Annotated in this window: 52 protein-coding genes, 1 tRNA gene and 1 riboswitch (2 of these 54 only partly in view); of the genes, 25 read left to right on the top strand and 28 right to left on the bottom strand. The window is 63.4% G+C overall.

Going from position 1 to position 56,405, the window contains the following annotated elements:
* On the top strand, positions 1 to 1,585 hold the 3' portion of the coding sequence (gene dnaG / locus M3465_RS02595; RefSeq protein ID WP_249500141.1) for a DNA primase. It extends 362 nt beyond the left edge of the window; the window shows 1,585 of its 1,947 coding nt (coding positions 363-1,947); the start codon falls outside the window, past its left edge; it ends in the stop codon at positions 1,583 to 1,585.
* A 113-nt stretch (positions 1,586 to 1,698) separates the two neighbouring features.
* Positions 1,699 to 3,675: an RNA polymerase sigma factor RpoD gene (gene rpoD, locus M3465_RS02590; RefSeq protein ID WP_249500140.1), complete on the top strand. Its 1,977-nt coding sequence runs from the start codon at positions 1,699 to 1,701 to the stop codon at positions 3,673 to 3,675.
* A 57-nt stretch (positions 3,676 to 3,732) separates the two neighbouring features.
* Here rpoD and M3465_RS17180 read toward each other — a convergent pair whose 3' ends face one another.
* Positions 3,733 to 4,131: a DUF378 domain-containing protein gene (locus M3465_RS17180; RefSeq protein ID WP_249500139.1), complete on the bottom strand. Its 399-nt coding sequence runs from the start codon at positions 4,129 to 4,131 to the stop codon at positions 3,733 to 3,735.
* Between M3465_RS17180 and M3465_RS02580 the strand changes: the two genes are divergently transcribed.
* Positions 4,130 to 4,408, top strand: coding sequence for an HlyU family transcriptional regulator (locus M3465_RS02580; protein ID WP_249500138.1), 279 nt, complete (start codon positions 4,130 to 4,132; stop codon positions 4,406 to 4,408). The two genes, M3465_RS17180 and M3465_RS02580, sit on opposite strands and share 2 nt — an antisense overlap.
* A 39-nt stretch (positions 4,409 to 4,447) precedes the next feature.
* Here M3465_RS02580 and M3465_RS02575 read toward each other — a convergent pair whose 3' ends face one another.
* The 3 genes from M3465_RS02575 to M3465_RS02565 all read right to left on the bottom strand — a co-directional run bounded on the left by M3465_RS02575 (position 4,448) and on the right by M3465_RS02565 (position 5,601).
* Positions 4,448 to 4,639 carry a hypothetical protein gene (locus tag M3465_RS02575; protein WP_249500137.1) on the bottom strand — a complete coding sequence of 64 codons (192 nt, stop codon included), beginning with the start codon at positions 4,637 to 4,639 and terminating at the stop codon, positions 4,448 to 4,450.
* Between the two features lie 14 nt (positions 4,640 to 4,653).
* Entirely contained in the window at positions 4,654 to 4,857 is a 204-nt protein-coding gene (locus M3465_RS02570; RefSeq protein WP_249500136.1) for a dodecin family protein, read from the bottom strand.
* 69 nt (positions 4,858 to 4,926) lie between these two features.
* Entirely contained in the window at positions 4,927 to 5,601 is a 675-nt protein-coding gene (locus M3465_RS02565; protein WP_249500135.1) for an SDR family oxidoreductase, read from the bottom strand.
* A 214-nt stretch (positions 5,602 to 5,815) separates the two neighbouring features.
* Here M3465_RS02565 and nrdR point away from each other — a divergent pair, with 214 nt between their 5' ends.
* Entirely contained in the window at positions 5,816 to 6,289 is a 474-nt protein-coding gene (gene nrdR / locus M3465_RS02560) for a transcriptional regulator NrdR (protein ID WP_249500134.1), read from the top strand.
* Position 6,290: 1 nt separating this feature from the next.
* The gene (gene ribD / locus M3465_RS02555) at positions 6,291 to 7,400 is read left to right on the top strand and encodes a bifunctional diaminohydroxyphosphoribosylaminopyrimidine deaminase/5-amino-6-(5-phosphoribosylamino)uracil reductase RibD (protein ID WP_249500133.1); all 1,110 of its coding nucleotides are present in this window, start codon (positions 6,291 to 6,293) and stop codon (positions 7,398 to 7,400) included.
* Here ribD and M3465_RS02550 read toward each other — a convergent pair.
* From M3465_RS02550 to M3465_RS02540, 3 genes are all read right to left on the bottom strand, one after another.
* The gene (locus tag M3465_RS02550) at positions 7,379 to 9,391 is read right to left on the bottom strand and encodes a capsule polysaccharide biogenesis protein (RefSeq protein WP_249500132.1); all 2,013 of its coding nucleotides are present in this window, start codon (positions 9,389 to 9,391) and stop codon (positions 7,379 to 7,381) included. The genes ribD and M3465_RS02550 overlap by 22 nt on opposite strands.
* Positions 9,392 to 9,399: 8 nt before the next feature.
* A complete protein-coding gene (locus tag M3465_RS02545; protein ID WP_249500131.1) occupies positions 9,400 to 10,548 on the bottom strand; it encodes a polysaccharide biosynthesis/export family protein in 1,149 nt (382 codons plus the stop codon).
* A gap of 100 nt (positions 10,549 to 10,648) precedes the next feature.
* Positions 10,649 to 11,932 (bottom strand): capsule polysaccharide biogenesis protein, encoded by a 1,284-nt coding sequence (locus tag M3465_RS02540; protein ID WP_249500130.1) that lies wholly within the window; start codon positions 11,930 to 11,932, stop codon positions 10,649 to 10,651.
* A 68-nt stretch (positions 11,933 to 12,000) separates the two neighbouring features.
* Between M3465_RS02540 and M3465_RS02535 the strand changes: the two genes are divergently transcribed.
* The gene (locus M3465_RS02535) at positions 12,001 to 12,591 is read left to right on the top strand and encodes a riboflavin synthase (RefSeq protein ID WP_249500129.1); all 591 of its coding nucleotides are present in this window, start codon (positions 12,001 to 12,003) and stop codon (positions 12,589 to 12,591) included.
* Positions 12,592 to 12,603: 12 nt separating this feature from the next.
* Here M3465_RS02535 and M3465_RS02530 read toward each other — a convergent pair whose 3' ends face one another.
* Positions 12,604 to 13,788: an MFS transporter gene (locus M3465_RS02530; RefSeq protein WP_249500128.1), complete on the bottom strand. Its 1,185-nt coding sequence runs from the start codon at positions 13,786 to 13,788 to the stop codon at positions 12,604 to 12,606.
* 100 nt (positions 13,789 to 13,888) lie between these two features.
* On the opposite strand from M3465_RS02530, the gene M3465_RS02525 reads away from it, so the two are divergent.
* The gene (locus tag M3465_RS02525; protein ID WP_249500127.1) at positions 13,889 to 16,336 is read left to right on the top strand and encodes a ligase-associated DNA damage response DEXH box helicase; all 2,448 of its coding nucleotides are present in this window, start codon (positions 13,889 to 13,891) and stop codon (positions 16,334 to 16,336) included.
* Positions 16,337 to 16,367: 31 nt separating this feature from the next.
* Here M3465_RS02525 and M3465_RS02520 read toward each other — a convergent pair whose 3' ends face one another.
* Positions 16,368 to 17,927, bottom strand: coding sequence for a 2-isopropylmalate synthase (locus M3465_RS02520; protein ID WP_249500126.1), 1,560 nt, complete (start codon positions 17,925 to 17,927; stop codon positions 16,368 to 16,370).
* Between the two features lie 343 nt (positions 17,928 to 18,270).
* Positions 18,271 to 19,566, bottom strand: coding sequence for a serine hydroxymethyltransferase (glyA, locus tag M3465_RS02515; protein ID WP_249500125.1), 1,296 nt, complete (start codon positions 19,564 to 19,566; stop codon positions 18,271 to 18,273).
* A gap of 168 nt (positions 19,567 to 19,734) precedes the next feature.
* Here glyA and M3465_RS02510 point away from each other — a divergent pair, with 168 nt between their 5' ends.
* Entirely contained in the window at positions 19,735 to 20,496 is a 762-nt protein-coding gene (locus M3465_RS02510) for an NAD kinase (RefSeq protein ID WP_249500124.1), read from the top strand.
* A 70-nt stretch (positions 20,497 to 20,566) separates the two neighbouring features.
* Positions 20,567 to 21,373, top strand: a complete 807-nt coding sequence (locus M3465_RS02505; RefSeq protein ID WP_249500123.1) for a trypsin-like serine peptidase — start codon at positions 20,567 to 20,569, stop codon at positions 21,371 to 21,373.
* Positions 21,374 to 21,391: 18 nt separating this feature from the next.
* Here the strand turns inward: M3465_RS02505 and M3465_RS02500 are convergent, their stop codons facing one another.
* A complete protein-coding gene (locus M3465_RS02500; RefSeq protein WP_249500122.1) occupies positions 21,392 to 22,216 on the bottom strand; it encodes a manganese catalase in 825 nt (274 codons plus the stop codon).
* A 121-nt stretch (positions 22,217 to 22,337) separates the two neighbouring features.
* Positions 22,338 to 23,735: an MORN repeat-containing protein gene (locus M3465_RS02495; protein ID WP_249500121.1), complete on the bottom strand. Its 1,398-nt coding sequence runs from the start codon at positions 23,733 to 23,735 to the stop codon at positions 22,338 to 22,340.
* A 154-nt stretch (positions 23,736 to 23,889) separates the two neighbouring features.
* On the opposite strand from M3465_RS02495, the gene M3465_RS02490 reads away from it, so the two are divergent.
* Both M3465_RS02490 and M3465_RS02485 read left to right on the top strand, forming a co-directional pair.
* A complete protein-coding gene (locus M3465_RS02490; protein WP_249500120.1) occupies positions 23,890 to 25,551 on the top strand; it encodes an NAD+ synthase in 1,662 nt (553 codons plus the stop codon).
* A 3-nt stretch (positions 25,552 to 25,554) separates the two neighbouring features.
* Positions 25,555 to 26,583, top strand: a complete 1,029-nt coding sequence (locus M3465_RS02485; RefSeq protein ID WP_249500119.1) for a glycosyltransferase family 4 protein — start codon at positions 25,555 to 25,557, stop codon at positions 26,581 to 26,583.
* On the opposite strand, the gene M3465_RS02480 is transcribed toward M3465_RS02485, so the two are convergent.
* Together M3465_RS02480 and M3465_RS02475 are read right to left on the bottom strand one after the other, a co-directional pair.
* Positions 26,580 to 26,969: a DUF805 domain-containing protein gene (locus tag M3465_RS02480; RefSeq protein WP_249500118.1), complete on the bottom strand. Its 390-nt coding sequence runs from the start codon at positions 26,967 to 26,969 to the stop codon at positions 26,580 to 26,582. The two genes, M3465_RS02485 and M3465_RS02480, sit on opposite strands and share 4 nt — an antisense overlap.
* A gap of 72 nt (positions 26,970 to 27,041) precedes the next feature.
* Positions 27,042 to 27,431 carry a metallopeptidase family protein gene (locus tag M3465_RS02475; protein WP_249500845.1) on the bottom strand — a complete coding sequence of 130 codons (390 nt, stop codon included), beginning with the start codon at positions 27,429 to 27,431 and terminating at the stop codon, positions 27,042 to 27,044.
* Between the two features lie 113 nt (positions 27,432 to 27,544).
* Here M3465_RS02475 and gltX point away from each other — a divergent pair, with 113 nt between their 5' ends.
* Positions 27,545 to 28,888, top strand: a complete 1,344-nt coding sequence (gltX, locus tag M3465_RS02470; RefSeq protein ID WP_249500117.1) for a glutamate--tRNA ligase — start codon at positions 27,545 to 27,547, stop codon at positions 28,886 to 28,888.
* Position 28,889: 1 nt separating this feature from the next.
* Here gltX and M3465_RS02465 read toward each other — a convergent pair whose 3' ends face one another.
* Positions 28,890 to 30,137, bottom strand: coding sequence for a DUF2254 domain-containing protein (locus tag M3465_RS02465; RefSeq protein ID WP_249500116.1), 1,248 nt, complete (start codon positions 30,135 to 30,137; stop codon positions 28,890 to 28,892).
* 152 nt (positions 30,138 to 30,289) lie between these two features.
* On the opposite strand from M3465_RS02465, the gene M3465_RS02460 reads away from it, so the two are divergent.
* From M3465_RS02460 to gcvP, 4 genes are all read left to right on the top strand, one after another.
* Complete coding sequence (locus tag M3465_RS02460) at positions 30,290 to 30,760, top strand: RrF2 family transcriptional regulator (protein ID WP_249500115.1); 471 nt, start codon at positions 30,290 to 30,292, stop codon at positions 30,758 to 30,760.
* A gap of 38 nt (positions 30,761 to 30,798) precedes the next feature.
* A riboswitch (glycine riboswitch) is annotated at positions 30,799 to 30,886 on the top strand.
* Between the two features lie 158 nt (positions 30,887 to 31,044).
* The gene (gene gcvT / locus M3465_RS02455; protein WP_249500114.1) at positions 31,045 to 32,169 is read left to right on the top strand and encodes a glycine cleavage system aminomethyltransferase GcvT; all 1,125 of its coding nucleotides are present in this window, start codon (positions 31,045 to 31,047) and stop codon (positions 32,167 to 32,169) included.
* An 18-nt stretch (positions 32,170 to 32,187) separates the two neighbouring features.
* Entirely contained in the window at positions 32,188 to 32,547 is a 360-nt protein-coding gene (gene gcvH, locus M3465_RS02450) for a glycine cleavage system protein GcvH (protein ID WP_249500113.1), read from the top strand.
* 112 nt (positions 32,548 to 32,659) lie between these two features.
* Positions 32,660 to 35,503 carry an aminomethyl-transferring glycine dehydrogenase gene (gcvP, locus tag M3465_RS02445; RefSeq protein WP_249500112.1) on the top strand — a complete coding sequence of 948 codons (2,844 nt, stop codon included), beginning with the start codon at positions 32,660 to 32,662 and terminating at the stop codon, positions 35,501 to 35,503.
* Positions 35,504 to 35,701: 198 nt separating this feature from the next.
* Here the strand turns inward: gcvP and M3465_RS02440 are convergent, their stop codons facing one another.
* The 3 genes from M3465_RS02440 to M3465_RS02430 form a co-directional block, all read right to left on the bottom strand.
* Positions 35,702 to 36,637: an inositol monophosphatase family protein gene (locus tag M3465_RS02440; RefSeq protein ID WP_249500111.1), complete on the bottom strand. Its 936-nt coding sequence runs from the start codon at positions 36,635 to 36,637 to the stop codon at positions 35,702 to 35,704.
* A 63-nt stretch (positions 36,638 to 36,700) separates the two neighbouring features.
* Positions 36,701 to 39,229 carry an ABC transporter permease gene (locus tag M3465_RS02435; RefSeq protein WP_249500110.1) on the bottom strand — a complete coding sequence of 843 codons (2,529 nt, stop codon included), beginning with the start codon at positions 39,227 to 39,229 and terminating at the stop codon, positions 36,701 to 36,703.
* Positions 39,229 to 39,921: an ABC transporter ATP-binding protein gene (locus M3465_RS02430; RefSeq protein WP_249500109.1), complete on the bottom strand. Its 693-nt coding sequence runs from the start codon at positions 39,919 to 39,921 to the stop codon at positions 39,229 to 39,231. Before M3465_RS02430 ends, M3465_RS02435 begins: the two co-directional genes overlap by 1 nt.
* Before the next feature lie 18 nt (positions 39,922 to 39,939).
* Here M3465_RS02430 and M3465_RS02425 point away from each other — a divergent pair, with 18 nt between their 5' ends.
* A complete protein-coding gene (locus tag M3465_RS02425; RefSeq protein WP_249500108.1) occupies positions 39,940 to 40,617 on the top strand; it encodes an arylesterase in 678 nt (225 codons plus the stop codon).
* 64 nt (positions 40,618 to 40,681) lie between these two features.
* Here M3465_RS02425 and M3465_RS02420 read toward each other — a convergent pair whose 3' ends face one another.
* The 4 genes from M3465_RS02420 to M3465_RS02405 form a co-directional block, all read right to left on the bottom strand.
* Positions 40,682 to 40,888, bottom strand: a complete 207-nt coding sequence (locus M3465_RS02420; RefSeq protein WP_249500107.1) for a cold-shock protein — start codon at positions 40,886 to 40,888, stop codon at positions 40,682 to 40,684.
* 226 nt (positions 40,889 to 41,114) lie between these two features.
* Positions 41,115 to 41,282: a hypothetical protein gene (locus M3465_RS02415; protein WP_249500106.1), complete on the bottom strand. Its 168-nt coding sequence runs from the start codon at positions 41,280 to 41,282 to the stop codon at positions 41,115 to 41,117.
* Positions 41,283 to 41,421: 139 nt separating this feature from the next.
* Positions 41,422 to 41,982, bottom strand: coding sequence for a L,D-transpeptidase (locus tag M3465_RS02410; RefSeq protein ID WP_249500105.1), 561 nt, complete (start codon positions 41,980 to 41,982; stop codon positions 41,422 to 41,424).
* Between the two features lie 241 nt (positions 41,983 to 42,223).
* A complete protein-coding gene (locus M3465_RS02405) occupies positions 42,224 to 42,430 on the bottom strand; it encodes a cold-shock protein (RefSeq protein WP_249500104.1) in 207 nt (68 codons plus the stop codon).
* Positions 42,431 to 42,659: 229 nt separating this feature from the next.
* Between M3465_RS02405 and M3465_RS02400 the strand changes: the two genes are divergently transcribed.
* Positions 42,660 to 43,001: a DUF3140 domain-containing protein gene (locus M3465_RS02400; protein ID WP_249500103.1), complete on the top strand. Its 342-nt coding sequence runs from the start codon at positions 42,660 to 42,662 to the stop codon at positions 42,999 to 43,001.
* The gene (locus M3465_RS17125; protein ID WP_349305018.1) at positions 43,002 to 43,643 is read left to right on the top strand and encodes a Rho termination factor N-terminal domain-containing protein; all 642 of its coding nucleotides are present in this window, start codon (positions 43,002 to 43,004) and stop codon (positions 43,641 to 43,643) included. It begins immediately after the preceding gene.
* A gap of 48 nt (positions 43,644 to 43,691) precedes the next feature.
* Here M3465_RS17125 and ettA read toward each other — a convergent pair whose 3' ends face one another.
* The 3 genes from ettA to putA form a co-directional block, all read right to left on the bottom strand.
* Positions 43,692 to 45,347, bottom strand: a complete 1,656-nt coding sequence (gene ettA / locus M3465_RS02385; RefSeq protein ID WP_249500102.1) for an energy-dependent translational throttle protein EttA — start codon at positions 45,345 to 45,347, stop codon at positions 43,692 to 43,694.
* A gap of 202 nt (positions 45,348 to 45,549) precedes the next feature.
* On the bottom strand, positions 45,550 to 46,296 hold the full coding sequence (locus M3465_RS02380) for a rhomboid family intramembrane serine protease (protein WP_249500101.1): 747 nt from the start codon (positions 46,294 to 46,296) through the stop codon (positions 45,550 to 45,552).
* A 31-nt stretch (positions 46,297 to 46,327) separates the two neighbouring features.
* Positions 46,328 to 49,750 (bottom strand): bifunctional proline dehydrogenase/L-glutamate gamma-semialdehyde dehydrogenase PutA, encoded by a 3,423-nt coding sequence (putA, locus tag M3465_RS02375; RefSeq protein WP_249500100.1) that lies wholly within the window; start codon positions 49,748 to 49,750, stop codon positions 46,328 to 46,330.
* Positions 49,751 to 49,861: 111 nt separating this feature from the next.
* Between putA and M3465_RS02370 the strand changes: the two genes are divergently transcribed.
* From M3465_RS02370 to M3465_RS02360, 3 genes are all read left to right on the top strand, one after another.
* Positions 49,862 to 50,332 (top strand): Lrp/AsnC family transcriptional regulator, encoded by a 471-nt coding sequence (locus M3465_RS02370; protein WP_249500099.1) that lies wholly within the window; start codon positions 49,862 to 49,864, stop codon positions 50,330 to 50,332.
* 32 nt (positions 50,333 to 50,364) lie between these two features.
* On the top strand, positions 50,365 to 50,910 hold the full coding sequence (locus tag M3465_RS02365) for a tetratricopeptide repeat protein (RefSeq protein ID WP_249500098.1): 546 nt from the start codon (positions 50,365 to 50,367) through the stop codon (positions 50,908 to 50,910).
* A gap of 63 nt (positions 50,911 to 50,973) precedes the next feature.
* Positions 50,974 to 51,058 (top strand) — tRNA-Leu (locus tag M3465_RS02360).
* 53 nt (positions 51,059 to 51,111) lie between these two features.
* Here the strand turns inward: M3465_RS02360 and M3465_RS02355 are convergent.
* Genes M3465_RS02355 through M3465_RS02345 form a run of 3 tightly spaced genes read right to left on the bottom strand, consistent with a single transcriptional unit; the run spans position 51,112 to position 54,338 of the window.
* Entirely contained in the window at positions 51,112 to 52,173 is a 1,062-nt protein-coding gene (locus M3465_RS02355; protein WP_249500097.1) for a TRAP transporter substrate-binding protein, read from the bottom strand.
* An 18-nt stretch (positions 52,174 to 52,191) separates the two neighbouring features.
* Positions 52,192 to 53,715, bottom strand: coding sequence for a TRAP transporter large permease (locus tag M3465_RS02350; protein WP_249500096.1), 1,524 nt, complete (start codon positions 53,713 to 53,715; stop codon positions 52,192 to 52,194).
* Positions 53,712 to 54,338 carry a TRAP transporter small permease subunit gene (locus M3465_RS02345; RefSeq protein WP_249500095.1) on the bottom strand — a complete coding sequence of 209 codons (627 nt, stop codon included), beginning with the start codon at positions 54,336 to 54,338 and terminating at the stop codon, positions 53,712 to 53,714. Before M3465_RS02345 ends, M3465_RS02350 begins: the two co-directional genes overlap by 4 nt.
* Before the next feature lie 179 nt (positions 54,339 to 54,517).
* On the opposite strand from M3465_RS02345, the gene M3465_RS02340 reads away from it, so the two are divergent.
* The 3 genes in view from M3465_RS02340 to M3465_RS02330 are tightly spaced (at most 46 nt apart) and all read left to right on the top strand, a layout consistent with a single transcriptional unit that may run on beyond the window.
* Entirely contained in the window at positions 54,518 to 55,267 is a 750-nt protein-coding gene (locus M3465_RS02340) for an ABC transporter ATP-binding protein (protein WP_249500094.1), read from the top strand.
* Positions 55,260 to 55,973, top strand: a complete 714-nt coding sequence (locus tag M3465_RS02335) for an ABC transporter ATP-binding protein (protein WP_249500093.1) — start codon at positions 55,260 to 55,262, stop codon at positions 55,971 to 55,973. The genes M3465_RS02340 and M3465_RS02335 overlap by 8 nt, the downstream gene beginning before the upstream one ends.
* Before the next feature lie 46 nt (positions 55,974 to 56,019).
* On the top strand, positions 56,020 to 56,405 hold the beginning of the coding sequence (locus M3465_RS02330; RefSeq protein ID WP_249500092.1) for an ABC transporter substrate-binding protein. It continues 814 nt past the right edge of the window; only the first 386 of its 1,200 coding nucleotides appear in the window; the start codon lies at positions 56,020 to 56,022; the stop codon falls past the right edge of the window.

Raw genomic sequence — 56,405 nt, 5'->3', positions numbered from 1 at the left:
GGACAAGGCCGTTCGCTTTTTCCGGATGCAGTTGCGCGGTGGCGCGGGCGCCGAAGCGCGTGCCTATCTGGCCCGGCGCGGGCTGGACGATGCCGCGCAGGACCGTTTCGCCATCGGCTTCGCGCCTGCCGGCTGGCAGGGACTCTTGGATCATCTGACCGGGCAGGGCGTGAAGGCCGAGCAGATCATCGAGGCCGGGCTGGCCAAGCCGTCGCAGAAGGGCGGCAAACCCTACGACACGTTTCGCAACCGCATCATGTTTCCGATCCTCGATGCGCGCGGGCGGCCCATCGCCTTCGGCGGACGAGCGATGGATCCGAATGACAACGCGAAATACCTCAACAGCCCCGAAACCCCGCTTTTCGACAAGAGCCGAACGCTCTACAACCTCGCCTCCGCGCGCGAGGCGGCGGGGCGGGGCAAGCCGCTGATCGTCGCCGAAGGCTACATGGACGTGATCGCGCTGGCGACGGGCGGGTTCGATGCCGCCGTCGCGCCGCTTGGCACGGCGGTGACGCAGGCGCAGCTGCAGATGCTTTGGCGGATCGCGGACGAGCCGATCATGGCGCTGGATGGCGATGCGGCCGGGCTCAAGGCGGCCTATCGCGTGATCGACACCGCGCTGCCACTGCTCGAGGCGGGCAAGTCGTTGCGCTTCGTGCTGCTGCCCGAGGGCCAGGATCCCGACGATCTGATCCGCGCCAAGGGGCAATCCGCGATGCAGGCCTTGCTCGACGCGGCGCAACCGATGGTGCATCTGCTCTGGCGCCGCGAGACGGAAGGGCGCATCTTCGACAGTCCGGAGCGCAAGGCCGCACTCGACAAGACGCTGCGCGAGCGTTTGCGCACCATTCAGGATCCCTCTTTGCGCAGCCATTACGGCGAAGAGATCAAGCGCCTCCGCTGGGAATTGTTCAAGACGCCGCGCCCCCCGGGACGCGGCCCGTTCCGTCGCGGCGCAGCCTCGCCTCCCGCCAAGCCGACGGAGGATACGCGCGGCTCGCTGCTTGCGTCGGGCGGCGGCGATGTCGAGGACCGCTTGCGCGAAGCGGTGATCCTCGCGGCGCTTCTCACCGAGCCGGTCCTGATCACGGAATTCGAGAGCCAGATCGAAACCATGCGCTGCGCCGATCCCGATCACGCCGCGCTGCGCGACTGCCTGTTGCGCCATGCGGGCGCGCCGGGGGACGATCTTCGCGAGGCCGCAGATAGCGCGCTGGGCGGCGATGCCCTTGAAATGCTGTGCCGCGCACGCCATGTGGCGATCACACCTTGTCTGCGCAACCGGGGCGACCGCGATCTGACGCGGCTCACGATTGCCGAGGAGCTTGCGAAACTCGAAGCGCGCGCCGGGCTCGATGCCGAGATCGCGGAAGCGTCAGAGGATCTGCACGGCCCCGCCGACGAGAGTTTGACATGGCGTCTGGCGCAGGCCGCGCTGGCCCGGCAATCGGCGCAAAGGGCGCAGGCCGAGGACAAGACAGAATACGATCGCGGTCCCAACGGGGCCCCGATCAACCGGGAAGAACGCAGCGCCTTCGCCGCCCTGATGGAGACGATACGATTCGACAAACCCGGAGGTTGACGGTGTTTTGCTAAGGAACACGTTATAGAAAACAGGTAAACGGGTGTGCGAATCGCCAATCTCGCGCTAATGATTCGGTCCTATCGAATCGCCCCGCCTCGACAGGAGCATCCATGGCCGCCAAAGATAACGACGACGCCAAGACAGAACCCCGTGAGGAAGATGTCAGCCTTGATCTGAGCCAGGCTGCGGTCAAGAAGATGATCGCCGACGCGCGCGAGCGCGGTTACATCACCTATGACCAGTTGAACGAAGTGCTGCCGCCCGATCAGGTCAGTTCCGACCAGATCGAGGATGTGATGTCGATGCTGTCCGAAATGGGCATCCAGATCACCGAAGAGGACGAGGAAGCCGAGGAAGAGGATAAGGGCGCCACCGATCTTGTCCAGACGGCCAAGCCGGGCGAGGTCGCGCTGTCCTCGGGCGGGTCGGAAAAGCTTGACCGGACGGATGATCCGGTGCGCATGTATCTGCGCGAGATGGGCTCTGTCGAACTGCTCAGCCGCGAGGGCGAGATCGCCATCGCCAAGCGGATCGAGGCCGGCCGGAACACGATGATCCTGGGCCTGTGCGAAAGCCCGCTGACCTTCCAGGCGATCACCATCTGGCGCGAGGAATTGCTGTCCGAGGACATTCTGCTGCGCGACGTGATCGATCTTGAGACCACGTTCGGCAACCAGATGGGCGAGGAAGAGGTCGTCGCCCCGGTGGTCGATGGCGCGGCCAAGCCCGAAGCCAAGGCGGATGAGGGCAAGGAACTCGATGCCGACGGCAACCCGATCACGACCGAAGACGATGACGACGAGGACGAGCAAGCGAATATGTCGCTCGCCGCGATGGAAGCCGCCCTCAAGCCGCGCGTTCTCGAAACGCTCGACCGGATCGCGCAGGATTACGCGGAACTGTCGAGCATGCAGGACAGTCGCATTTCCGCAACGCTGAACGAGGATGGCTCCTTCAGCACGGCGGACGAGGAACGCTATCAGAAGCTCCGCTCCGAGATCGTCGAGCTGGTGAACGAATTGCACCTGCACAACAACCGGATCGAAGCGCTGATCGACCAGCTTTACGGCATCAACAAGCGCATCATGTCCATCGACAGCGCGATGGTGAAACTTGCCGACCAAGCGCGCATCAACCGGCGCGAATTCATCGACGCTTATCGCGGACGCGAGCTCGATCCCAACTGGCTTGACGAGATGGCCGAAAAGTCGGGCCGCGGCTGGCAGATGTTCATCGAACGCTCGCTCGACAAGGCCGAAGAACTGCGCGCGGACATGGCGCAGGTCGGTCAGTATGTCGGCCTCGACATCAGCGAATTCCGCCGCATCGTGGCACAGGTCCAGAAGGGTGAGAAAGAAGCGCGGCAAGCCAAGAAGGAAATGGTCGAAGCCAACCTGCGCCTCGTGATTTCGATTGCCAAGAAATATACCAACCGTGGTTTGCAGTTCCTTGACCTTATCCAGGAAGGCAATATCGGCCTGATGAAGGCGGTCGACAAGTTCGAATACCGCCGCGGGTACAAGTTCTCCACTTACGCGACATGGTGGATCCGTCAGGCGATCACCCGCTCCATCGCGGATCAGGCCCGCACGATCCGCATCCCGGTGCACATGATCGAAACGATCAACAAGCTGGTCCGCACCGGCCGTCAGATGCTGCACGAGATCGGCCGTGAGCCGACGCCCGAGGAGCTGGCCGAGAAACTGCAGATGCCGCTTGAAAAGGTTCGCAAGGTGATGAAGATCGCCAAGGAGCCGATTTCGCTGGAGACGCCCATCGGTGACGAGGAAGACAGCCAGCTTGGCGATTTCATTGAGGACAAGAACGCGGTTCTGCCCCTGGATGCCGCCATTCAGGACAATCTCAAGGAAACGACGACGCGCGTTCTGTCCTCGCTCACCCCGCGCGAGGAGCGCGTGCTGCGGATGCGCTTTGGCATCGGCATGAACACCGATCACACGCTCGAAGAGGTAGGCCAGCAATTCTCGGTCACCCGCGAACGCATCCGCCAGATCGAGGCCAAGGCGCTGCGCAAGCTCAAGCATCCGAGCCGCAGCCGCAAGCTGCGGTCTTTCCTAGATCAGTGAAAACAAAAGAGGGGGCCGCGCGGCCCCCTTTTCGTCGCTGCGGGTGTTTCCTGCGTCTTACCGGGAATGGCTGTGCGTCTCGGATGCCGAATTCATGACCGGCTTCAGCAGTACGAATCCATAAATCGCCGCGATACCCACAAGAATGTAGATAAGGTTCGTCAGCCAGCTATCGATGCCGAAGATCGCCGAAACGAGGTTGAAATCGAAAAGGCCCACAAGCCCCCAGTTCAAACCGCCGACGATGATGAGAATGAGAGCTGTCGCGTTCAGCGCCTTCATGATGAGATCTCCTTGAAGTTTATCATTCAGGTGGAGAAACAACGCGCCGCGCCGATTGTTCCAGCGCATGACCCGCGTCTCGGACGATATGTCGAGTGCCGGCCAGAGTGTGACTTCCGGGTCGCCGGTATCGCTGATAGCCTTGCGCAGAAGAGAAGGGGGGGGCTCGCCCATGTCACTTTTGAAACGCCTGTTCGGATCGCGTGACGGCGCAACGCCCACGACCGCGCCGGCCGAAGAGCACAAGGGATTCACCATTCATCCCGACCCGATCAACGAGGGCGGGCGGTGGAGGATCGGCGCGCGGATCGAAAAGGAGACCGGCGGCGAGATCAAGACGCATCGTATGATCCGTGCCGACACGCTTGAAAGCCGCGCCGCGGCGGTCGATGCGTCCCTCGGAAAAGCGAGAATGCTGATCGATCAGCAGGGCGAAGAGATTTTCCGCTGAACGGAAACAGGCCGGGCATATCCGCCCGGCCCGTGTGGTTCAGGTGCGATCCGCTTGGTTCGGATCGCTCGTGGTGCCCGGCCCTGTTTTCGGATCCGGGTTGGTCTGTTCCGGCCCGTCGGACGTTTCGGGAACATCCGCAGAACGATCCCGGCGCGGATCGGGTGCCCGATCGGCTTGGTTAGGATCGTTCGTGGTGCCGGGGCCGGTTTTGGGATCGGAATTGGTCATGCCGATACCCGCCCTCAATCGTCGAGAAGGAACGTGATCGCGAGATTCACCTTGAACTCGGTGATCTTGCCATTCTCGACCATAACGTTCTGATCCTTGACCCACGCGCTCTTGATGTTGCGAATGGTCTTGGCGGCCCGTTCGATGCCTTCGCGTGTCGCATCGTCGAAGCTGTTCGGTGAGGTTGCGGAGATTTCGGTCACTTTTGCAATGCTCATGGTATCCTCCTTTGCGGTTACCTTAGGGAAGAACAAACCGCGCTACCGATGGTTCCGAACAGGGCATCCTCAGCCCGTCGGCATCACGAACACTTCCTGCACATTGGCGCGCGGGTCGGCGCCCAGCGCGAAAACGACGGAGCGCGCGATATCCTCGGGCTTGAGCTTGTCGGGTTTGGCGTCTTCGAAGAACGGCGTGTCCACCATCCCCGGCGCGATCACCGTGCAGCGCCCGCCCCATTCGCGCATCTCTTCGGCGACATTGCCGCCATAGCCATGCACGAACCATTTGGACGCGCCATAGACCGACCCCGCGATATGGCGTCGCCCTGCGGCCGATCCGGTCATCAGCAGATGTCCCGTGCTCTTGCGCAGATGGGGCATTGCGGCCTTCGTCGTCCAAAGAACGCCGAGGATGTTGATATGCACCATCTTGTGCCACTCCTCGGGATCGCCTGCTTCGGTGCCAGACGTGCTAAGCCCGGTTCCCGCGTTGGCATAGGCCGCATCGACGCTGCCGAAATGATCGGCGAGCCTGTCCAGCGCCTGTTTCTGTTCATCGAAATCCGTCGCATCGCCCGGAAGCGCCAGCGCCTGATCGCCGAGATCGGAGGCGAGCTGCTCCAGCTTGTCCTTCGATCGCGCGAAGAGACCGACGTTCCAGCCCTCTTTGGCCGCCGCGCGGGCCGTTGCTTCGCCGATGCCGGTGGATGCGCCGGTGATGAAAATCGTCTTGCGTGCCATATCGCCCTCTCAGCTTTGCGTTACCCCGTTCAACGTATGGCAAGGGCGACAGGTTTCACCCGAATGGTTCTCAAAAGCGCTGACGAAATTTCGCCACCATCCCTTGCGGGGCGAAATCGCCTCTACCCAAAACCTCGCGGCGTTCCTATAGTGGCTGTGGATAAGTGGGGCGAACCTACATTCGAGGCAGTGACGAAGGAAGAAGGGACGGCTCATGCGTTGCCCGTTTTGCGGAAATATCGACACACAGGTCAAGGACAGCCGTCCGGCCGAGGATCATGTCGCCATCCGGCGTCGGCGGTTCTGCCCGGCGTGTGGCGGGCGGTTCACGACCTATGAGCGCGTGCAGCTGCGCGATCTCGTCGTCATCAAGAGCAATGGCCGCCGCGAGGATTTCGACCGCGACAAGCTGGAACGCTCGATCCGCATGGCCATGCAGAAACGCCCCATCGAACCCGAACGCATCGACCAGATGATTTCCGGCATCGTGCGCCGCCTCGAAAGCCTCGGGGAGACGGATATCCCGTCAAAGCAGATCGGCGAGATCGTGATGGAGACGCTGGCCCGGATCGACACGGTCGCCTATGTGCGCTTTGCCAGCGTCTACAAGAATTTCCAGGAAGCGGACGATTTCGACAAGTTCGTCAGCGAATTGCGCCCGTCGGACAAGCAAAAGCCCGAAAGCTGAGATGCCCGCCGCCGATGATGCGTTCATGGAGCGGGCGCTGGCGCTTGGCCGTCGCGGGATGGGCAACACATGGCCCAACCCGGCGGTCGGGTGCGTTCTGGTCAAGCGCGGGCAGATCATCGGCGAGGGCTGGACGCAGCCCGGAGGGCGGCCCCATGCGGAGACCGAGGCGCTTGCAAAGGCGGGCGCTCGGGCGCAGGGGGCGACGGCCTATGTCACGCTCGAGCCTTGCGCGCATCACGGTCGCACGCCGCCCTGTGCCGATGCGCTGATCGCGGCTGGCGTTGCGCGGGTGGTAGCCCCCTTCGACGACCGCGATCCGCGTGTCTCGGGGCAGGGCTTCGCCCGACTGCGCGGTGCCGGGGTGGAGGTGGTGACCGGCATCGGCCATGACGCCGCCGAAGAACACCATGCGGGGTTCTTCACCCGCGTCACGCTTGGCCGTCCTTTGGTCACGCTGAAGCTCGCGACCAGCCTTGACGGCAGGATCGCCACCGCCAGCGGCGACAGCCAGTGGATCACCGGGCCGGACGCTCGCGCGCATGTGCATGAGCTGCGCGCGACGCACGATGCCGTCATGGTCGGTGGCGGCACCGCGCGCGCGGACGATCCGACGCTGACCGTGCGTGGCCGCGAGGTCGTGCGGCAACCGGTGCGGATCGTCGTATCGCGCAAGCTCGATCTGCCTGCCCAGACCAATCTTTCCCGAACGATGGATATCGCGCCACTTTGGCTGTGTCATGGCGAGGATGTTCCGGCCGACCGCAAGGACGCGTGGGCGACATCGGGTGTGGAATTGGTCCCGGTTGCCCAGACCGGCCAGCGCCTCGATCCCGGCGCGATGCTGCAGGCGCTCGGCGCGCGCGGCTTGACGCGGGTGTTCTGCGAGGGTGGGGGCGAGTTGGCATCGAGTCTGCTATCGGCGGATCTTGTCGACCGGCTCGAGCTGCATGTCGGCGGCGTCGTCGTCGGTGCGGAAGGGCGCCCCGCGCTCGGTGCGTTAGGGCTGGAACGTCTGTCCGACGCGCCGCGCTTCACGCTTCGGGATCTGCGCCGGATCGGCAACGATGTCGTGCAAAGCTGGACGCGTCAGCGCCACGCCCAGGAGTAGCTCGCCAGCGCGCCTTGCAGCTTGGCAAGAAGCCGGAGCGGTCTGGAGTTCGCTGCCGCGCCGGAGGCGAGCCTGTCCACGGCCACTTCGACCGGGCAAGGCGTATTCGTCACCGGGTCGTGATAGCGCGGATAGTCAATCAGCGCGGCGTGAACCAGCGCGTCGAGGCTCACCAGTCGCCCCCGGCGATCCGGCGTCGGGCAAAGATCGGTCGTCAGCCCCCAGCCGGCATAGAAGGGCAGCCCCAGCACCGTGACCGGCACGCCGCGCAAGAGCGCCTCGAACCCGGCAAGCGAGGTCATCGTCCAAAGCCCATCCACCCGGTCGAGCAACGCGGACATCGGCGCATCGGTGGTCTGATCGGCCCATTCGAGTGCGTTTTCCACGGCACCGGAGCGCAGCCCGGCGCTGACATCGGGATGCGGTTTGTAGAGGATGAACGCATCTGCATTGGCGTCCCTCGTGCGCTTGAGCAACGCGGCGTTGCTTCGAACCTCCGGGCTGCCGAAACGCAGCGATGCATCATCCTCCACCTGTCCCGGAACGAGGATGACGGGCTTTCCGGCTGCGTCGATCTTCAGGTGCGTGTCGGGTGCAGCGGCGTATTTCGTCACGCCCCCGGCGATGATCTTTTCGACCAACCGCCGCGCGCGATCCGCGGCGTGTTCCGGCAGGTCCGCGTTCCGGGCGATCAAGGTCTCCAGCCGTGAGGGGCGGGACGGATCGTAGTAGATGCCCAGATCGTCCAGCACGAGCGACAGGGGCGGCACCAGGTCCGCGCCGAGCCCGCGTGAGCGCAGAAACCCGTCCTCCACGCTGCACGCCCCCAGATGCGTCGTCGCCCCCCATACCATTTCGCGGCGCGCGCCTGACTTTCCGCCGAAGCGCATCGGGGTGAATTGCCCGAACATCGCCTGCATATGCGGACGTTTCCAAAGGCGGATATTGCGCCCGGTCCAGCCGTGACGATCCTCCTGCCAAGCGCGGCGGGTGGCTTCCAGCGTGTCCATGACCCGGCCGAGATCGCAGAGGCGATCTTCGTAGGGATCATACCAGATCGGATAGCGTATCATCGCGCCGGCAAAAAGCTGCGCCCGCGTCAAGTTGCGCTGCCTGCGCGGCAGGGTGTGTTCATCGTCCGTCAGCCCCCATCCGGCATAAAAGGGCGTGCCGAAGACGCGCGGTCTGTGGCCGGCGAGGATCGCCTCGAACCCCATCTGCGAGGACAGGGTATAGACCGCAATCGCGCCCTCCAGCAGGTCCGCCGGAGCCGGATTGCCTTCGACGAAGGACACCCGTCCGTTGACCTGTTCCTGCGAGAAATGCCCGCCGCGCTTGCCCGCTTGCGTTTCGGGATGCGTGCGGATCAGGATGCGCGCGCCGGGATGTTCGGTCTGTGCGTAATAGAGCATCTCGGCGAAGCGGGCCCGCGCCATGTCCGCGCCGGGAACGGAGGCGGTGACCGACGCATCGCCTTCGGCCTGATCGATGACGAGCACATAGCCCGGCTCCGGCAATGCCGCGTCCGTGTCATAGGCGTTGTATTTGGACAGCCGCAGCGTCTGCATTCGGGCCATCAGGACACGCGCTTGCGCGAGTTGAGCGGCGTCATCCAGCGGATCCTGCATCAGCAGCGTTTCAAGATCGGATGGCCCGCGCGCGTCGAAATGCAGGCCAGTCCGGTCGATCAGGAGGCCGAGCGGCGCTTCGCGCGCAACGCGGCCGGGATGAAGCGAGCGCAGAAGGGCATCCTCCACGCGCAGCACCGGGGCATCACGCCGGTTGGCGACCGCTTGCCCGCGTGTCGCGCTCGGGGCCGCACCCCAGATGCCGACCCAGTCCTGCGGTCCGGGGCGACCGAGCGTGACCTGCCATCCGGCAAGCGCGAGAATACGTTTGACGCGGCGCTGGGTCAGGAAGCCGCTGTTATAGACGCAAAGACGCCGGGGGCTTTCCTCCCCGGCGCCTTCTGCAAAGGGTCGGCTGGCCACCCGGCGGCCTATTGCAGGCCGAGCCCGGTCTGTGCGCTGTCTGCCAAACCGCTTGCCCCGCCAAGCGTACCGGTGATCGCCGCGATCGTACGGTTCCACTGTACGATCGGCGCTTCGGTGACATAGATCGTATCGCCGTCGCGGATCAGGAAATCGCGGGCGACGAAAAGCCCGTTCGGTTCGGTCAGATCGAGAACGTAAATCATCCGCTGCGCTCCCACGAGGTCGGCACGTCCGAGCACCGCATTGGCAATCTCCGGTGCCTCATTGCGGAAGATGAAGATGCCCGTCGGATCGGCGGTGGACGCGCTCAGCCCACCGAGTTGCGCCAGCGCCTCGACCGCCGAGAGCGTGTGCGATTCGAAGGTCATCCGGGTTTGCGCGCCGGTCGCGCCGAGCGCGGTGAAGGAACGTTCATCCGCCTCGATGAGGATACGGTCGCCATCGCGCAGGGCGATGTCGAGTTCGGGGTGATCGTAGAGATCCTCGAACCAGATCGTCTCGCTTCGGCCGCCGCGCGTGAGGGTGACTTGCGCGATCTCGGTCGAAAGCCCGACCCCGCCGGCATTTGCGAGCATGGAAGCCAATGTGCGGGTGGGGCGGGTGATCGGGAACACGCCCTGCGTGCCGGCGGAGCCTAGGATCGAGACCGTCGCGCCATCGCCTGCGGTGCGGCGGACCTCGACCTGCGGATCGGGGGTCTGGTCTTCGAGCTTGCGGGTAATGATGCGGCGGATCGCTTCGGGCGTGTTGCCCGCCGCCTTGATGCGCCCGGCATAGGGCACGAAGATGAAGCCCGCGCCATCGACCTGCACGCTTTCCAACGCGGTCGCGTTGGTCGCCTCCGCGGCCAGCAGCCCGTCGTCGACATTTTCCCAGATCGTCAGCCCCAGCGTGTCGCCCGGGCGGATGACGTCGGCGCCTTGCAGGCTGGTATTGAGAAACGCATCGGAAAACCCGAGGGCCGGAACGACCGCTGTCGCGCGGGTGATACGGTCGTCGACGGCAACGACGAAGGCATCGCCTTGCCGTTGCACCGATCCCGCGAAGATCTGTTTCTTGCTCGGCCCGACACCCGGAAGGGTGCATCCCGCCAGCAGCGAGACGGACAGCACAAGCGCGATGGACCCGGTCCACCGGAATTTCGTTTTGAACACGGCTCGGCCTCCTGGGCCCGTTATGGACTGCGTCGGTTTATCTTTTTGGGGTAAACTATCGAAATCGCGACGATATGACCAGTCCCGCGTCCCGCATCGCTCAAGGAACGATACGCAACTGTTGCGCGCTCGCCCCGCGCGGCTGCAGGCGGTGCGCATAGGGATCGTGCGAAACCAGTATCCGATCCACCACATGGCGTAGCAATTCCGCCCGCCCGCGCGCCGAATAGAAGCCACCGGGGATCTGGCTGGTCTCGAGCAGGAACTGGCGGAATATCGCGTAGAGCTCGGGATCGGGCGGCTGCGGCGCGGCGAAGAAATCGGCGAGCGGCTGGTGCGAGACCAGCCCCGGCTTGTCATAGACGCAGGTTCCGAATGCCCGCACCGGCAGGCCGCGCCAGAGCGCCTGATGCGCCGCGGTGGAATTGACCGTCACGGCCGAGCGCGCCGCGCCGAGCAGATGCGCCAGTTTCCCGCCGCGCACGAAATGCACCCGCCCTGCGACGTCATGCGTCTGAGCCGACATGCGGATCGCCCGTTCGATGGGCGCGCGCCCATCTTCGAGAGGGTGGGCCTTGAACACAAGGCGGTGATGCGGCGGCGCGCCTTCGGCGAAACCCGCTGTAACGGTTTCGATGAACTGGGTTTGCGATGCGAAATCCGAGAAGGCGCGAAAGCTGGCGTCATGTTCGAGTTGCAGCAGAACGACGTGATAGGGCCAGCCCCCCTTGCGGATATGCCGCGTCGCGAAGGCACGCTCCACCATGTGACGCGGCCGCCGCAGCAGGCGCAGCAGATGCAGGCGGAACTCCTCGGCCACGCCTTGCGCGCGGTGCGGACGGTAATGGGGAAAGGCGCGGTTTCTGAAGAGAACATGCCAATGATAGAGCGCACCATGCGCCATGTGCTGGCGCAGATCGCCCCACCGGTCCGGGGGCATCGGCGGATGCGGCGGGCTTTGCTCCAGCGCCTGCGCCATACGCGGAAGCGTGATCGTCATCAGCCGGGAATTGCCGTTCGACCCGCCGCGTTCGTAGGTGGCCCAAAAGGGACGCAGATAGCCTTCCTCGAACACATGCACCGTCAAGCCCAGATCGCGCGCGGCAGAGATGGCCTCTGCGTGGTGGCGGCGCGTGTCGCCATAGAGCACCAAATCGGTCGCCCTGATCTGCCGCGCAATCCGGGCGAAACGCTCCGGCCATGCGGCAGCTGGCTCGGTGAAACGCAGCAGCGTCGCCTTGTCCCACCAGGCCGCTGCGTCGCCCGCGTTGAACGCCACGCGCCACGCTCTCGCGCCAGTCTCTGCCAGCTGCGCGGCCAATTGCGCGTAAAACGGGCCATGTGGGCCTTGCAGGAACAGGAATACCCGCGTTGTGTTTGTCATGTCGGCGCAGTATCCCTCGGCCCCGGATCATCGGTCAGCATAGGCAGCCGGAGCAGGGGAGCAAGATCATGTTCACGGGCATCGTCACGGATATCGGCGAAGTGCGCGCGGTGGAGCGCAATGGCGATCTGCGCGCGCGGATCGCGACGCGCTACGATACCGGCGGCATCGATATCGGCGCTTCCATCGCCTGCAGCGGTGTATGCCTGACGGTCGTGCAGCTCGGCCCCGACTGGTTCGAGGTCGAGATCAGCGCAGAGACGCTGGACAAGACGACGCTGGGCGGTTGGGCCGAAGGCACGCGGGTCAATCTCGAACGCGCGCTGAAGGTCGGCGACGAGCTTGGCGGGCATATCGTGTCGGGTCATGTCGACGGGCTTGCGCGGATCGTGGACATGCGCCCCGAGGGTGACAGTATCCGCTATACGTTCGAAGCGCCGCGCCCCCTTGCGCGGTTCATCGCGCCGAAAGGGTCCGTGGCTCTGAACGGCACGTCGCTTACCGTGAACGAGGTCGAGGACTGCCGTTTCGGCGTCAACCTGATCCCGCATACGCAGGAGGTGACGACTTGGGGAGATGCGCAGGTGGGCGATGCCGTGAACCTCGAGATCGACACGATGGCGCGCTACGTCGCGCGTCTGGCTGAAATGCAGGGCTAGGCGGAGGACGCGTCAACGCGTCCTGGTTTCTCCATCGATGGAGAAACGCGCTGGGCTGGCGCGGCGACCGATGAGGTAGGTTAGCGCGATGCCGGCGCCGTAGCTGAGCGCCAGGAACGCGAACGGACCCCAAACCGGCGCTCCGGTATAGAGCGCGATCAGCAGCGGCGTGCCGGTGAGGTTGCCGAGATTTCCCATCTGCGCCATCGCGCCATTGGCCAGCGCCCGCGCGTTCGGATCGGGGTTGAGCTGCGGCACCAGCGCAAAGCCCGAGCCCTGCACGAAGGCCATCGCGGCAAAGAGCGCAAGCACTGTGGTTGCTGTGAAGCCGAGGGCGAGGGTGCCGAGCGCCGCGGCGAGGCAGGCCGTGAAACCGCCGATCACAACGCCCCATGCGCGAAACCGCGACAGAAGCGCGACGCCCGCCGTCAGCGACACCGCAATGGAAACGAGCGGCGCGGCGGAGCCGAGCCAGAGCGGCGCGGCACCGCCCATCAGGAGCGGCAGGACCGTCAGCACCGACACGAAGGTCAGCGTATAGCACAGCCATGCCAGCGCAGGCGCCGCGATGCCGGGCGTGACATAGGCGGTGACATGCCGCGCGAGGATCGAGCCATGGCTCTGCGGCGGCGCGGTGTAGGCGGCGGACGCGGGCAGGGCCAGCGCGCAGAGCGCGGCGGCTCCGGCCATCCAGAGCCCGTGCGACAGGATCAGCGCTGGCAGCCCGCCCAAGGCGATGAGTGCCGGGGCGGTGATGGCAAGCAGGGCGAAGGCGACGCCGAAAAACGTGCTCCAGAGCGTCAGCGCGGCGGGGCGCAGGCGGTCGGGTGTTGTCTCTGCGATCAATGTGGGGGCGGCGACGACGATCAACAGGTGCGAGGTGCCCTCGATCACCCGGCTGGCGATCATCCAGGGCATCGCCGGCAGGCTGGCCTGCCAGAAGGATACGAGCGCGCCGAGCAGGAGCGATCCGATCAGCGCGCGGCGCGTGCCGATGCGGTTGACGACCATCCCCGCGAAAAGGCCGAGCACCACGCCCACGAGGCTGATCGAGGAGATCGCCCAGCCGAGCGTCGTCTCGCGCCCGCCATAGGTCTCGCTCAGCGCAAGGAAGCTGACGGCGAGCTTGGAGAACTGGCCCGCCGCGCCCAGCCCGGCCAGATAGATCACCGCTGTCAGAAGTGCCGGATGCCGCATCACTGCCTATTGCCTCGCTGCGGGAGCATTGGCGCAAGCGGTGGGCGCCCGCAATGGCGCGAGAGGTTTTCTTTCGCCGCCGCGCGCTTATCTAACCCGCATGAGCGCATTGCCCCCCTCCCTGCAAGGCTGGTTCGACCGGCGCGGCTGGTCCATTCATCCCCATCAGCGCGAGATGCTGGAGCGTGCGGGCGACCCCTGCCTGCTGCTCATCGCGCCCACGGGGGGCGGCAAGACGCTTGCGGGGTTCCTGCCGACATTGGTCGATCTGGCGGAGGGTGCGCATGAGGGGATGCACACGCTCTATATCAGCCCGCTCAAGGCGCTGGCCGCCGATATCAAGCGCAATCTCGGCACGCCCATCGCGGAGGCCGGTCTGCCGATCCGGGTCGAGGATCGCACCGGCGACACCTCGGCCCATGTCAAGAAACGCCAGCGCGGCGATCCTCCGCATATCCTGCTGACGACGCCGGAATCGCTCGCGTTGCTGACGAGCTATGAGGATGCGCCGCGCATGTTCGCCGGGCTCAAACGCGTGGTGGTGGACGAGATTCACGCGCTGGCCGAAAGCAAGCGGGGCGATCAGTTGATGCTGGCGCTGGCACGGCTTCAGGCCATGCGCCCCGATCTGCGCCGTGTCGGATTGTCGGCGACCGTGGAGGATCCGGCGGCGATTGCCCGGTTCCTCGCCCGCCATCCAGACCCGTGCGAAATCGTCATGGCCGATCCGGGGCCTGAGCCGGATATCGCCATGCTGGTGACGGAAGAAGCGCCTCCCTGGTCCGGCGGCGGCGCGAAATACGCGATTCCGGCAGTGCTGGAGCAGGTCAAGCGCCACAAGACGACGCTGATCTTCCACAACACCCGCGCGCAGGCCGAGATCTTCTTTCACAACCTTTGGCTTGCCAACGAAGACGCGCTGCCCATCGGCATCCATCACGGCAGCCTTGATCGCGGCCAGCGCGAAAAGGTCGAGGCGGCGATGGTGCGGGGCGACCTGCGGGCGATTGTCTGCACCGGGTCTTTGGATCTGGGCATCGACTGGGGCGATGTGGATCTGGTGATCCAGATCGGCGCGCCGAAGAACGTCAAGCGGCTGGTGCAGCGGATCGGTCGGGCGAACCACCGCTACAATGCGCCGTCCAAGGCGCTTCTGGTGCCGGCCAACCGGTTCGAGGTGGTCGAATGTGTCGCGGCACTCGAAGCCGTCAAGGCGCATGAGCTTGACGGAGAGCCGCGCGGGCGCGGGCCGCGCGATGTATTGTGCCAGCACATCCTGATCGCCGCCTGTTCCGGGCCGTTCGATGCCGATGCGCTTTACGACGAGATGCGCGCCGCCGGCCCCTATGCGGCCCTCTCGCAAGAGGAATTCGACGCCTGTCTCAATTTCTGCGCAACCGGCGGTTATGCCCTGCGCGCTTACGATCAATGGCAACGGCTCAAGCAATTGCCCGATGGGCGCTGGCAGCTGCGCGATCCGCGCTCGTCCGCGCGCATCCGGCAGAATATCGGCACGATCCAGGACACCGACACGCTCAAGGTCAAATGGCGCGGCCGGGGCGGAGCGCCCCTCGGCGAGATCGAGGAGGGTTTTGCCGCCACACTGACGAAAGGCGACACGTTCCTGATCGGCGGGCAGATCGTGCGCTATGAGGGCTTGCGCGAACTGACGGTCGAGGTGACGCGCGATCCGGGCAAGAAACCCAAGATCGCCACCTTCATGGGCACCAAGTTCGCCACCTCGACCCAGCTTTCGGCGCGGGTGGTCGAGATGTTCCAGCAAAGCGACTGGCCCGAGCTTCCGCGTCACACGCGCGACTGGCTCCACATGCAGCGCCGCGTCAGCCGCCTGCCCGAACCGGGGCGGCTGCTGATCGAGAGCTTTCCCCATGACGGGCGCGAGCAACTGGTGGCCTACGGCTTTGCCGGGCGCAACGCGATGCAGACGCTGGGGCTGCTCTTGACCAAGCGGATGGAGGAGGAGGGGCTGGCTCCGATGGGGTTCGTGGCCACCGATTACGCGGTGCTGATCTGGGGGCTGGACGCGGTTGTCGATCCCGCGCCGCTTTTCGACATCGCGGCGCTGGAGGAAGGGCTGGACGGCTGGCTTGCCGGCAATGCGGTAATGAAGCGTACCTTCCGGGCCAGTGCAACGATTGCCGGGCTGATCGAGCGGCAGATCGGCGGCCAGCGCAAGACCGGGCGGCAGGCGACCATGTCTTCGGATATCCTCTACGATACGTTGCTGAAATACGACCCCGACCATCTGCTCATGCAGATCACCCGCGAGGAAGCGATGCGCGGGTTGGTGGATTTTTCCCGCATCCGCGAGATGGCCGAACGGGTGGGCAACCGTATAGATCTGCTGCGGCTCGACCGCGTGACGCCACTCGCCGCGCCGCTCTTTCTGGAACCGGGGAGGGTGCCGGTGCGCGGGCAAGCCGATGAGCGGCTGCTGGAGGAAGAGATCACGCGGCTGATGGAAACGAGCGGGCTGGCACAGGTCGAGGCCGCGCCATCCCGGCCGAAATGGCGCGTGCCGTTCTGAAGGGCGCGCATCGCGGCGCGCCCCCGCCGGATCAGGTCACGTCGCGATAGGAGATCTCCGGCACGTCCCTGCCACCCTTGCCCCGTCGAACGATCAACCGGTTGAGCGCATGGATATAGGCCTTGGCCGACGCCACAACCGTATCGGTATCGGCCGATTGCCCGGTGGCGATCATCCCGTCCTCCTCGAGTTTCACGCTGACGGTGGCCTGCGCATCGGTGCCTTCGGTCACGGCATGCACCTGGTAAAGCTGCAACCGCGCCTTGTTCGGATGCAGCATACGGATCGCCTTGAATGTGGCGTCGACCGGACCGTCGCCCTCGCTCGTTGCGCTTTGCTCCTCGCCATCGATTTCCATCTCGATGGTGGCTTCGGCCGGACCGGTGCCGCAGGTGACGTGGAGATTGACCAGTTGCAGCGCATCGTCACCCTCGGTCGTGGCCGAGACGAGCGCGAGGATGTCGTCGTCGAACACCTCCTTCTTGCGGTCGGCCAGATCCTTGAACCGCACGAAGATGTCCTTGAGCTGGTTGTCGCCCACCTCGACACCCAGTTCCTTGAGCTTGGCGCGCAAGGCCGCGCGGCCCGAATGTTTGCCCAAGGGCAGCGAGGTGCCGGACAGCCCGACATCCTCGGGCCGCATGATCTCGAAGGTCTCGGCGTTCTTGAGCATGCCGTCCTGATGGATACCGCTCTCATGCGCAAACGCATTCTTGCCGACGATGGCCTTGTTGAACTGCACGGCAAAGCCCGACACCGTCGCCACGCGGCGCGAGATATGCATGATCTTCCTCGTGTCGATCCCGGTATGCCAGGGCATGATGTCATTGCGCACCTTGAGCGCCATCACCACCTCTTCGAGCGCGGTATTGCCGGCCCGTTCGCCCAGACCGTTGATCGTGCATTCGATCTGCCGCGCGCCGCCCGCGACGGCGGCCAGCGAATTTGCCGTCGCCATGCCGAGATCGTTGTGACAATGCGTGGCGAAGACGACATTGTCCGCGCCCGGCACCGTTTCGATCAGCCGGCGGATCAGATCGGCGCTCTCCACCGGCGCGGTATAGCCAACCGTATCGGGAATGTTGATCGTCGTCGCGCCGGCCTTGATGGCGATCTCGACAACGCGGCACAGGTAATCCCATTCGGTGCGCGTCGCGTCCATCGGCGACCATTGCACGTTGTCGCAGAGGTTGCGTGCATGGGTCACGGTCTGCTCAATCCGCTCGGCCATCTCGTCCTGGGTCAGGTTCGGAATGGCGCGGTGCAGGGGCGACGTGCCGATGAAGGTGTGAATACGCGGCCGGCGCGCGTGCTTCACCGCCTCCCAGCAGCGGTCGATATCCGGCAGTTGCGCACGCGCCAGCCCGCAGATCACCGCGTTCCTGCTGCGCTCCGCGATCTCGCTCACGGCGCGGAAATCGCCCTCGGAGGCGATGGGAAAGCCGGCCTCGATGATATCGACGCCCATATCGTCCAGAAGCTCGGCGATCTCCAGCTTCTCGGCGTGCGTCATGGTCGCTCCGGGGGATTGTTCGCCGTCACGCAAAGTGGTGTCGAAGATCACCACGCGGTTGTCATCTTGTTTCGTCATGTTCGGGTCTTTCTGTCTTGTCCAAATCGCCCGGCGCGAAAAGCCTCCTCTGAGCGGTCGCGCCGTTCGGCCGCGCTCAGAGGCGGATTAGGAGAAGACGGGTGGCCAGCGCAAGTGCAGCGCGGGTGCGCGTCGGAACTGCGATATGGGCCATCGGTGTCATGCGAAGAACTATACGCGGGAAATTCCGAATGGAAAGTGATCGGCGGAAAAAAAGCGCGTCATGGAAAAACGTGCCTCTTTCTTCTTGCCGAAAATATTCCGGGGGGTCCGGGGGGCTGGCCCCCCGAACCGTTTCCGTTGACGGAAACGGGACGATGCGTCGACGCATCGTCCGCGCCGCTCAAAGCTCGGGATAGATCGGAAAACGCGCGCAAAGATCCGCGACTTCGCTGCGCACCTTGCCCTCGACAGCCGCATTGCCGCCCTCGCCATTCGCGGCAAGCCCGTCCACAACCTCGATGATCCAGTCGGCGATCTGGCGGAACTCCGCCTCGCCGAAGCCGCGTGTCGTGCCGGCGGGGGAGCCGAGGCGGATGCCCGATGTCACCATCGGCTTTTCCGGATCGAAGGGCACGCCGTTCTTGTTGCAGGTGATGTTCGCGCGGCCCAGAGCCTTTTCGGTCGCGTTGCCCTTGACGCACTTGGGGCGCAGATCGACCAGAACGACGTGCGTGTCGGTGCCATGCGTCACCGTATCCAAACCGCCCTTGATGAGCTGGTCCGACAGCGCCTGCGCATTGCGGATGACGTTCTGCTGGTAGGTCTTGAACTCGGGGCGAAGCGCTTCACCGAAGGCCACCGCCTTGGCGGCGATCACGTGCATGAGCGGGCCGCCCTGGATGCCGGGGAAGATGGCGGAGTTGAATTTCTTGGCCAGCGCCTCGTCATTGGTCAGGATCATGCCGCCGCGCGGGCCGCGCAGGGTCTTGTGGGTCGTTGTGGTGGCGACATGGGCATGGGGGAAGGGGCTGGGATGTTCGCCCGCTGCCACCAGTCCCGCAAAATGCGCCATGTCCACCAGAAGCCACGCGCCGACGCTGTCGGCGATCTCGCGCATCTTCGCGAAATCGATCTGGCGCGGGATGGCCGAGCCGCCCGCGATGATGAGTTTCGGCTGATGCTCCGCCGCCAGATCCCGGACCTGATCGTAATCGAGCAGGTTGTCCTCGCGGCGCACGCCGTAATGAATTGCGTTGAACCATTTGCCGGACTGGTTCGGAGCTGCGCCATGGGTCAGGTGCCCGCCCGCATCGAGGCTCATTCCGAGGATCGTATCTCCGGGTTTCAGAAGTGCGGTGAAGACGCCCTGATTCGCCTGGCTGCCGGAATTGGGCTGCACATTGGCGAAGCCGCAGCCGAAAAGTTCCTTGGCCCGGTCGATGGCGAGGTTTTCGGCCACATCGACATGCTGGCAACCGCCGTAATAGCGCCGGCCCGGATAGCCTTCGGCATATTTGTTGGTCATGATCGAACCTTGCGCCTGCAGAACGGCGCGAGACACGATGTTCTCGGAGGCGATCAATTCGATCTCGTCACGCTGGCGGGCGAGCTCGTCCGTTATGGAGCCGAAAAGTTCCGGATCGCTGTCGGCAAGCGATTTGGTGAAAAATCCGGTGTCGCGATGCGGAGCGTTCATGGGCTAGTGCCTCCTTGCGGGTGTCGGTTGGCGTCTAGGTATAGGACGCGGCGGAAAAGGCAAAGCCGGGAAAGCGACGGGTTTGGACAAAGCTGCGCCATCTCTGGTGCGGGCGGGGCGTTTGTGATTGTCTCGAAAATCGAAGATCATCGACAGGATGCGACCTTTATGACATTGCGTATCGCCTTCGCCGCCAGCAACGCGCCGATCGCGCAATCGGCCAAGGCCGCCCTGACGCGGCGCTATGGCGATCATGCCGAAGAGGGGGCAGATGTGATCGTGGCGCTGGGCGGTGACGGGTTCATGCTCGACACGCTGCACCGCACGCAGGATCTCGGCGCGCCGGTCTATGGCATGAACCGGGGCACAGTCGGGTTCCTGATGAATGAATATTCCGACCACCAGCTTGAAGAACGGCTCGCGCAGGCCGAAGAGGCGGTGATCAATCCGCTCTCCATGACGGCCGAGACGCAGGACGGCGAAATCCACCGGGCGCTTGCGATCAACGAAGTTTCACTTTTGCGGTCCGGCCCGCAGGCGGCGCAGGTAAGGATCAGCGTTGATGGCAAGGTGCGCATGTCAGAGCTTGTCTGCGACGGTGTGCTGGTTTCCACGCCGGCCGGTTCGACCGCCTATAACTATTCCGCGCATGGGCCGATCCTGCCGATCGGATCGGACGTTCTCGCGGTCACGGCCGTTGCCGCCTTCCGGCCGCGGCGCTGGCGAGGCGCGCTTCTGCCCAAGACGGCCGATGTCTGTTTCGAGGTGCTCGCCCCCGGAAAGCGCCCCGTCATGGCGGAGGCGGATTCGCGCTCGGTGCGCAACGTCGTGCGGGTCGATGTGAGATCGGAGCCGAGCATCGGGCATCGTGTCCTGTTCGATCCCGGCCACGGGCTCGAGGAACGGCTCATTCGCGAACAGTTCGTCTGACGGCACCTTCTCGCCCAATTCTTGCCATTTGCACCCGGCATCACGCACATCCGTTCGCACAGAGGATGTCATGCGCGTTGTCCCGGTTCTTGCCCTTGTTATGATCCTTGCCGGCGGTGCCATGGCGCAGGAAAAGGCGCGCATGCTGGGACGCGGCGATCTTCTGGGGTGGGAAGCGGTCGGCCGGCTCGATTTCGGTGATGGCACCTGCACCGGCACGCTCGTTGCGCGCGATCTGGTGCTTACGGCGGCACATTGCGTGGTGGATAGCGGCACGGCGCGAATCAAACCGCTGGACAGAATGGTGTTCCGCGCAGGCTATGTTCACGGCAGCGCGCAGGCGACACGCCGGGTGCGCAAAATTGTCGTTGCAGATGGATATACGCGCAGCGCGAACAGCAGCCTTACCGAAAGGGTGGCCCGCGATCTGGCGCTTCTGCGACTGGATCAGCCGGTCTACAGCAACGAAGCTGACCCGTTCGCCATCCATGGCAGTGCCCCGAGTGACACGCGTGTGACGCTTGTGTCCTACGGACAAGGTCGCAACGAAACGCTTCAGCGCGAATCCGGCTGTCGGCTCAAACAGACCTATCGCGGCGGCATCATGACCTTCGATTGCGATGTGACCTTCGGCTCCTCGGGCGCGCCTGTCTTTACCCGCGAGGAGGGGCGTTTGCGGCTGCTGTCGGTCGTTTCGATGAAGGCCGACTTGCCCGGCCGGGCGAAAGAGGCCATCGGGATGAGCCTACCGAAGCTCGTGGCGCGGATGAAGAGGCGGATGGGCGTTCCGGCCACGCCGGTCCCGGTCATCGCCGGCGCGCGGCGGATCACGGCCGGAGAGCGCAGCATCGGCGGTGCGCGCTTCGTCCGTCCGTGATCCCGGTGCAGGCAGGTTCTAAATCTGCTCTTTCTGCGCGCCGGAATGGGGCCGCGCCTTTCCGAGGCTCGGCTTCTGGCCCAGCGGTTCGGGCTTTTCTCGCTTGCTGAACTCGCTGCGTCCGTCGAGCGATGGGCCGGATGTCCAGCGGCCTTCCGGCGTTTCCTCGTCGAGCGAGGTGTTGAGGAAGTAATAGGAGTGTTCGGTCGCCTCATGCTCCTGCGGCGTGCTGTTCGGAATGGGCAAGGCGTTCTCCATCCCGCCAAGCTCTTCGATCACGGCCAGCCATTGCTGCTGGTGCATCGTGTCGCGGGCGATCAGGAAGGACAGCATGTCCTTCATGCCGGAATCGTCTGTCATGTTGTAAAGCCGCGAGGCCAGCACGCGCCCGCCGCTCTCGGCGGTGACGTTCGCCAGCATGTCGGCTGCCAGATTGCCGGTGGCGTAGACATGGCTCATATCGAAGGGCACGCCATTGGAGTTGACCGGCATCGCGGAAAGGCCGGATGACAGGATGTGACGGGGATTGGCACCGCCCATGATCGCATTCACGACAGGGTCTTTCGCGGCCTCTTCCTGGATCGTGACGGGCGCGCCTTCGAGGTTCAGCGCAACGGCATGACCGAGAAATTCGATATGGGACAGCTCCTCGGTGGCCGTCATCATCAGCATATCGCGGTATTTGTCGTCACCGCGCGCGCCCATTGCCTGAAAGAAATACTGCATGGCGACGCGGATCTCGCCTTCGATTCCGCCTATCGCCTGTTGCAGGTATTTTGCGAACTGCGGATCGGGACGGTCCACACGCACTTCGTATTGCAGCTTGCTGGAATGGTGAAACATATCTGTCCTCCTTGGTGAGAACAGTGAAACCCCGGCGCGGCGATTATGTTTCAGACGAATTGGTTATCAAGAAAGTAAGCGGTATCGGCCGCAGAGGCGCCGTTCCGAAACGGCGTCCCGCCTACCCGTCGGTCAAAGCGCCGTTCACCCATTCGCCGGTCGCCTCTTCGCCGGTGGCATAGCGCATGGTGCCGGTGCCCTGACGCTTGCCGTCGATGAAGGCACCTTCATAGACATCGCCATTTGCATAGGTGGCGACACCCTCGCCGCTGATCTCGCCGTTTTTCCATTCGCCTTCGTAGACGAAGCCATCCGCCATTTCGATCTTGCCGGTGCCGTGGCGCTGGCCGTCCTTGAACTGGCCGACATAGACCGTGCCGTCGGGATAGGTCGCTGTGCCCTGACCGTCGCGCTGGCCGTCCTTCCATTCGCCGTCGTAGGTGTAGCCGTCGGGATAGGTCATCACGCCCTGGCCATGATTGCGGGCGTTCTTGAACTCGCCCTCATAGGTCAGACCGTTGGCGTAGATGGCGGTGCCGGTCCCGTCGATCACGCCGTCGACCCAATCGCCTTCATAGGTGGAGCCGTCGGGATAGGTGATCTTGCCCTTCCCGTCGGCCAGATCGCCGCGGAAGGTGCCTTCATAGACCGAGCCGTCAGGGTAGGTGACCTTGCCCTGACCCTCGATCTGCCCGGCGACCCATTCGCCCTCGTAGCGGTAGCCGTCGGTGCCGATGAAAGTGCCGGTGCCGTGGCGCAGATCGTTTTCGAACTCGCCATCGTAGATATCGCCGTTGGTGTAGGTGACCTTGCCGCTGCCCTCGCGCCGGCCGGCGACCAGCTCGCCCTCGTAGATGTCGCCATTGGCCTGCGTCAGCTTGCCGGCGCCGTCGATCTGGCCGTCCTTCCACATGCCTTCGTAGATTAGGCCATCGGGCATGGTCAGCTTGCCTTGCCCCTCACGTTCGCCCCCGGCGACACGGCCTTCGTAGACCGATCCGTCGGGATAGGTGATCGTGCCATTGCCTTCCTTGACGCCGTTTACCCAATCACCCTCGTAGACATAGCCGCCGGGGCTTTGCATCGTGCCGCGCCCGTGATGCAGTGCGTTGCGGAAGGCGCCTTCGTAGCGCACGCCATTTGCGTAACTCGCAACGCCCTGTCCGGTGATCTTGCCATCGAGCCAGGAGCCCTCATAGGTCGAGCCGTCGGCGAAGACGATCTTGCCGATCCCCTCGGGCTTTCCCTTGACGAACTGCCCTTCATAGACCGACCCGTTGGGAAACCGAGCAACGCCCTTGCCGCGGATTTCGCCGTCGACCCAGTCGCCGGTATATTCGTACCCGTTGGGCAGCCGGTAGGTGCCGTTGCCGTGCTGGAGCCCGCCGCGGAACGTGCCTTCATAGACGCCGCCATCGTCGTATTGCTTGGTCTGCACCTCGCCGTCCTGCGCTGCCGCGCCGGTTGCCAGTGCCAATGCCGCCGCCGCGCCCAGAATGACCGATTTGCCCGCTCTCATATGCCCGATGTCCCGTTCATGTCCGTTGCCATGATCTTGCCCCGCAAATCCTATAGGGCGGGGCCGGGTCAGACAATCGCTTATCGGACAAGCGGCTTTCCCTCACGCGGCGTTCTGCTATGTCCGTTGCGGGAACGAGGAAGGACGACGCCCCATGACGGACCGCTTTCGCATCACGCTGGCGCAGCTGAACCCGACCGTCGGCGATCTGGCGGGCAATGCCGCCAAAGCGCGCGCGGCATGGAAGGCGGGGCGCGATGCCGGGGCCGATCTGGTGGCGCTGCCGGAGATGTTCATCGCCGGATATCAGGCGCAGGATCTGAGCGTGAAGCCGGCGTTTCTGGCCGATGTGCGCGCGCAGATCGAGGCATTGGCGCAGGACTGCGCAGATGGTCCGGCGCTTTGCATCGGCGGGCCTTCGGTGGGTGAGGATCTGCGCATCCACAACAGCTATTTCACATTGCAGGGCGGCAAGATCGCATCGGTCGTGCACAAGTATTTCCTGCCGAATTTCAACGTCTTCGACGAGGTGCGCCTGTTCTCGCGCGACATGATGCAGGGGCCGGTCGCGGTGGGCGGCGTGCGCATCGGCATGCCGATCTGCGAAGACACATGGTATCCCGATGTGGTCGAGGCGCTGGAGGAAAGCGGCGCGGAGTTCCTTCTGGTGCCGAACGGCTCGCCCTATTTCCGCGGCAAGTTCGACACCCGGCTCAATCATGCGGTCGGACGCGTGGTCGAAAGCGGATTGCCGCTCATCTATCTCAACATGGTCGGCGGGCAGGACGATCAGGTCTTCGATGGCGGGGCTTTCGTGGTCAATCCCGGCGGAAAGATGGTGGTGCAACTGCCGGTCTTCGACGAGGTGATCGCGCATGTCGATCTGGAGCGCAGCGACGATGGCTGGCGGGCGCTGGAGGGTGATTTCACCGTCCATCCCGGCGAGATAGAGCAGGATTGGCGCGTCATGGTCACGGGCCTGCGCGACTATTGCGCCAAGAGCGGGTTCGGCAAGGTGCTTCTGGGCCTGTCGGGCGGCATCGACTCGGCCATCGTGGCGGCCATCGCCGTCGATGCGCTTGGCGCGGAGAATGTGCGCTGCGTGATGCTGCCGTCGGAATACACCTCGGAAGCCTCGCTCGAAGATGCCAGATCGGTCGCCGAGGCGCTCGGCTGTCGTTATGATTTCGTCCCGATCTCGGAGGTGCGGGATGCGGTGACGCGCACACTGGCGCCGCTTTTCGAGGGCACGGAGCCGGATCTGACCGAGGAGAACATCCAGTCGCGCATTCGCGGTCTGCTGCTCATGGCGCTGTCGAACAAGTTCGGGGAACTGCTGCTGACCACCGGCAACAAATCCGAGGTCGCGGTGGGCTATGCTACGATCTACGGCGACATGGCGGGCGGTTATAATCCGATCAAGGATATGTATAAAACCCGCGTCTTCGAGGCATGCCGATGGCGCAACGCCAATCACCGCGACTGGATGATGGGGCCGGGGGGCGAGGTGATCGCGCAGCGGATCATCGACAAGCCGCCTTCGGCCGAATTGCGCGCCGATCAGAAGGACAGCGATTCTTTGCCCGATTATCCGGTTCTGGACGGCATTCTGAAGATCCTGGTCGATGAGGATGGCTCTATCGCAGATTGCGTGGCGGCGGGATATGATCGCGCCGATGCCCAACGCGTCGAGGCGCTGCTTTACACGAGTGAATACAAACGCTTCCAGTCCGCCCCCGGCCCGCGCCTGTCGAACAGGGCGTTCTGGCTGGACCGGCGCTATCCCATCGTCAACCGTTGGCGCGATCCGTCCTGAGCGATGGCGCGGATCCTCTTCGTCGTTCCCCGGTTTCACACCAACCTTTTCTTTGCGACGCGGGCGCTGGTCGAGGCCGGGCATGAGGTGAGCATTTTCGCGGCGGCGCAGGGAGAGATCGAGGATCACAGCCATGTGCAGCCTGCTGTCCTCGGCAAGACGCCGAGCCGGGCGGAGATTTCCGAAAGGCTCGCTTCCATCGCGCCCGATCTGATCTTGCTGCGCTACGCAGGCGATCTGTCAAGGCAGATCTATCGCGAAGCGCGGCGGCGGAAGCTGCGGGTGTTGGGATACGATCTGCGCCCGCTGACGCAGCGGCGGGGCTGGCGCAAGCGGCTGTCCTTCTGGTCGCAGAAACGGGTCTGGGAACGGGTCACTCCGGTTCCAGGGCTGGACCCTGAGGCGCCGAAAGACAAGGCCGCGCATTTCCTCCCTTGGCCGGTCGCGGCGGCTGACCTTCCCGCAAGCGCCTATCGCGATCAGACATCCGAGCCCGTGCGTGTCTTGTGCGTCGGCAAGCTGGCTCAGGCGCGCAAGCGGCAGGATGCGCTGATCGCAGCGCTGGAGCCGCTCGCCGATCATGTGCAACTGACGCTCGTCGGGGCGACGGATCGCAATATCTCGGGCGCGGATGAAACGCATTTCGCGGCCCTGAAGGCGGCGGAGGCACGTTGCGACTGGATCACCATCCGCGCCGACGTGCCTTTTGCGCGAATGCCGGAAATCTACGCCGCGCATCATATCTGCGTTCTGCCATCCGAAGGCGAGCCGCTTGGTGTTGCGCCGCTGGAGGCGATGGCCTATGGCACGATCCCCGTGATCGCGCAGGATGCCGGAAGCGCGGGGTATCTGACGCAGGGACAAGACGGGGTGCGGGTGGATATGTCCGATCCGTATGCGTTGCCGCGTGTCATGGCGGCGTTGACCCATAATGCGGAGCTGCGCCAAAAGCTCTGCGCGGGCGCGCGGCGGCTGGCGGAAACCGAGCTGTCGCCCGAGCGTTTCGTCGCGCGCGTCGAGGCGCTTCTCTAGGCGGGCGTGCTTTGCGGTAACGGCTCCGGCGGGCCAAAGCGGTTCGGACCGGGCTCGCTTCGCTGGACGTAGAAATAGATCAACACAAGAAGCCCGATAACCGGGATCAGCCCGATCAGCAGCCACCAGCCGCTGCGCCCGCTGTCATGCAGGCGCCGCGCGCCGACCGCGAGGTTCGGCAGCAGGAGGGCAAGCGACAGCAGCGGCGTGATCACCTGTGCGTCGTCATCCATCCAGCCGAAAAGAGTTGAATCCAGCATGGATGCGAGGAACATCACGATCAGATAGACCAGAACCCACCACCAGAATTCGGGGCGCGAGGCGCGGCCCTGAAACGTGGCGTATTTGGAAATGACGGCCCTGACCGCCTGCTCGGCTTTGCTCATACTGGTGTTCCTCCCCTCCAAGACCTTTGGAGAAGCCTTGCCGGGCTGGGACATCCTGTCAATGGTCGCCCGTCATTCCCACCAACGGTCGATCTCGGCGATCTGGTCGTCGGACCAGCCGAAATGGTGCGCGACCTCGTGGACGACGATGTGATGAACCAGTTCTTCAAGCGTTACGCTGCGCCGTTCACGCCATTCCGCGAGGATCGGCTGAACGAAGAGCCAGATCGTATCCGGGTAAGGCGAGGGCGCGGCGGCGGATTTCAGGGGCAGGGGGATCCCGTTGTAAAGCCCGGTGAGTGATAGCCGATCGTCGATCTGCAGATCGTCGAGCATGTCCTCGGCCGGCCAATCGGTGACGCGCAGGACGATATCGCGGCAATGTTCGGCGAACGGCGCCGGCAGGTTCGACAGCGCATCTTCGGCGTATTGGGCGATATCCTGAGCGTCGGGGCCGGTCATGGCGGTGATATGGAAAAGCCGTCCCGCGAGCGTCAAGCTTCGTTATGTGACAGAGCGCATTTCTGGACAATGGGCGCGCAACGTGGGAAAGGGCGGGCAACAGGAGACATCCCATGACAACCACCCGTTTCGCGCCGTCGCCCACCGGATACATCCATATCGGCAACCTGCGCACCGCGCTTTTCAACTACCTCATCGCCCGCAAGGCCGGCGGCACCTTCATCCTGCGCATCGACGACACCGATCCCGAACGCTCGAAGGAGGAATATGTCGATGCGATCAAGCGCGATCTGGAATGGCTGGGCCTGACATGGGACCGGCTGGAGCGGCAGTCCGAGCGGCTGGATCGCTATGCCGAAGCGGCTGACCGGCTGCGCGGGATGGGGCGTTTCTACGAGGCGTTCGAGACGCCGACGGAGCTCGATCTCAAGCGCAAGAAGCAGCTCAATATGGGCAAGCCACCGGTCTATGACCGCGCGGCGCTGGCGCTCACCGAGGACGAAAAGGCCAAGCTGCGTGAGGAGCGTGGGCCCGGCGTCTGGCGCTTCAAGCTCGATCAGGAGCGGATCGAATGGGAAGACGGTATCCTCGGCCCGATCTCCATCGATGCGGCAAGTGTCAGCGACCCGGTGCTGATCCGTGCCGATGGGCAGGTGCTCTATACGCTCGCTTCGGTGGTGGACGATACGGAGATGGGCGTGACGCATGTGGTGCGCGGCTCGGACCATGTGACCAACACCGCGACGCAGATCCAGATGATCCGCGCGCTGGATGGCAGCGTTCCGAACTTTGCGCATCATTCGCTGCTCACGGGGCCACAGGGCGAGTCTCTGTCAAAGCGGCTTGGCACGCTGGCGCTGCGCGATCTGCGCGAGCAGGGGGTGGAACCGGAGGCGCTCTTGAGTCTGATGGCGCGTCTTGGATCATCGCAGCCGGTGGAATTGCGCCTGAGCCTCGACGAGATTGCCAAGGGGTTCGACCTCGATCAGTTCGGATCGGCGCCGACGAAGTTCGACGCACGCGATCTCATGCCGCTGACGGCGCGCAAGCTGCACGGGCTCAGCTATGACGACGTGAAAGACGAGCTTGCCGCGCTTGGCGTGCCGGACGATATCGCGCCGGATTTCTGGGCCGTTGCGAAAGACAACATCACCACGCGCAGCGATCTGCTGCCGTGGTGGACGCTGTGCCGCGACGGGGCCGAGCCGCTTGTCGCAGAAGAAGATCGCGATTTCGTCGCGCAGGCGATGGCGCTTTTGCCGGATGGCACGCTGACGCGCGAAACGTGGAGCAACTGGACCGCCGCCGTGAAGGAGGCGACGGGGCGCAAGGGCAAGGGGCTCTTCATGCCGCTTCGGAAGGCTTTGACGGGGCAGGAACGCGGGCCTGAAATGGCCGATCTGCTGCCGCTTCTGCAGACCATTCCGGCGCGCGATCTAACGAAGCGTTCGGATTAGATCAGGCCTCATCCGCCTTTCGGCGCAGCGAGGCACGGGCATCCTCGTCCGTGACGCGGCGGTCGATAATGTCGAGCGCACTTTGCTTTGCTTTGGCGGCGGCTTCGGCCAGTTCGGCCCAATCGCTTCGCGCAAGTCGGGTCGTGGTCTTGAGAACCTGCGACATGACATCGTAGCGCCCGCCGCCATCATGCATGAGCGAGGACAGACCGTCCTGCAACAGATCTTCGGCCGACACGGTCCCGATGATGATGCGCGGGAATTTCACGTCGCGGTCGCGCCCCGGATCGGACATCTGTGCGCCCATATTCCAGAGCACGCGTTCGACGCGGTGGATGACATCGATCGCCGTGCCGGGATCGTTGATCCCCGGCGATAGCGCGCGCGAGGCGACTTCGGACAGGACTATGATCCCGAAGCGCCCGTCCTGCTCTGTCGTCCGCCGTTCGCCGAGTGTAAAATTGTCCATCAGATCATCGACCTCGGTCATTCCGGTGACGAAGGCGACGGGCTCGCCCTTGAGCACCCATGCGCCGGGGGCGGCTGTCACCCAGAGCCGGGCATCCTCTGATTCGAGCCGTGAATGCATTTCGGAAATGCTGATGAACTGAACGAATCCTGTTACCGGAGAGATCAGCGGCGTCGCCCCCGTCGGCACGCGCGGCGCTTCATCGGCCGGGCGCGCGCCGAAATGGCGCTGCTCCGCAAGGCGGGTGAGCGGCGGAACGGCGGCCTCCTCGACCATGCCGAGCGTGTGGTCGAGGCCGCCGAGCCGGCTTAGGTGGGCGATCCAGCGCAGGATCGCGATCACGATCATTACGATGCAGACCACCGTCAGCGCAAAGACGATCACCGCGCCGGACTCGCCGTAGAACCCGGCGCGAAACATCACGATCGCGCTGAGTGAGAAAAGGAAGGCGCCGACGAAGACCGACATGACATTGAGTGTCGTCATGTCCTGCATCAGGATGTTGTAGACCCGCGGCGTGGCCTGGCTTGCCGCCGAGCGGAAGGCCGAGGTCATCGCGCCGAGCGAAAAGGTCGTCACCGCCAGCATGGAGGAGGCGAGGATCGTGAGGATCGGCAATACGGCATCGCGCGAGAACCGTTCGATCAGGCTATCGGGGATGGTCTGATGCACGAAGGGCGCGATGAACGCGATGAGCAGTGCCGCCGCCGCGAAGGCCGAGATGCGGAATCCCGGCGTGCGCCACAGCCGCCGGATCCAGAGCATGATGCGCGCGCGCATCAGACCCCTCGCCGGGATGGGACAATCTGCGGCGCGGGGGCCGAAATCAGGGGATCATGCAAGACAAGCCCGCCTTTACGCTGTTGATATATGTCAAGGACAACTTTGCCTGACCCGTTAGGCAGGACCAATCAAATCGGGGAGTTTCTACCTTGCGGGTCACCAAACGAACCAATATCGCGATGCGCGTCCTCATGTTCTGTGCCGCGAATGACGGCCGTCTCGTCACCAAAGCCGAGATTGCGGAATGTTGCAATGCGTCGGAAAATCACCTTGCGCAGGTGATCAACCAGCTGGCGCAGCTCGGGTTCCTGCGCACGCAGCGCGGACGCAACGGGGGATTGTCGCTCGGACGACCCGCCGATCAGATCAGGATCGGCGATGTGTTTCGCATTCTCGAAGCGCCGGTTCCGGTGGCGGAGTGCTTTGCCGATGTCGACAACACCTGTCCACTGACCGAATCGTGCCGATTGCGGCTTGCGCTGACGGATGCGGTGGAGGCCTTCTACAAGTCCCTCGATCCGATCACGCTGGATGCGCTCGTGTGTCAGAACCACGGTTTGATCGAGATTCTGAACCCGCAGGGCAGTTGCGAGTATCGCATGCTGGCGCGCGCGGTTTGACCTCTTGAGCAGGGAGGAAATCGGATCTAACCTGCAGCGCAATCACGATGGGAGAACCGGCCAGCCCGGTGCCGAAGGAGCAACCGCCCCCGGAAACTCTCAGGCCGAACGGACCGTCGTGAGGATAAACTCTGGAGAGATCCCGGACGTTGATCCGGGGCGCCGAAGGGATAACGATCTCAGGCGAAAGGACAGAGGGGGCATATGACAGTCGCGCTTTGCGCGATTGGACTTATGCCGGATGTGCACATGCATCGCGCCGGTCTGACAGGAAGGGATGGCATGTGAGCGATCTGAACCGCACGCCGCTATACGATCTGCATCTCGCGCTTGGCGCGAAGATGGTGCCGTTCGCCGGGTATGAGATGCCCGTGCAATACCCGATGGGCGTGATGAAAGAGCATCTGCACTGCCGCGGCGAAGCTGGGTTGTTCGATGTCAGCCATATGGGGCAGGTGATCCTGCACGCCGATGATATGGCGCAAGTGGGCGCCGCGCTGGAACGGCTTGTTCCGCAGGACGTTCTGGGGCTTGCCGAAAATCGGCAGCGCTACGGGTTCTTCACCAACGAGGCAGGCGGGATCGAGGACGATCTGATGTTCGCCAATCGCGGCGATCACCTGTTCGTGGTGGTGAACGCGGCCTGCAAACAGGCCGATGTGGCGCGAATGACGGACGCGATGGCGCCCGATATCAGCGTGCGCTTGCTGGAGGATCGCGCCTTGCTGGCGCTGCAGGGGCCGAAAGCGCAAGCCGTGCTGTCGGAGGTGAACCCCGCGGTAAGCGACATGGCGTTCATGGATGTCGCTACGGTGTCGCTTGGCGGCGTGGACTGCTGGGTGTCGCGGTCCGGATATACCGGTGAGGACGGATATGAGATATCCGTCCCTGCGCCGGATGCAGCGGCGCTGGCCGAACGATTGCTCGGCTTCGATGCGGTCGAGCCGATCGGTCTGGGCGCGCGCGATTCGCTGCGGCTCGAGGCGGGGCTGTGTCTTTACGGTCATGATATCGATGCGGGCACGACCCCGGTAGAGGCTGGCTTATCCTGGGCGATCCAGAAGGTCCGCCGCGATGGCGGCGCGCGTGCGGGCGGCTTTCCCGGTTCGAAGGTCATTCAGGAACAGCTGTCGGATGGCGCGCCGCGCAAGCGGGTCGGGCTCACGCCCGAAGGGCGCGCGCCGATGCGAGAAGGCACACCGCTTTATTCCAGCGCAACGTCGCAGAGTCCGATCGGAGCCGTGACATCCGGCGGGTTCGGGCCGAGCGTTGGCGGCCCGGTGGCGATGGGATATGTGGCGACGGAGTACGCGACACGCGGAACCGACTTGTTCGGCGAGTTGCGCGGCAAGCGATTGCCGGTGCAGGTGACGGCGCTGCCTTTCGTGGCGCCCGGGTTCAAAAGATAGACATTCCAAGAGGGACTTATGAAATACACAGAAGAACATGAATGGCTGCGCGTCGAGGGCGACGAGGTGGTCGTGGGGATCACCGAACATGCGGCCGAGCAATTGGGTGATGTGGTGTTCATCGAGCTGCCCGAAGCGGGTGCGACGGTGAGCAAGGATGACGAGGTCGTCGTGATCGAATCCGTCAAGGCCGCGTCGGATATCCTCGCGCCTCTGGACGGCGAGATCACGGAGGTGAACGAGGCGCTTGTCGATGAGCCGGGCAAGGTGAACGATGATGCCGAGGGAGAGGCGTGGTTCTTCAAGATGAAGATCGAGGATATGTCCGCGCTCGACGATCTGATGGATGAGGCGGCGTACAAAGCCTTCATCGGCTGAGCCGACAGTTCGGGCGACGTTTCGGCGAAACGGACAGCGCCGGGACGGTGAGTATTTTTGAAGAGAAGACATGCGGGACGGCGCGCCGTTCCGGCGGATCGGGAGAAAGCCCATGGGTTACGACGCGATTGACTACCTTCCCTATGATTTCGCCAATCGGCGGCATATCGGCCCGTCTCCGGCGGAAATGGCGGATATGCTGTCGGCGCTCGGCGTGTCTTCGCTTGACGGTTTGATTGACCAGACGGTGCCGAGCGCAATCCGCCAGGACGCGCCGCTCGATTTCGGTAAGGCGTTTTCCGAAGCGGAGTTGTTGCACCACATGCGCAAGACCGCTGCGAGAAACGAGGTTCTGACTTCGTTGATCGGGATGGGGTATCACGGCACGGTCACACCGCCGGCGATCCAGCGGAACATCTTTGAGAACCCTGCGTGGTATACCGCCTATACGCCATACCAGCCGGAAATAAGCCAAGGCCGGCTTGAGGCGCTGCTCAACTATCAGACCATGATCAGCGATCTGACCGGGCTGGAGATCGCCAATGCGTCGCTGCTCGATGAGGCGACCGCCTGTGCCGAGGCGATGACGATGGCGAAGCGTTCGGCGAAATCGAAGGCGGGCGCATTCTTCGTGGACGAGAATTGCCATCCGCAGAACATTTCGGTGATGAAAACGCGCGCCGCGCCTTTGGGTATCGAAGTGATCGTCGGGAATGTCGCGGATATGGACCCCGCATCGGTGTTCGGGGCGATTTTCCAGTATCCCGGAACCCTTGGACATCTGCGCGATTTTTCGGACAATATCGCCGCGCTGCATGATGCCGGTGCGCTGGCGATCCTGTCTGCCGATCCGCTGGCGCTGTGCCTGTTGAAGGAACCGGGGGCAATGGGGGCGGATATCGCCGTCGGCTCGACGCAGCGGTTCGGTATCCCGCTTGGCTATGGTGGCCCGCATGCCGCCTACATGGCGAGCAAGGATGCCTATAAGCGCGCGATGCCGGGTCGGATTGTCGGCGTGTCGATCGATAGCCATGGAAACAGGGCCTATCGGCTGTCGTTGCAGACGCGTGAGCAGCATATCCGACGCGAGAAGGCGACCTCCAACGTCTGCACGGCGCAGGCCTTGCTTGCCGTGATGGCGGGGTTCTATGCTGTGTTTCACGGCCCGGACGGGCTTCGCGCCATCGCGCAGCGGGTTCATCGCAAGACCGTGCGACTGGCCCGCGGGCTGGAGGCCGCCGGCTTTCGGATCGAGCCGGAGCATTTCTTCGATACGATCACGGTGGATGTGGGCCTGCTACAACAGGGTGTCTTGCGCGCCGCGGTGCGCGAAGGTGTGAACCTGCGCGCTGTGGGAGAGACGCGGATCGGTATCACGCTTGACGAGCGGACACGCTCCGAAACGATCGAAGCGGTGTGGCGCGCCTTCGGATTGCTGCGCAAGGATGACGATCTTGCGGCCGAATATTGTCTGCCGGATCAGCTGTTGCGGCAAAGCGCGTATCTTCAGCATGACGTGTTCCACATGAACCGCGCCGAGACCGAGATGATGCGCTACATGCGCCGGCTCGCCGATCGCGATCTCGCGCTGGACCGGGCGATGATCCCGCTCGGGTCCTGCACGATGAAGCTCAATTCCGCGGCGGAGATGATGCCGGTGAGCTGGCGTGAATTCGCGGATATTCATCCTTACGTGCCGGACGACCAGGCGCGTGGCTATCGTGCAATGATCGATGATCTGAACGCCAAGCTATGCGCCATCACCGGCTATGATGCGATTTCCATGCAGCCCAATTCCGGTGCGCAGGGGGAATATGCCGGGCTCTTGTCGATCGCCGGATATCATCGGGCCAATGGGCAGGAGGGGCGGAATATCTGTCTCATCCCCGTCAATGCGCATGGCACCAACCCGGCATCGGCGCAAATGGTGGGCTGGAAGGTCGTTGCGGTCAAATGCGATGAGAACGGATCCATTGATCTGGAGGATTTCCGCACGAAAGCCGAAAGCCATTCGGATCGGTTGGCCGGAACGATGATCACCTATCCTTCGACGCATGGCGTGTTCGAGGAAACCGTGCGCGAGGTTTGCCGGATCACGCATGACCATGGCGGGCAGGTTTACATCGATGGGGCGAATATGAACGCGATGGTCGGGTTGTCGCGACCCGGCGATCTGGGCGGGGATGTGAGCCATCTGAACCTTCACAAGACCTTCTGCATTCCGCATGGCGGCGGCGGGCCGGGCATGGGGCCGATCGGCGTCAAATCGCATCTGATCCCGCATTTGCCGGGCCATCCGCTTGACGGTGAAGGCGCGGTGAGTGCGGCGCCGTTCGGCTCTCCTTCGCTCTTGCCGATTTCATGGGCCTATTGCCTCATGATGGGCGGCGAAGGTCTGACCCAAGCGACGCGCGTTGCCATACTGAACGCGAATTACATCGCCAAGCGGCTTGAGGGGGCATATGACGTGCTCTATCGCGGCAAGAACGGCCGCGTCGCGCATGAGTGCATCCTCGATGTGCGACCGTTTGAGAAATCGGCCGGTGTTACCGTCGAAGATATCGCGAAGCGGCTGATCGATTGCGGCTTCCATGCGCCGACCATGAGCTGGCCGGTGGCGGGAACGCTAATGGTTGAACCCACGGAATCGGAAACCAAGGCCGAACTCGACCGGTTCTGCGACGCGATGCTGGCCATCCGCGAGGAGATTCGCGCCATCGAGGACGGAACGGCGGATGCCGAGCGTAATCCGCTCAAGCTCGCGCCGCATACGATGGAGGATCTGGTCAAGGAGTGGGACCGTCCTTATTCGCGGGAGCAAGGGTGTTTTCCGCCGGGGGCGTTCCGCGTGGACAAATACTGGCCCCCGGTCAATCGGGTCGACAACGCCTATGGCGACCGGCATTTGATTTGCACCTGTCCGCCGATGGAAGAATACCAGGACGCCGCAGAATAGCGCGCGATCACACCCCGCCGGCCGCTTTGACAGCGGCCGACGCGACGCTGCGGGGGAGGCTGAATCTTGCGGAACGTGTCATCCTACCTCCCGATTGCTGCTGTCGCAGGCTAGTCCGGCAAAGGTAAATCGATTGTATTCGCGTTCCGTCGATTTGCGCACGATTTTACGAAAAGCGATCGCGGGATTGACCGTTCCTCAAGAGGCGTCCGCGTCATCGCTTGATTGCGGCTCTAGCAGGAAAGACATCGCGTCACGAACGCGGCCCCATGTGGCTTCGTCAGAGGCGCAAAGGAGGTAGCCGGAGCGGAAATTGGCACGATATTCGCTACCGTCCAGCATCGCGACATGGCCCCCGGCCTGACGTATGATGAGCGACCCCGCAGCGTGGTCCCATGGGCTGAGGTTGGTGCACAGGATGAAATCGACATAGCCTTGCGCGACCATGCGAAACTCGTGAGCCGCGCATTTCAGGGACATTAACTGCCGAAACCGCGGCATGATCGCGCCTATTTCCGCCAGTTGATCGGTCGGCAAGGACGAAAATGGAACATAGCCGCTGAGATTTTCGATATTTCCACCGCCCGACACGTTGACACGCCGGGTCATGCCGCGCCGCAGGTTGATCTCCGCCGGGCCGGTTTCATCGGCGATCATCACTTCGTCGGTGATCGGATCATAGATCAGCCCGAACACCGGGGCGCCGAACCGCGTCATTGCGAGCATGAGGCCGAATGTGCTCAAACCGTGTGCGAAGTTCCATGTTCCGTCAACAGGATCGATGGCGAATCCCATCTCGGCCTCGGCAAGCCCGGCAATCGATTCCTCGGTCGCGCTCTCCTCGCCGACGATATGCGCGTTGGGAAAGAGGCGCAGCAACCCGCGCACAATCATTTTCTCCGCGTCACGGTCGGCATCGGTGACCACGTCGAGCGGACCGGATTTCTCGCCGACCTCGGCTCGGTCGAGCGAACGGAAGCGTGGAAGTATCTCCGCGCGTGCGGCGCGGCGCACGAGGTTGATGATCTGGCTGCGCTGGGCGGTGGTCAGCGGCGAGGGGATGGCAATCGGCAGCGTTTCGGATGCAGCGGTTGATGCGTCTGCGGATGTCGTGGCGGGTTTGGCGGCAAGCATTGAAACGATTCTCCTCGGCAGCGTGCGCTTGTTTGGCAACCCGGCCCCGGAAATTCAAGGCGACTATTCGCGCGCCCGCAAGACCTGAGCCGGGCGTGCGGACAGCGGGCGCCAGGCAAATCCAAGGCCGGCGAGCAAGGTCGCGAGAACGCCGCCCGCCACGATTCCGAGCGCGGACGGCCAGACGATCTCGTAACTGCTGTCCATGATGAAATGCATGACCGACCAACTTCCAAGAATACCGGCCGCCAACGCGACAACGCCGGCCGCACCGCCCAAGATTGCAGAGCGTAGCGCGAAGCTGCGCAGGATATGGGCGCGGCTCGCACCGAGCGTTTTGAGTATCGCAGCCTCATATGTCCGGGCATTCTCGCCCGCCGCTGCCGCGCCGATCAGGACGAGAAATCCGGTCAGCAAGGTCGCCGCTGCGCCCCAACGAACGGCGGCACCGATCCCTTCGAGCAGCGTGCTGACATTCGAGATCGCATCGCGCACGCTGATCGCCGTGATGTTCGGAAAGGTGCTGGCCAGTTCGCGCAGGATACGCGCCTCTTCGCTCGCGGGCGCGTAGACGGTCGCAATGAACGTGTGCGGTGCGCCGCGCAGGGCATTGGGGGACAGTGTCATCACGAACCCCATGCCGGCGGTCGAAAAATCCACATCGCGCAAGCTTGTGATGGTCGCGTCGATATCACGGCCGAGGATGTTGAGCGTCAGGCGATCTCCCAGTGACACTCCCATTTCGCGCGCCTCCTCAACGGCGAAACTGACCTCGGGTGGGCCATCGTGATCGGCGGCCCACCATGATCCGGCAACGATCCGCGTTGTCTCGGGTGGGCGGTCCGCATAGGTCAGCCCCCGGTCGCCCGTGACGACCCAATGGTCGCCGGCGACCTCGCGGGCGGGGCGGCCATTGATTTCGCTCAGAACGCCGCGCAGCATCGGTGCGGTGTCCACACGCTCGACGGTAGGATCGGCGGCAAGGATGTCTTGAAAGCGATCGATCTGATCGGGCTGGATATCGACAAAGAAATAGGCCGGAGCAACTTCCGGCAAGTCCCGGTCGATGGCGGTGCGCAAGTTGCCGTCGATCTGCCCGATGGCGGCGAGAACCGAAAGCCCAAGCCCGAGCGACAGAACCACCGGCGCTGCGGTATCGCGCGGCCCGCCGATTGCGGCCAAAGCCCAGCGCAGGGCAGGGCGCCGCTGCGTCGCGCCGGAGCCTTTGCGCGCCAGCCCCCGGATCGCGATGGACGCCGCGACCAGCACGATCAGCGCGCCAAGAAGCCCGCCGGCCGTCCAGAGCGTGAGAAACGGACTGCCTGAGAAAAACGCAGCAGTCGCGACGAGCAAGCCGAGAAGGGCCAATGTGGCGGCGATATAGCGTGTCGCGGGAAGGCGCGCGGCGCCGTCCAACGCATCGCGGAACAGCATGGCCGGGCGGATCTCCTCCGTGCGTGCGAGCGGCCAGAGCGTGAAGACGAGCGCGGTGAGAATACCGTATAGCGCAGCCTCGAGCAGCGGGGCCGGGTGCAGGGCAAAGATCGCCGGAACGGGAAGCGCAGCCGCGATCAGAGGGCCGAACAGGATGGGCACCAAGCCCCCCAGCGCGAGGCCGATGGCGATTCCAACAAGGCTGAGCGCACCAATTTGCAGAAAATAGGTCTGGAAGATCGTCGCGCGCGTCGCGCCGAGGGTGCGCAGGGTGGCGATGACAGAAGTCTTCTTGGCAAGATACGCGCGAACGGCCGCTGAAACGCCGATTCCGCCGACAGCAAGGCCCGAAAGACCGACGAGGATCAGGAACGCGCCCAGACGGTCGACGAATTCCGCGACCCCCGGCGCGCCGTTTCTCGCATCGCGCCAGCGCAGCCCGCTGCTTGGAAACGCGTCCTTGGTGCGCTGTTCGAGCGCGTTCAGATCGGTTCCCGGCGGCAGGACAAGGCGATATTCCGTTTCGTAAAGCGTGCCCGGCTGCAACAGCCCGGATCCGTCCAGCGCATCGGTTGCGACGATTGTCCGCGGGCCGAGGCTGAATCCGGCGGCGGCCTTGTCCGGTTCGTTGGTCAGGATCGCGGAGAGCACGAAATCCTTGCTGCCCAGCCGAAATTCATCGCCCGGAGCCAGCGCAAGGCGATCCGCGAGCAATGGCGCCATGACCGCGCCGGGGCGCATGCCGTCGCCAGCGAGTGCCTCTGCCAGCGGCATGGAAGGATCGAGCCGGATTTCGCTGATCAGCGGATAGGCGGCATCGACGGATTTCACCTGCGTAAGCGCGCGTTCGGCAATCCCATCGGGTTCCTTGACCACCATGGACCGAAAATCGGTGATCTCGGAAACGCGCGTCGACACGCTTTCGAGCCAAGCGCGTTCCTCGGCTTCAGCGAAACGATAGGTGAAGCGCACGGAGGCGTCCCCGCCGAGAAGCACCGCGCCCTGTTCGCTCAGCCCAGCCTGGATCGCGGAGCGAACGGAACCCACGCCGGCAATCGCGGCGACACCGAGTGCGAGGCAGGCGAGGAAGATGCGAAAGCCCTTCAGCCCGCCGCGCAGCTCGCGGCGCGCGAAACGCGAGGCCGTGCGCAGCGCCATTATTCCGCCGCCTTCAGCGCATCCGAGGCCAGCGCCCCATCCGTAAGGCGCACGACGCGGGAGCATTTCTCGGCCACAGCGCGGCTATGGGTGACAAGAACCAGCGTCGCACCGTGTCGGTCGCGCAGATCGAAGAGCAGATCGATGATCGCCTGTCCGTTCGCCCCGTCGAGATTGCCGGTAGGTTCGTCGGCCAACAGGATCTGGGGGCGCGTCACCGATGCGCGGGCCAGCGCCACGCGTTGCTGTTCTCCGCCGGACATTTGCGCAGGGTAATGATCGGCACGGTTTGAAAGACCGACCGTTTCGAGCTCGGCGCGCGCGCGCTGAAACGCATCGCGCGCCCCTGCCAGTTCCAGTGGCGTCGCGACATTCTCGAGCGCAGTCATCGTCGGAATGAGGTGGAAAGATTGAAAGACGACCCCCATGTGATCGCATCGAAACCGCGCCATTGCGTCCTCGTTCATCGCGGTAAGATCGCGGCCAAGCACCTTGACCGATCCCGAAGTCGCATTCTCCAGCCCTCCCATCACCATGAGGAGCGAGGACTTTCCGGACCCGGAGGGGCCGATCAGGCCCAAGGTCTCGCCCTTTTGAACCGATAGGGTGATGCCATGCAGGATTTCAACCATTCCGGCATTGCCCTTGAGACTGAGCGTGACATCTTGAAGATCGAGAACGGGCTGGGACATGGAGCGAGGAACTTCCTTATGCGGCATTGGATCACATATGGGGCTTTGCAGATGTTGAGCAAGGCGCGCATCGCCGCGCTGTCGATCTGCACGGCCACCGCCGCTTTGGCCGATCCGGCCGAGATTGTCGCTCTGGGGGACAGTCTGACGGCCGGATACGGTCTGATGGATCACGAAGGCTTCGTTCCGCAGATGCGCGACTGGCTTCAGGAGCAGGGGTTCGATGTGCGTCTGGTCAATGCCGGCGTCTCCGGCGATACGACCGCTGGTGGACTGAGCCGCCTGGAATGGTCCCTCGGCCCCGAAACCGAAGGTTTGATCGTTGCTCTGGGTGGCAATGATCTGCTGCGCGGGCTCGATCCGGCGCAGGCGCGCCAGAACCTCGAGGGCATTCTCGAAATCGCGCAGTCACGCGATCTCGCGGTGCTGCTTGTGGGTATGGAGGCACCGGGCAATTACGGTCCCGACTACAAGGCGGCGTTCGATGCGATCTATCCTGAACTTGCCGAGACCTATGGCACGCTTTATTTCCCGAGATTTTTCGAAGGCCTTTACAGCGTTGGTGAAACCCCTTCCGAGATCCGGGATCTTATGCAGCCTGACGGCATACATCCGAACGCGGAGGGCGTCTCCCTGATCGTGGAGGCGATGGGGCCGGCAGTCGCCGATCTGATCCGGCGCGTCGAAGGGCAATAGGTATGATGCGGACATGAAAAGGGGCGGCGCAATGCCGCCCACATTCGAACTCTGTATCGCGGGGTCAGGCCAGCGCGATATTGACCGCGGCTTCGCGTCCGTCCCGCCCGGCTTCGAGGTCGTATGTCACCTTCTGGTCATCCGCGAGGCCGGTCAGCCCTGACCGTTCGACCGCTGAAATATGGACAAATACGTCTTTTCCACCGCCCTCGGGGGCGATGAAGCCGTAGCCCTTGGTGGTGTTGAACCATTTAACGGTGCCTGTGGCCATCCGTTCTACTCCTGTCTGTCTTGACTTCCGCCGCGCAAGCAGGCCCGACGGGCTCGGTCAGTCATGATCGCTTAACTGAGCCGTGGTGGAGCAGTGGTCGATAATCGTAACTTCGCGCTATGATTGTTCAGGCGATTCCTGCGTCATGGCAAGAAAATTCCGCGCGCGCCAGCGCCGTTGGGGCAGGGCCGGGATGCCTCATCGGCAAAAATTCGCCCGCCGTGGCTCAGGTTTCGCCGGATCGCGCGGCAAGGTAGAGGAACGCGCCCGCGCCGCCGAGGCTCGCAATCATGAACACGGCGATTACCGTGGAGACAACCGCGCCCAGCAGGAACAGCGACAGCGCGGCAATCCAGCCCAGAATGCTGCCTGCGATGAAAGAGATGGCCGCCATTGCCTTGCTCCTTTGCGCCGAGGTTACCGCCGAAGCGTTAAAGACGCATTAAAGCGCGCGGATTAGGGAAGCATTGTGGCCGGTATCTGAAAAGAAAAAGACCGGGCACGCCCGGTCTTTCGATGATCTCAATAAGCGGTCAGAGGACCGTGACCACAGTGCCGATAGGCACCTGTTCATAAAGCTCTTTCACATGCTCGTTCAGCATGCGGATGCAGCCGCTGGACACGGACCGGCCGATCGAACGCGGCGCTGTCGTGCCGTGGATGCGGTAATATGTGTCGCGTCCATTCTGGAAGAGGTAGAGCGCCCGCGCCCCAAGCGGATTGTCCGGCCCGCCCGGTTGCACATAGTCGTTGTCGATGAATTTCTTGTAGGCGCTCGGTTCGCGCTCGATCATTTCATCCGTGGGACGCCAGGTCGGCCATTCCTTCTTCACGGCGATCTTGGCGGTTCCCGTGAATTCGAGCCCGGCCTTGCCGACGCCGACGCCATATCGGCGCGCCATGCCGGGCGCCTTGACGTGATAAAGGAAATGCGCGCGCGGCAGGATTAGGATTTGGCCCGGCTGGACCGAGGATTTGATCCGCACGTTCTGCGGCATGAATACCGGATCGATGCGGAAGGCCTGGGCCGAGGCAATTCTCGGCGCGGCCAAACCCGCCGCAGCGGCGGCGATAAAGGTGCGTCTGGAAAACATGGGCAGCGGTCTTTCTTTCAATTCGGTCGTCATCGTTCAATCGCAGAAGTTTGCCATTCTTCAGGGATAAAACAAGGATCTGCGCCAAAGGTTTCCTGCGCCGAACGTGGTGATTGCGGCACAATAGTCACGGTTTGGGTGCGTTGTCACCGAAGCGTGATCGCCCCACAGGTCGTGACTGCCCAAAAGCAAACCGCCCGGACAGAACCGGGCGGCAGCGTATTCGAAATAGCGAGAGGCGTTATGCCAGCGCGAGATTGACCGCGCTTTCGCGGCCGTCGCGGCCGTTCTCGATGTCGAAGGTCACCTTCTGGTCATCGCTCAGACCGGTCAGGCCCGACCGCTCAACAGCGGAGATGTGAACGAAAACGTCCTTAGAGCCGCCATCGGGTGCGATGAAGCCGTAACCTTTGGTGGTGTTGAACCATTTCACTGTGCCAGTGGCCATGTGAATATCCTTTGTTGTCCGTTGCCCGCGGGAGTGCGGCAACCCGGCGAAGTCACGTCTGGATCGAAAGCTTCGTGCCGGTATCGGAAAACAGAAGGTCGAATAGAAGATCGTCAGCGCGGCTGATATGACAGGTTGTCGCGCCTTTGGCAAGCCCCGGTCGCGTTCGGGCCGTGCAACGGATCGCAAGCTGATGCGTTCTTCAAGGCAACCGAAAAGGAGCTTTGCGATGTCATCCTCGAAATCCCGCGATCAGATCTGGGACGAATGGCGCGATCTGGTGAATATGAGCTTGAAGGAACTGGAAGAGTGGCTCGAGACCGAAGAGTCGAAATCCGTCGGCGATAGCGACGATGACGAAAGCACCGGACACAAATCCGGTAAGCGGATCGTCAAGATCAAGCGCACCAACAAGGGCGACTTGACCGACGATCAGTGGGACCACATGGCGACGGTTGTGGGCTATGTCAAACGTCACCTCGCGCAGGGCGGGCCGGATGACGATGTCGAACACTCGGACTGGCGCTATTCGCTGATGAACTGGGGGCATGATCCGATGAAGGACAGCTGAATGAGTACGGCGAAGAAAACCGACCCGGAACTTTGGGAAAAGGTGAAATCCGAGATCACCCAATCGGACAAGGGCGGTGAGCCGGGCCAGTGGTCTGCCCGAAAGGCGCAGATGGCGGTGCAGGAATACAAGCGCCAGGGCGGGGGCTATGAGGACGATGGGCCCGATCAGGACGAGACCGATCTGCACGACTGGACGGAGGAGGACTGGGGCACGAAATCCGGCGCGGAATCGGCCGAAAGCGGTGAGCGTTATCTGCCGAAACAGGTGCGGATGCTTCTGACCGAGGATGAATACGCCCGGTCCACACAGAAAAAGAAAGCCGGGGATCGGCAATTCGTCGCTCAGCCGAGCGATGTGAAGGACAAGGTCGCGTTTATAAAGGAAAACGGTCCGACCAAGGACATGCTGGTCGAGCGCGCCCGTGACCTGGAAATCGAAGGCCGGTCGGATATGGACAAGGACGCCCTGTTGCAAGCCATCGAGGATGCGACGGACGAGAACGGGCGCGGAAAAGGCTCGGTCTATGCGCTGGAGCAGAAAACGAAGGACGAGCTTTACGACATGGCACAAGAGCGCGGTATTGAAGGCCGATCCGATATGAGCAAGGACGAACTGCTCAAGGCGCTAACGTCATCCTAATCGAAAAGGACTGGCCGGAACGCGCAGCATTCGGCCAGTCGTGCGTCGTCAACGCGCGAATTTCTTGAACTTCACCCGCTTCGGCTCCACCGCGTCCGGGCCGAGCCTGCGCTTCTTGTCTTCCTCGTAATCCTCGAAATTGCCTTCGAACCATTCGACATGGGCATCGCCCTCGAAAGCGAGGATATGCGTGCAAAGCCGGTCAAGGAAGAAGCGGTCGTGGGAGATGACCACGGCGCAGCCGGCAAAAGCTTCGATGGCGTCCTCCAGCGCGCGCAGCGTCTCCACGTCGAGATCGTTGGTCGGCTCGTCGAGCAGCAACACGTTGCCGCCTTCCTTGAGCAGGCGCGCCATGTGAACGCGGTTGCGTTCACCGCCCGACAGCAGACCGACCTTCTTTTGCTGATCCCCGCCCTTGAAGTTGAAAGCCGAGCAATAGGCACGGGAATTCATCTGCGCATCGCCCAGCTGAATGATCTCCGCCCCGCCGGAAATGGCCTCCCAAACGGTTTCCTCCGGGCTCAGATCGTCGCGCGATTGGTCGACGTAAGCGAGCTGCACGGTGTCGCCATAGGAAATCTCGCCCGCGTCGGGTTGCTCCTGGCCGGTAAGCATCTTGAACAAGGTCGATTTGCCCGCGCCGTTGGGGCCGATCACACCGACGATCCCGCCGGGCGGCAGGGAGAAGCTGAGATCCTCGATCAACAGCTTGTCACCCATCGCCTTCTTCAGGCCATCGACTTCGATCACCTTGGAGCCGAGGCGCGGGCCATTCGGGATGATGATCTGCGCGCGCCCGACCTTTTCGCGTTCGGACTGACCCGCCATCTCGTTATAGGCCTGAATCCGTGCCTTGGATTTCGCCTGGCGCGCTTTCTGGCCCTGCCGCATCCATTCCAATTCGCGCTCCAGCGTCTTTTGCTTGGCCTTGTCTTCCTTGGCCTCATGCTCAAGCCGCTTGGCCTTCTGTTCCAGCCAGCTGGAATAATTGCCCTCGTAGGGGATGCCGCGCCCCCGATCGAGTTCGAGGATCCAGCCGGTGATGCTGTCGAGGAAGTAGCGATCATGGGTGACGATCAGGATCGTTCCCTTGTATTCGATCAGGTGGTTCTGCAACCAGGCGATGGTTTCCGCGTCCAGATGGTTGGTCGGCTCGTCCAGCAGCAGCATATCGGGCGCTTCGAGCAGCAGCTTGCAGAGCGCCACACGGCGCTTTTCACCGCCTGACAGCGTTTCCACATCGGCATCGTCCGGCGGGCAGCGCAGCGCTTCCATCGCCACGTCGATCTGACTGTCGAGATCCCAGAGGTTGTTTGCGTCGATCTCGTCCTGTAGCGCGGCCATTTCATCGGCGGTTTCGTCGGAATAATTCATCGCCAGTTCGTTGAACCGGTCGAGCTTGGCCTTCTTTTCGGCCACGCCCAGCATGACGTTCTCGCGCACGTTCAGCGCGGGATCGAGCTGCGGTTCCTGTGGAAGATACCCGACCTTCGCGCCCTGCGCCGCCCAGGCTTCGCCGGTGAAATCCTTGTCGATTCCGGCCATGATCCGCATCAGCGTGGACTTACCCGCGCCGTTCACGCCGACAACACCGATCTTCACACCGGGAAGGAAGCTCAAGCGGATGTTTTCAAAGCATTTCTTGCCACCGGGATAGGTTTTGGAGACGCCTTCCATATGGTAGACGTATTGGTAGGAAGCCATGTGAGTATCCTTGATGTGACGAAGTTTCGGCAGGGATACACGCGCCGCGCCCGTCATGCAATCTGCCCGCATGTTCAGGAAATGTTCATTTCCCGCGGCTAGCGTGGGGTCAGCCGAGGGGAGAGCGCGTGGATATACTGAGTTTGTTCATACTGCTGATATACAGCATGTCGTTATTTGTTTTCGCGGCGCGCCATGCGCGTCACTTGCGCCTCCTGACTATGGGAACGTCGCTGCGGGACAGCCGGTATCGCGCACCCGGATGCGGGGGGTGGCCGTCCGTCCTGTCCCAGAATCGTGGCCCCCCGCGCCTGAGCCAGATCGGAAGCGTCAGGCCAAGACCGATAGCAAAGCCGCCGATATGTGCCCAATAGGCGATCCCGCCCTGATCGGCTGCGGAGCCGAAGCCGCCGAACAGTTGCAGCGCAAACCAGACGGCGAGCATGATCCATGCGGGGATCGGGAAAATGCGGATGATGAAGACGATGATGATGAGGATATCAACCCGCGCCTTGGGAAATAGGAGCAGATAGCCTCCCATCACCCCTGCAATCGCGCCCGATGCGCCGACCGTCGGCACAGGCGAGCCCGGCGCGCTGAAATAGTGGACGAGCCCGGCCCCGATCCCGCAAGCGATGTAGAAGGCAAGAAACCCCAGATGGCCCATCTCGTCTTCCAGATTGTCGCCGAAGATGAAGAGGAACAGCATGTTGCCGATCAGGTGCAGCCAGCCGCCATGCAGGAACATCGAGGTCAGAAATCCGCCCCATCCCTCGCCTTGGCTGATCAGCGCGGGGATGAGCGCCCAATCGAAGTAGAAGGCCATAAGGGCACGTTCGTCCTGCATCAGCGGCAGATAGCTCAGGAAAAGAAGCACATTCGCCGCGATCAGCGCATAGGTGACAAGCGGCGTGCCGCGCGATGGGTTATGATCGCGGATCGGAAACATCCCGCGACAGTTGGCACAATGCGGCGGCGCGTCAAGGCGCGCCGCTGAGAAGTTGTGCGTTGCCTCCCGACGCTGTCGTATCGACGCAGACGTGACGTTCACGGCAGACATGGGCGGTGTCGGGCAATCCGGTAATGAGCGGAAGGATCGGGCCGTCGCGTTTGGACAAGGCTTTGCGGTAGGCGCGCGCAGTCTGGGCGTCGCCCCACCAGATGACACCTTGAACGGGCAGTTCCCCCAGCGACCGAGGGTCGATCCTACCCTGCGACGTGACCGCAATGCCGCCCAAGGCTTCGACGGCGTCCGCCTGCTCCTTCGCGGCTTTCGGGCCCGGGCCGGCGCAAAGGATCGGACCGCGCGGCAGGGTCGAAAGCACGTTCGACTCGCCCGTCGGCCCGGGAAGTTCGCGCCTTTCGATCACGCGCTCTTCGCCGCCCTGCTTCAGCGCATCGCGCAGACGGGCAAGGTCGTCCTGCTCGCCCCATTCCTCTGCCGCCAGGGGCGCCTCGTGCAAGCGGAAGCGCGCCAGGTAATGCGGCCCGCCGGCCTTCGGTCCGGTGCCGGACAATCCCTCGCCTCCGAAGGGCTGGCTGCCGACGATGGCGCCGATCTGGTTGCGGTTCACGTAGATGTTTCCGGCCTCGATCCGGTCCGAGACATGCTGCACCCTATCGTCGATACGGGTTTGCAGGCCGAAGGTCAGCCCGTAGCCCGTGGCGTTGATGGTGTCGATCACCCTATCGATCTGGCTTGCCTTGAAGTGCGCGATATGCAGCACGGGGCCGAAGATTTCGCGCTCAAGCTCGGCGATGCTGCCGATTTCAATCAGTGCGGGCGCGACAAAGGTGCCGCCGCGCGGCAGCGGCACACGGTGGAGCAGCCGCCCCTCCGCTTCGGCGGCATCGACATACGCCGCAATGGTATCGCGCGCTTCGGTGTCGATCACCGGCCCGACATCGGTGCCGTAAATCCATGGATCGCCGATCACCAGCGCATCCATCGCGCCGATGAGCATTTCCGTAAACGGTTTGGCAATGTCTTCCTGCACATAAAGGCACCTGAGGGCCGAGCAACGTTGCCCGGCGGATTGGAAGGCGGATTCAATGATGGCCTGTATGGCTTGCTCCGGCAGCGCGGTGCTGTCCACGATCATCGCGTTGAGCCCGCCGGTCTCCGCGATCAGCGGCGCACCGGGGGCCAGATGATCGGCCATGCCGCGATGGATGATTTGCGCCGTTTCGGTCGATCCGGTGAAGGCGACGCCGCCAATTCTGGGGTTGGAGGTGATCGCCGCACCAACGTCGCCCGCGCCGGGAAGGATTTGCAGCACCTCGCGCGGCACGCCCGCCTCGTGCAGCAGCTCGGCAGCCCGGCAGGCAATGAGCGGTGTCTGTTCCGCCGGTTTGGCCAGAACGGCATTGCCGGTTGCCAGCGCCGCCGCGATCTGGCCGGTGAAAATCGCAAGCGGGAAGTTCCACGGGCTGATGCAGGCGAAGACACCGACGGGCGGTTCGCCCTCGGCGCGAGCGGCGTAATACCGAAGGAAATCCACGGCCTCGCGTATTTCGGCAACCGCATCGGGCAGGGATTTTCCCGCCTCACGCGCCAGTATTGCGAAAAGCTCTCCGTAATTCGCCTCAAAATGATCGGCCGCAAGGTTCAGGATGCGCGCCCGTTCCTCTGCCGCCGCATCCCATGGCCGCGCCGCCTCGCAAGCGCGCGCCACATCGTCCGGTGTGGCCCAAGTGACATGACCGGGTGTATCGCCGGGGCGCGCGGGGTTGATGATGGCCGTGCTTTCGCCCGGTTCGATTTGCGCTGCGATGAGAGGCTGCGCGCTCCACTGCGCTTCGGCGAACGGCGCGCGCGCTTTCTCGATTGCCTCTCGGGTGGGCCGGTGCGCCAGATCCCAACCCTTGGAATTGATGCGCTCCGGCTCGAAAAGCTGCGGGCCGGTGGTCAGGTCGCGCGCGGGCTCGGCGTCGAAGGGGTCGGCGGCAACGTCCGCTGCCGGCACGTCCGTATCGACGATCTGGTTCACGAAGGAACTGTTCGCCCCGTTTTCGAGCAGACGTCGCACAAGATAGGCCAGAAGATCGCGATGCGCACCGACAGGGGCGTAGATGCGGCAGCGCGTGCCTTCCTCGGCCTTGACGATATCGTGCAGCGCCTCGCCCATCCCGTGCAAGCGCTGGAATTCAAATGCCGATTTGTCCTGCGCCATATGCAGGATCGCGGCGACCGTATGGGCGTTATGGGTGGCGAATTGCGGATAGATGCGATCGGTCATGCGAAGCAGCTTTCGCGCATTCGCGATGTAGCTGATATCTGTCGTCCGCTTGTCGGTGAAGACGGGAAACTCCGGCAGGCCGGCAACCTGTGCGCGCTTGATTTCGGTATCCCAGTAGGCGCCCTTGACCAGGCGAACCATGATCTTGCGATCCAATCGTTCGGCAAGGTCATGAAGCCAATCGAGCACCGGCGCGGCGCGCTGCCCGTATGCCTGCACGACCACGCCGAAGCCGTCCCATCCCTTGAGCGAGGGCTCCGACAGGACGGCTTCGATCACGTCGAGCGAGATGGACAGGCGGTCGGCTTCCTCTGCGTCGATATTGAGCCCGATATTGGCCGACCGGGCCAGTTGCGCCAAGGTGCGCAGCCGCGGGACGACCTCGGTCATAACCGTGTCGCGATGGGCTTCCTCGTAACGGGGGTGAAGCGCCGACAGCTTGACAGAGATCCCAGGATTGTCGCGTATATCGCGTGCTTCGGCGGCTTCGGCAATCGCGCTGATCGCGCGGCAATACGCGAGATGATAGCGCCGGGCATCGGCTTCGGTGCGGGCGGCTTCGCCGAGCATGTCATAGGAATAGGTATAGCCCTTGGCTTCCATTTTGGCCGCGCGGTTCATGGCCGACTGAATGGTCTCGCCCAGAACGAATTGCGCGCCCATCTCGCGCATTGCCCGCCCGACGGCGGTTCGAATGACCGGTTCGCCCAGGCGTTTGATCGCGCCGCGAAGATGCCCGACCGGGCCGGGATTGCCGTCGCGCAGCACCTTGCCCGTCAGCATCAGCGCCCAGGTCGAGGCGTTCACGAGAGGCGATGTCGACTCGCCCAGATGGCTCGCCCAGTCCGACGGGGCGATCTTGTCTTCGATCAGCGCGTCGATCGTCGCCGCATCGGGCACCCGCAACAACGCTTCGGCGAGGCACATGAGCGCGATACCCTCATCCGTCGAAAGGCCGTATTCGCCGAGAAACACCTCCATCAACCCGGGACGTGCATCGTTGCGGATATCCTCGACAAGCTTGATCGCGCGCAGGTGAATGTCGCGGCGATCCTCGTTGGAGAGAGCGGCAATCGCGCGCAAATCCTCGACGACCCGCTGTTCGTCAGCGTAGGTTTGATCGTCGATCTTGCTGCGCAGATCGGGGGCGGTATCGCGGGGCATGGCAAACTCCGGTTATTTGTTCTACCATATCGCGATAGCGAAAGGCATTGTGCCGGATTAGATGGCTTCGATGCGGACTATGTCCCGATTTTCTGCCGGAGTTCAGGCAATATGGATATTTCCGAGTTCGACCGCTTCGATCGCGCGATATTGCAGGAAATGGCGCGTGACGGACGTATCTCGGTCACCGAGTTGTCGCGCCGGATCGGATTGTCGAAATCGCCGACGCAAACCCGTCTTCGCCGTTTGGAAGAGATCGGCGCGATTCAGGGATATCGTGCCCTGCTCGATCCGATCCGGCTCGGGCTGGACCATATCGCCTTCGTCGAGGTGCGCATGACCGAAACCCGCGAGGCGGCCCTGGCAGCGTTCAATGAGGCGGTTGCCAGGATACCCGAGATCGAACAGGCGCATCTGATCGCTGGCAATTTCGACTACCTGCTCAAGGTGCGCACGGCGGACATGCGCAGCTATCGTCAGGTTCTGGCCGAGAAAATCTCGACCCTTCCACATGTCGCGGCTACCTCCACCTATGTCGCAATGCAGGCGGTCAAGGAAGAGGCGTTCGGCAATGTGAGTTGACGCGCGCCGTGCTGCATGCGCCAATTGCACCCATGGTCCCGCGTTTGATCCTTGCGATGATGATGGCCGGCCCCGTCTGGGCCGATGGATGTCCAACGGCGCCCGATCACGGGACGGTCATGGACAGGCTCTATGGCGAAATAGGCGCCGCACCGAACGAAGCTGTGGCGCGGCCGCTTGTGCGCGAATTGTGGGCGCTTTGGACGCAGGCGCCCGATGGACCGTCTCAAGCCATGCTCGACAGCGCGATGCAGGCCATCCGGGTCGGTGACTACGCAGGTGCGGCGGAACGGCTGGACGCGCTCGTGTCCTACTGCCCGTTCTACGCCGAGGGCTACAACCAGCGCGGGTTCGTGCACTACCTGACCGGCGCGTTCGATGCGGCCCTGCCCGATCTCGATCAGGCGATCGCGCTGAACCCGCGCCATACCGGAGCGCTGACGGGAAAGGCGCTCACCCTTGTTGCGCTCGGACAGCGTGATGCGGCGCAAAAGCCCTTGCGCACGGCGCTTGCACTCAATCCGTGGCTGTCCGAACGCGTGCTGCTCTCAGCGCCGGAAGATCGACCTCGCGATTGAACCCACGGAACAACCGACAAACCGATTGTTTTCGCCCCATCGCGGCGATAGGACAAAATGCGTGCGGGCGTGATGGAATGGTAGACATATCGGACTTAAAATCCGAAGGCCTTGCGCCGTGTGGGTTCGAGTCCCACCGCCCGCACCAAGGTTATGAAGCCGATGCCCGCCGTGTGGGCGAGCATCGATAGAGTGTGTTGATCAACCGCGGCCGGAGAGGATCGGCAGGGTCATCGCCTTGGCATAGTCCCGCGCGCTGGCGAGATACGCGTCATAGCTTTCGCGCACGCGTGCGACGTCCTTACTCGCCTTCGTCAGTTCGTCCTGAACCTCGTCCCAGGCGTCCTTCGCGGCAGCGGTCACGTCATCGGGAAGGTTCTTGAACGTCACCCCATCGGCCTTGAGAGAGGCCATCGCCTGTGCGTTGAAATAGTCGAACTGGGCGTGGTTCTCGAGTGCGGCGGCGTAGGCGGCGTTCTCGCAGATCGATTGCAGATCGGCAGGCAGCTCGTCCCACGCATCCTTGTTGAAGACCACGGCCAGCCCCGCGCCCGGCTCGGTCATGGCGGGCAGGTAGCACAGTTTGGTGATCTTTTGCAGCCCGAACGCCTGATCGAGCATGGGGCCGACCCATTCGGCGGCGTCGATCGCGCCCGATTGCAGCGATTGGAAAATCTCGGGCGGGGGCATCAGAACGGCGTTGACGCCGAGCTTGCGGAACACCTCTCCGCCGAGACCGGCGATGCGCATGTCGAGGCCTTGCAGATCGTCGAGGCTGTTGACCTCGTTCTTGAACCAGCCGGCGCTTTGCGTGCCGGAATTGCCCGAATAGAACGGCTTGAGCCCGCGCTGGGCATAGATATCGTCCCAGATCTCCTGCCCGCCGCCCCATTTAAGCCAGGACACCTGCTCGCCCGCCGTCATGCCGTAGGGCACGGCGGTGAACCAGTGCAGGGCCGGGTTCTTGCCTGCGGCGTAATACGTCGGCCCGTGCCCGACCGGCGCGTTGCCCGATTGCACCGCATCCTCAACGGCAAAAGGCGGCACCAGCTCGCCGCCGCCATAGACGGTGAAGCTCAGCCGCCCGTCCGACATGGCCGCAACCTTGTCGGCGAAGGCGGTGACGTTGGTGCCGACGCCGGGGGCGTTTTTCGGGAACGCGGTGGGTAGGTTCCACTGGATCTTGCCTTGCGCGACGGCCGGGCTGGCCAAGGGCGCTGCCGCAGCGGTCGCGCCTGCTGCGAGGAAGGTTCTGCGTTTCATGTTCACTCTCCTGGTTGGTTATCGGAAGATCAGGTCGGGCAGCCATGTGGCCAGTTCCGGCACCGCGATCAGCACGCCGAGGCCGATCAGTTGCAGGATCACGAACGGCACCACGCCGAGATAGATGTCGGTCGTCGTGATATCGCGCGGCGCGGCGGAGCGGAAATAGAAAAGCGCAAAGCCGAATGGCGGGGTGAGGAAGCTCGTTTGCAGGTTCATCGCCAGCAGCACGCCGAACCAGACAGGCGACAAATCGCTGCCGAGGATCGGCGGTCCGAGAAGCGGCACGACGATATAGATGATTTCGACCGCTTCCAGGATGAAGCCCAGCAGGAAAACGACGGCCATCACCAGCGCGAGCGCACCCCATGTGCCGCCGGGCACCGCCTCCATCATCAATTCGACCATGCGGTCGCCGCCGAAGCCTCGGAATACCAAAGCAAGCATCGATGCGGCGATGACGATACCGAAAACCATGCCGGAAACCTTGATCGTTTCGGCTACCGCGCTGGTCAGAACACCGCTCTGCGCCAGCCGCAATCCCGCAGCGAGGGTGCCGAGGGCGATGAGCGTGGCGCAGAGCATCGCGAAAAGTGCCGCATCTAGCCCCGAGAAGGACAGCAGGACTAGAACGAGCGTGCCCATTACTCCCGACGAGATGACCAGGCGCAGCCGCCGCCAGGGTCCGCGTCCGCGATAGCCCGCGAGGAACAGCGCACCGATCGCGCCAAGCCCGGCAGCTTCGGTCGTCGTGGCGATCCCCGACAGGATCGAGCCCAGTACCGACAGGATGAGCAGCAGGGGCGGCAGGAAACAGGCGATGATCTCGGAGCGCGTCACGTCGGAGGGAGCGCGGGGCTCAGGCGGCGTGGCGGGACGCAGTCGGACGAAGATGTAGATGGCGTAGAGCGCCACCAGCATGAGACCGGGCAGCAGCGCTCCGGCAAACAGATCGCCGACGGAAACCGGATCGGGCGCGAAATTCCCGGCCGATTGCTGCGCTTCGAGATAGGCGTTGCCGATCTGGTCGCCCAGCAGAACCAGCAGGATCGAAGGAGGAATGATCTGGCCGAGCGTGCCAGAGGCGCAGATGATGCCGCTGGCCAGCCGCGTTTCGACGCCCGCCTTGCGCATGGCGGGGAGGGCGATCAACACCAGCATGACGACCGTCGCGCCGATGATGCCGGTCGAAGCGGCGATGATCGCCGAAAACGCGAGCACCGACAGTGCCATGCCGCGGGGCGATCCGCCCAGCATCCGCGCCAGCACGCCCAGCATGTCTTCGGCAAGCCGCGAGCGTTCCAGCAGCACACCCATCAGCACGAAAAGCGGCACCGCCATCAGAAGCGGGTTCGACATCACGCCATAGACACGCGCCGGGAAGAAATTGAGGAATGTCAGGTCGAATATGCCCAGCAAACTGCCGAGCAGGGCCGTCACCAGAGGCACGCCGGCAATGGCGAGCATGGCCGGAATGCCGCTCAGGATTCCCGCGAACAGGCCGATCAGCATCAGGCCGAGGAACAGTTCCTGCGCGATCATGCGGCGTAGCGGCGCAAGACCGCGGCGATGCCCTGCAGGATGGTGAGCAGCGCGGCCAGCGGCAGCATCGTCTTGACGAGGTAGACGCCGCCCAGCCCGCCGGTTTCGACCGCGCCCTCGCGGATCGACCAGCTATAGGCCAGATCGGGCAAGAAGGCCGCCGCCATCAGCCCGAAAACCGGGATCAGGAAGACCAGCAGCGCGACCGTGTCAGCGCGCCGCAGATAGGCCGGTGAGAGCCGTTCGGAAATGACCTCGACCCGGACATGCCCATCGCGCGCCAGCGTGTAGGGGATCGCCATGATCAGGAACACCGCAAAGGCATAGCCGGCGAGGTTCTGCAATTCGATCCGGCCCGTGTCGAAGCCGAACCGCGCGATCACGATCGCAAGCACCGACAGGGTCAGCACGCCGCAGGCAAGGGCGCAGATCGCCGCCGTCGCCTGATCGAGCAGACGGCACAGCCGGAAATAGGATTTCATCGAACCGTCCCCTTCATCGCGCGCGAACCTGCCCGATCCGAAGCGCAGATGCCATAGGGCAAGACGATTTTTCGGCGCTTCGGCAATGAAATACGGGCCGGGGCGCGACGCCGGATCGCGGTTGTGCGAAGCAACCGGCATTCACCCATGCAGGAAAGGCCGTTCAACGGCATTTTCGCCGATCAATTGAAAATGAGCCTGAAATATCTGTTTACAATCTTCGCGCATTGGGTAGCAATCGGCGTTCAGAACGGCGGACCACCGCCGCGCCCGCACCAGAGGCGGGGCATGACAGGGAGAGATGACGACATGGTGCCACAATGACCGTTGCGCTGGAGGCGAAGGGGCTGACGAAGGAATTCAAGGGGTTCGTCGCCGTCAAGGATGTCGATCTTTCTGTGGAAAAGGGCACGATTCACGCGCTGATCGGCCCGAACGGCGCGGGCAAGACGACCTGTTTCAATCTTCTCACCAAGTTCCTGCAACCGACGCGCGGCACGATCACCTATGAAGGGCGCGATATCACGCGCATGAAGCCCGCGGAAATCGCGCGGCTCGGCATGGTGCGGTCTTTCCAGATCTCGGCGATCTTTCCCGATCTGTCGGTTCTGCAGAATGTGCGCGTCGCCTTGCAGCGGGCGCGCGGCGAAAGCTACGATTTCTGGCGGTCCGAAAAGCTGCTGTCGAAATTCGACGAAGAAGCGCGCGGCTATATCGACGAGGTGGGGCTTTCCGATTTCACCTCCGAACGCGCCGCGGCGCTCCCCTACGGGCGCAAGCGCGCCCTTGAAATCGCCACGACGCTGGCGCTCAGCCCCGATATGTTGCTGCTCGATGAGCCGATGGCCGGCATGGGGCGGGAGGATGTGGACCGCATCGCGAAACTGATCCGGCGGATCGCGAAAAACCGGACCGTGCTGATGGTGGAACACAATCTGTCGGTCGTCGCCGATCTGTCCGACCGGATCACCGTTCTGGCGCGCGGCGAAATCCTTGCCGAAGGCAGCTACGAGGAGATCTCCAAGGCGCCCGAAGTGATCGAAGCCTATATCGGAGCGAGCCATGACTGAATCCGACGTGCTGTTGAAGGTCAGCGATTTGCATGGCTGGTATGGCGAAAGCCACGTCTTGCACGGCATCGATTTCGAGGTCCGCGAGGGCGAGGTCGTCACGCTTCTGGGGCGCAACGGGGCCGGCAAGACATCCACGCTGCTGGCGATCATGGGCATTCTGGCCAAGCGCAGCGGGTCGGTGACGTTCCGGGGAACCGAGTTGATCGACATGCAGCCGCGCCATATCGCGCGGCTCGGAATCGCGCTTTGCCCCGAGGAGCGGGGCATCTTTTCCTCGCTCAGCGTCGAGGAAAACCTGATGCTGCCGCCGCGCATAGCCGATGGCGGGTTGAGCGTCGAGCGGATCTACGATCTTTTCCCCAACCTGCGCGAAAGGCGGTCGGGCAACCAGGGCACGAAACTGTCGGGCGGCGAACAGCAGATGCTCGCGATGGCGCGCATCCTTCGCACCGGCGCGCGGGTGTTGCTGCTCGATGAACCGACGGAGGGGCTGGCCCCGGTCATCGTGCAGCAGATCGGCCATACGATTGAGGCGCTCAAGAACGAAGGTTTCACCATCGTGCTGGTCGAACAGAACTTCCGCTTCGCGGCCTCCGTTGCCGATCGGCATTACATCGTCGATCAGGGCAAGGTCGTGGACATGATCCGGAACAATGAGCTGGAGGAGAACACTCAGAAATTGCACGATTATCTGGGTGTTTGAAGGCATTACAAAGGCGCATCCGCGCTACAACAAGGAGGAAGACAAGATGAGGAAATTCGCTATCAGCGCCGCGGCGCTTGCCGCGATGATGGGCACGCCCGTGCTGGCGCAGGATATCAACGTCAAGCTGGGCGTTCTCAACGACCGCTCCGGCGTCTATGCCGACCTGTCCGGCGAAGGCTCCGCCGTGGCCACCCGCATGGCGGTCGAGGATTTCGGCGCGGCCGAAAAGGGCATGAATGTCGAGGTCATCTCCGCCGATCACCAGAATAAGCCCGATGTCGGCTCGAACATCGCGCGCGAATGGTATGACGTGGATGGGGTCAACGCGATCATCGACGTGCCGACCTCCTCGGTGGCGCTCGCCGTGGCCGATATCACCGCCGAAAAGAACGGTGTGCTGCTCGATTCCGGTGCCGGTTCGACCGTTCT

This window comes from Marivita sp. GX14005, assembly GCF_023370775.1.
Classification (GTDB): domain Bacteria; phylum Pseudomonadota; class Alphaproteobacteria; order Rhodobacterales; family Rhodobacteraceae; genus Marivita.
This window is presented reverse-complemented; position numbering and strand designations above follow the sequence as displayed.

Coding starts and splice junctions, on each gene's coding strand:
- rpoD (WP_249500140.1), top strand. CDS start 1,699: ATGGCCGCCAAAGATAACGACGACGCCAAGACAGAACCCCGTGAGGAA.
- M3465_RS02580 (WP_249500138.1), top strand. CDS start 4,130: ATGTCACTTTTGAAACGCCTGTTCGGATCGCGTGACGGCGCAACGCCC.
- M3465_RS17180 (WP_249500139.1), bottom strand. CDS start 4,131: ATGGGCGAGCCCCCCCCTTCTCTTCTGCGCAAGGCTATCAGCGATACC.
- M3465_RS02575 (WP_249500137.1), bottom strand. CDS start 4,639: ATGACCAATTCCGATCCCAAAACCGGCCCCGGCACCACGAACGATCCT.
- M3465_RS02570 (WP_249500136.1), bottom strand. CDS start 4,857: ATGAGCATTGCAAAAGTGACCGAAATCTCCGCAACCTCACCGAACAGC.
- M3465_RS02565 (WP_249500135.1), bottom strand. CDS start 5,601: ATGGCACGCAAGACGATTTTCATCACCGGCGCATCCACCGGCATCGGC.
- nrdR (WP_249500134.1), top strand. CDS start 5,816: ATGCGTTGCCCGTTTTGCGGAAATATCGACACACAGGTCAAGGACAGC.
- ribD (WP_249500133.1), top strand. CDS start 6,291: ATGCCCGCCGCCGATGATGCGTTCATGGAGCGGGCGCTGGCGCTTGGC.
- M3465_RS02540 (WP_249500130.1), bottom strand. CDS start 11,932: ATGACAAACACAACGCGGGTATTCCTGTTCCTGCAAGGCCCACATGGC.
- M3465_RS02535 (WP_249500129.1), top strand. CDS start 12,001: ATGTTCACGGGCATCGTCACGGATATCGGCGAAGTGCGCGCGGTGGAG.
- M3465_RS02530 (WP_249500128.1), bottom strand. CDS start 13,788: ATGCGGCATCCGGCACTTCTGACAGCGGTGATCTATCTGGCCGGGCTG.
- M3465_RS02525 (WP_249500127.1), top strand. CDS start 13,889: ATGAGCGCATTGCCCCCCTCCCTGCAAGGCTGGTTCGACCGGCGCGGC.
- M3465_RS02520 (WP_249500126.1), bottom strand. CDS start 17,927: ATGACGAAACAAGATGACAACCGCGTGGTGATCTTCGACACCACTTTG.
- glyA (WP_249500125.1), bottom strand. CDS start 19,566: ATGAACGCTCCGCATCGCGACACCGGATTTTTCACCAAATCGCTTGCC.
- M3465_RS02510 (WP_249500124.1), top strand. CDS start 19,735: ATGACATTGCGTATCGCCTTCGCCGCCAGCAACGCGCCGATCGCGCAA.
- M3465_RS02505 (WP_249500123.1), top strand. CDS start 20,567: ATGCGCGTTGTCCCGGTTCTTGCCCTTGTTATGATCCTTGCCGGCGGT.
- M3465_RS02500 (WP_249500122.1), bottom strand. CDS start 22,216: ATGTTTCACCATTCCAGCAAGCTGCAATACGAAGTGCGTGTGGACCGT.
- M3465_RS02495 (WP_249500121.1), bottom strand. CDS start 23,735: ATGAGAGCGGGCAAATCGGTCATTCTGGGCGCGGCGGCGGCATTGGCA.
- M3465_RS02490 (WP_249500120.1), top strand. CDS start 23,890: ATGACGGACCGCTTTCGCATCACGCTGGCGCAGCTGAACCCGACCGTC.
- M3465_RS02485 (WP_249500119.1), top strand. CDS start 25,555: ATGGCGCGGATCCTCTTCGTCGTTCCCCGGTTTCACACCAACCTTTTC.
- M3465_RS02480 (WP_249500118.1), bottom strand. CDS start 26,969: ATGAGCAAAGCCGAGCAGGCGGTCAGGGCCGTCATTTCCAAATACGCC.
- M3465_RS02475 (WP_249500845.1), bottom strand. CDS start 27,431: ATGACCGGCCCCGACGCTCAGGATATCGCCCAATACGCCGAAGATGCG.
- gltX (WP_249500117.1), top strand. CDS start 27,545: ATGACAACCACCCGTTTCGCGCCGTCGCCCACCGGATACATCCATATC.
- M3465_RS02465 (WP_249500116.1), bottom strand. CDS start 30,137: ATGCGCGCGCGCATCATGCTCTGGATCCGGCGGCTGTGGCGCACGCCG.
- gcvH (WP_249500113.1), top strand. CDS start 32,188: ATGAAATACACAGAAGAACATGAATGGCTGCGCGTCGAGGGCGACGAG.
- gcvP (WP_249500112.1), top strand. CDS start 32,660: ATGGGTTACGACGCGATTGACTACCTTCCCTATGATTTCGCCAATCGG.
- M3465_RS02440 (WP_249500111.1), bottom strand. CDS start 36,637: ATGCTTGCCGCCAAACCCGCCACGACATCCGCAGACGCATCAACCGCT.
- M3465_RS02435 (WP_249500110.1), bottom strand. CDS start 39,229: ATGGCGCTGCGCACGGCCTCGCGTTTCGCGCGCCGCGAGCTGCGCGGC.
- M3465_RS02430 (WP_249500109.1), bottom strand. CDS start 39,921: ATGTCCCAGCCCGTTCTCGATCTTCAAGATGTCACGCTCAGTCTCAAG.
- M3465_RS02425 (WP_249500108.1), top strand. CDS start 39,940: ATGCGGCATTGGATCACATATGGGGCTTTGCAGATGTTGAGCAAGGCG.
- M3465_RS02420 (WP_249500107.1), bottom strand. CDS start 40,888: ATGGCCACAGGCACCGTTAAATGGTTCAACACCACCAAGGGCTACGGC.
- M3465_RS02415 (WP_249500106.1), bottom strand. CDS start 41,282: ATGGCGGCCATCTCTTTCATCGCAGGCAGCATTCTGGGCTGGATTGCC.
- M3465_RS02410 (WP_249500105.1), bottom strand. CDS start 41,982: ATGTTTTCCAGACGCACCTTTATCGCCGCCGCTGCGGCGGGTTTGGCC.
- M3465_RS02405 (WP_249500104.1), bottom strand. CDS start 42,430: ATGGCCACTGGCACAGTGAAATGGTTCAACACCACCAAAGGTTACGGC.
- M3465_RS02400 (WP_249500103.1), top strand. CDS start 42,660: ATGTCATCCTCGAAATCCCGCGATCAGATCTGGGACGAATGGCGCGAT.
- M3465_RS17125 (WP_349305018.1), top strand. CDS start 43,002: ATGAGTACGGCGAAGAAAACCGACCCGGAACTTTGGGAAAAGGTGAAA.
- ettA (WP_249500102.1), bottom strand. CDS start 45,347: ATGGCTTCCTACCAATACGTCTACCATATGGAAGGCGTCTCCAAAACC.
- M3465_RS02380 (WP_249500101.1), bottom strand. CDS start 46,296: ATGTTTCCGATCCGCGATCATAACCCATCGCGCGGCACGCCGCTTGTC.
- putA (WP_249500100.1), bottom strand. CDS start 49,750: ATGCCCCGCGATACCGCCCCCGATCTGCGCAGCAAGATCGACGATCAA.
- M3465_RS02370 (WP_249500099.1), top strand. CDS start 49,862: ATGGATATTTCCGAGTTCGACCGCTTCGATCGCGCGATATTGCAGGAA.
- M3465_RS02365 (WP_249500098.1), top strand. CDS start 50,365: ATGGTCCCGCGTTTGATCCTTGCGATGATGATGGCCGGCCCCGTCTGG.
- M3465_RS02355 (WP_249500097.1), bottom strand. CDS start 52,173: ATGAAACGCAGAACCTTCCTCGCAGCAGGCGCGACCGCTGCGGCAGCG.
- M3465_RS02350 (WP_249500096.1), bottom strand. CDS start 53,715: ATGATCGCGCAGGAACTGTTCCTCGGCCTGATGCTGATCGGCCTGTTC.
- M3465_RS02345 (WP_249500095.1), bottom strand. CDS start 54,338: ATGCCGGTTGCTTCGCACAACCGCGATCCGGCGTCGCGCCCCGGCCCG.
- M3465_RS02340 (WP_249500094.1), top strand. CDS start 54,518: ATGACCGTTGCGCTGGAGGCGAAGGGGCTGACGAAGGAATTCAAGGGG.
- M3465_RS02335 (WP_249500093.1), top strand. CDS start 55,260: ATGACTGAATCCGACGTGCTGTTGAAGGTCAGCGATTTGCATGGCTGG.